This window comes from Parvularcula mediterranea, assembly GCF_013085255.1.
Taxonomy (GTDB): domain Bacteria; phylum Pseudomonadota; class Alphaproteobacteria; order Caulobacterales; family Parvularculaceae; genus Parvularcula; species Parvularcula mediterranea.
The window spans coordinates 954146-1011253 of record NZ_JABFCX010000003.1 but is presented as its reverse complement, the minus strand read 5'-3'; the positions used below and the strand labels follow the sequence as shown (position 1 = coordinate 1011253).

Sequence of the window (57108 nt, the reverse complement as noted above, 5' to 3'; positions counted from 1 at the left end):
ACCTCAACGCCAAGCTCTAAACCGCAGGGCGGAACGCGAGAGCGATCCGCCACCCCAACGCTCTCCCGGACGCCAAAGGCGGTCCGGGACCCATGGACCAAACATGTCCAACCAAGCTGTCTTCAAAGAAGTGCAGCTTGTCGCGTCTTATTCAACCGGATAACACCGTTCAGCAACCAAGTGTCAGGCCACCGCGAATGCGTTCCCATGGCAAACACGACACCCTTCTCTGGATACTCTCTGCCAAATCTTTCGATCATCCGGTCGATAGCGTCTTGTTCCCCGTAACGCTGCCGCCATTTGAAAAAAGTCGCCTCAGTTTCCCAATCCTGACATCTGCTCCGGCGCTCTCCGTCCTCAGTCTCGTATTTGTAGTAGAACGTATACGGACAGGGATCGCGTGGGATCAGGGGCTTAGCTGAAAAGAGGTCATCCTGTGAATGGAAGGATAAAATTGCGGCTTCTTCAGTTTTTAGTCTGTCGAGAGTTTTCCGCTCCGCTGAAAAGGAGATCACCCGGCGCGGCCGTAGAAGGGCGAAACTTCGACCCTCTCGTCTCTCTGTCTCCAGCGCATTGACCTCTATCCTAGACAGGAAAGAGGAACGCTCGGACTCTTTCATCCGGCCCACAATTTCTAGAGAGTCCGCAGCAACTCGGTGGCTCTCTTTCCGAAGGTCATCCCGCGGCGAACGCCACCGGAAGCGTATTCGATCCCAGCGCCCAAACTTTTGGGCGTCCTCGAGAGTGCGAAAGGAAACGGGATAGAGCCTGAGCCAGTTTCCATAGTCATCTACTGCCGCGCAGCAAACTGTCTCGCCGTGCTGTTGTCCGATCACGGGCGTCGCTTTCACGAGCACAGTCGCTTCTTTTGTACCCTCGCGTTCAGGCAGCTTGCTTGTTCGATCTCTGTCCTGACGAGATTCCAGCTTTAACCCCTAAGTGTCTCACTTCACGTTCCGAGGCACGACGCAGTTCATCAACTAGGATCGACCTATGGCACTGCTTCGGCTCACGTTCGTAACACATTAAACACACAACATATTTTTTTGAAAGGCGATCAAGCTCGGATAGCTGCTTTTGGGCTGCTTCACTCTGAAGGTGGTCGGAGAAAATTTCTCTGAACTGCGGATAATCCCCTGCGCGTGCTGCATCTCGACCTGGTTTTGGGTCACCTAATTCGCGGAAGTGGACGTAGTCGATTCCAGCGTTGGAAAGCGCTTCAGAAAGGGCCGTTTTGGCGAAACCTCGCCGTCGCGAACCAGCGAACTCCCTGACATCTGCTAAGACCGAGACATTGTCGTGCTTCAGAGTAGCAATGAAGTCCTCAAGGCTCGCACCTTCGTAGCCAATCGTGAGTAGTCTGGGCATTCTGCCTCACCTCGCTCCGCGCGTGAATTTTCGTCGTTCAATCAGCGGAGCATCTGAGGCATTTAGGACACGTTAACAACTTATCCCCGCCCCGCCCCCATCCTCTAAGCTCCCTTCCGTCCCCGGAGCATCATGGGACGGACCGGTCGTCGCGGGATCGGCTCTGGGGCGGCGCCTGCGGGTGTGTTGGCGGAGTGACCCTCCGTTGGCTGAGGGATCGAGATGACGCGGCCTCAGCCATTCACCAGCCGCCTGCCGAGGGTTTGAAGTGCTTACCCGCGCACGAGGGTCTGAAGATCCCCTCCCGCGGAGCTGGCCCCTCGCATAATGGCGTCGCCGGGCGCGGCTTCGGCCAGCGCACATAACAAAAAAGAGCGCGACCGAAGTCGCGCCCGGGCTTCCCATGTCAGACGACAGTCCTGCTCTTCCGCAGGCTGAGGATTACCCTTGCCTGAAGGGCCTTACGCCGCCCGCGCCTTCTTCCGGCGACGCATGATCACTCCGCCTACAGCCAGACCGCCGAGATAGATCGGAAGCGCCGCAGGAACCGGCACCTCCGAATAGGAGAGATTGTCGATGATCGTGAAGGCGTTGCTGCTCTGGATCTCAATCGCGTCAAACACGATCCCTTCGAAGCCGAAGAACGCCGTCGTCGAGCTGAACCCCGCATCGAAGTTGAAGCTCTCCACCGTCGAGCCGCCATCAAGCGCCGTGAAGGTGAAATTCCCGAAATTTGCGGAGAAAGCGAGGCTCGCCGCGCTCACCGCATCGGTAAAGTTGATCGTGTACGTCGTCAGCGTGCCCGAGCTGCCAAAGCTAGCAAGCCCCGGATCATCAAGGTTCGGACGGTTGCTGAAGTTCTCGATGTAGAAAAGGTTCGGCGAAAACGTGACGCCCAGCGCCTCGTACTGGTCCGTGACCACCGTCCCCGGCGCCAGCGCCACCTCGTCAAACGTGATCGTCTGGTCAGCATTCGCAATGCCGCTCGAAGCATTCGAGATCGGCGCAGCAGAGGCCGCAGCACTCAAAGCGCCAACAGAAAAGAGAGCGGAAAACAGCGACTTCTTCATAAGAACCCCCAAGGTCTCTGAAACGCTATCACGCAGCCGTGATAATTCCTAAGACTTTCCTTAAGCGCACCGTGCACCGGCATCATCAATACATGCCCCACGTGCAGCCTTTTCCTGAGCACACACCGGACACTTACCCTCCCAACCCGCAGTTCACAGTAGAATCGCAAGGCTCCCAGCTCCGTTCAGGTCCTGAGATTTTCGCTTGCGCGCCTCCCGGCACCGGGCAATCTCCCCGCCCATGACCGCGCTGTTCCTCGGGGCCTACGTCCTCCTCCAGATCGCCATCGCCGCCTGGGCCGCGAGGGGCACCAAGACCGACGAGGACTACCTTGTCGCTGGGCGAACCCTCGGCGTCTGGCCCATCGCCTTCTCCGTCTTCGCCACATGGTTCGCAGCCGAAACCGTCATCGCCACCTCCGCCGAAGTCGCAGCCGATGGCCTCGCCGGCGCAAGGGTCGAGCCCTTCGGATACGCGCTAGGCCTCGTGGTCCTCGGCACCTTCATCGCCTTCCGCCTGAGGTCCGAAGGCCACATGACCCTCGCCAGCTTCTTAGGCTCGAGGTTCGGCCCGCATGTAGAGGTCGCGGCCGCCCTCTTCACGGCCATGAGCGCCACCGTCTGGGCCGCCGCCCAGCTCAGCGCCCTCGCCGTCATCCTGTCGGAGGCGACGGGGCTCGGCACAGGCCTCATGCTCATCGTCAGCACGGGAATCGTCCTCACCTACGCATGGGTCGGCGGCCTCAAAGGCGACGTTGTTACCGACGTCCTGCAGGGCGGGGTTATCATCCTCGTGCTGCTGATCCTCCTCGTCCTTGTGTTCAGGGAGGCAGGCGGAGTTGGCGGCGCGTTTTCCGCCATCCCCGAAGGCTCGCTCTCCATGAAAAAGGAGGGCGAGGGCTGGCTCACGAGGATTGAGCTTTGGTCCCTGCCGATCCTCGGCACGATCGTCAGTCAGGAAGTCATCGCCAGAACCCTCGGCGCGAGATCCCCGGAGGTTGCCCGGCGTGGAACGCTTCTCGGGGCAGGTCTCTTCCTCTTGGTCGGGATGATCCCTGTTACCTTGGGCCTCATCGGTCCGGGTCTCGGGTTGGAGCTTGCCGATGGAGATGGGTTCTTCACCTCGCTTGCGAAGACACTCCTCCCCGCCTGGCTCTATGTTATCATCGCCGGGGCCATGGTCTCGGCGATCCTCTCATCGGTCGATAGCGCCCTCCTTGCGGTGTCCGCAGTGGCGACGGAGAACGTGCTGGCAAAGCTGCGTCCCGAGACGAACGGCAAAGCCCGCCTCGTCATGGCACGGACGGTCTCAGCCTGCGCCGCCGTCGCCGCCCTCGCCGTCGCGGCAGGCGGCGACTCAATCAGGGCCATTGTCCTCACCGGCGAAGGCATTGTCGGCCTTCTCGTCATTCCGGTGCTGGTCGGGCTCCTGATGCCAAAGGGCGGGCGCATCCCGATCCTCATGGCCCTCGCCACCTCGCTAGCGCTCACGGCCTGGCTCGACTGGATCGCAGGGGTTCCGGGCGCCTTCCTCTACGCCCTTGCGGGCGGAGCAGCGGCCTTCGCACTTGGGCACATCGCCCTCAGGTTCAGGGCATCACCCAGTCAGCCTGCGGAACACCCTGAAGTGAAAGAATAGCCGTCAGATCAGCATGCTGAAGAACAGCGTCCGAAGCCTTCGCCAGAACCGGCTTGGGCCTGTAGCCAATACCAAGCCCCGCCGCCTCAATCATCGCCTTATCATTGGCACCATCACCAACGGCCACCACATCCGAAGGCTCCAGCGAAAGTTCGGCACAAAGATCATCAAGCCGGGCCTTCTTCGCATTAGGCCCAAGGATCGGCTCGGCCACCTCGCCTGAAAGCACTCCGTCTGCTGACCGCAGGCGATTGGCATAGACATCATGGAAACCGAGCTTCTCCCCGACAGGAGCCGCAAAGATATCAAAACCGCCTGTCACCAGCGCAGCCCTCGCTCCCCGTGCGACCATCGTCCGCACAAGGATATCCGCGCCTTCATTGACTGTGATACGCTCTCTCAGGGCTGTGGCAGCAGCATCAATGGAGAGGCCGGCAAAGAGTTTCACCCGTGCACGGAGCGCTTCGTCAAAGGCAAGCTCCCCACGCATGGCCTTCTCGGTGATATCTCTGACTTTTTTTCCAAATCCAAAGGCTTCGGCCAGTTCGTCGAGGCTTTCCTCTCCGATCATGGTGGAGTCCATATCGCAGAGAAGGAGCTTCTTTTCACGGCCTTCCAAGGGGACGAGACCAACATCAAAGCCGCCGCGCTCAAGCAGCGCGTTGGCCAGCTTCGCGGCGTTCCCCTCGGGCAAATGAACCTCGGCAGCCTGATCGCTCATCGTGACAACCGAGAGCTCAAGACTGCGCACGGCGACCCGGAGCGCTCCAGGAGCGCCGGGGCCGAGAAGGAGAACAGCGTGGCTCATGTCAGGTTCAGAACCTCAGGGTTGAAGCCTTCTTGATTTGCGGCAGTGCACGGATGGCTTCGAGCGGCGGCTCATCCTTGCCGCAGTCGAGAGCAACGAGGGCGACAGCGTCGCCGCTCTCTTCCCGCCTGCCAAGGTTGAAGGTCGCGATGTTGATGTTTGCATCACGGAGCACTTCACCAAGGCCAGCGATGAAGCCCGGCTTGTCCTCGTTTTCAACGTAGATCATGCAAGATGAGACGCTTGCCTCCAGACGAACACCGCCGAGACGCACGATCCTTGGTTCACCGCCGAAGAGAGCGCCGGTCACGGCGAACTCACCCTCGGAAGTCGTCACACGAACGCTCAGCGTGCTGCCGAAGTTGGGAGAGGTTTCAGTTTTCTCCTCAGTGATCGAAATGCCCCTATCCTTGGCAAGGGCCGTCGCGTTGACAGCGTTGACCGTCGCGAGCTGCGTCTTGAGGGCTGCGGAGACGACACCGGAGATGATGGGGTCAATCTTCAGGGCACTGACGGCACCAGCGAAGCGGACCGTGATCCCCTCGATCGCGCCCTCGGAGAGCTGGCCGGCCATCGAGCCGACCTTTTCGCCGAGATTGATGAAGGGCTTCAGCTTCGGCGCCTCCTCGGCCGTGACCGAAGGCATGTTCAGGGCGTTCTGAACCGCGCCCGTCAGGAGGTAGTCCGCGATCTGCTCGGCAATCTGAACCGCGACATTCTCCTGCGCTTCTTGGGTCGAGGCACCGAGGTGCGGAGTGACCACGACGTTCTCACGATCGAAGAGCGGATGCTCTTTCGCAGGTTCCTCGAGGAACACATCGAGCGCGGCACCGGCGACGCGGCCATCGTCGAGAGCCTCGGCCAGCGCGTCCTCATCGATCAGGCCGCCCCGGGCACAGTTCACGATGAACGCACCCGGACGAATGACCTCGAGGGCTTCGCGGCTGATGATGTTGCGCGTCTTGTCGTTAAGGGGCGTGTGCAGGCTGATGAAGTTGGCTCGGGTCAGCAGCTCATTGAGAGAGACCAGCTCGACACCCATGTCCTTCGCTTTTTCTTCCGACAGGAAGGGATCGAAAGCGATGACCTTCATGCGCAGGCCCTGGGCGCGACTGGCGACGATGCCGCCAATATTCCCCGCACCGATGAGGCCGAGGGTCTTGCCGAAGAGCTCGCGGCCCATGAATTTCGACTTCTCCCACTTGGACAGCTTGGTCGAAGCGTCCGCCTGCGGAATTTTCCGGGCGACAGCAAACATCATGGCGATAGCGTGCTCTGCGGTCGTCACGGCATTACCGAACGGTGTGTTCATCACCGCGATTCCTGCACCGGTGGCGGCATCGATATCGATATTGTCGACACCGATCCCTGCCCGGCCGATGACCTTCAGCTTCGGCGCATTGGCAATGACCTCGGCCGTGGCCTTGGTGGCCGACCGAATGGCCAGTCCATCGGCATCGGCAAGCTCTTTACGCAGAGCTTCGGGATCCTTGGCGAGATCCGGGTTGAAGACCACGTCGATCTTGCGGGCCTCGAGAATGCGGACGGCATCCTCGCCCAGCTTGTCGGAGATAACGACTTTGACCATGAGATTGATCCTTCGGTTCGGTCAGAGTTTGTCAGCGTGCTGCGCGAAGGCCCAGTCGAGCCATTGCGTCAGGATTTCAATGTCGCCGCTTTCCACGGTCGCGCCGCACCAGATGCGGAGCCCCGGAGGCGCCGCGCGATAGCCGGAAATGTCGTAGGCCGCTTCTTCGTCTGCCAGTGTCTTGACCAGCGCCTTGATGAAGGCCTGCTGATCATCGGCGGGCAGGCCTGCGACGCGGGGGTCGGTAATCTTGAGGCATACGGAGGTGTTCGAGCGGATCTTTTTGGGCGCAAGAAAGTCGATCCAATCCCGCTCTGCCGCCCATGCCTCGAGCACGGACAGGTTCTTGTCCGCTCGTGCTTTCAGGGCTTCGAGCCCGCCAAGCCCTTCGGACCAGTCGAGTGCGTCGATGTAATCCTCAACCGCCAGCATGGACGGCGTGTTGATCGTCTCCCCGCGGAAGATGCCTTCATTGACCCCCTCCCCTTTCCGGATGCGGAAGATCTTGGGGAGTGGCCAGCTTGGCTTGTAGCTCGCGGCGCGCTCGATGGCCTTGGGTCCGATGATCAGCACACCGTGCTGCGCCTCACCGCCCAGCACCTTCTGCCAGGAGTAGGTCACCACATCGAGCTTCTCCCAGGGGAGGTCCTGCGCAAACGCAGCCGACGTCGCGTCGCAAATGGTGAGGCCCTCGCGGTCGTCAGAGATCCAGTCCGCATTCGGAACACGCACGCCCGAGGTCGTGCCGTTCCACGTGAAAACCACATCGTGGGCGGGGTCGACCGACCCAAGGTCCGGAAGCTCTCCGTACCCGGCCTTCAGCACGTTCGGTTCAAGACCAAGCTCGTCAACGGCATCCTTGACCCAATCGAGGCCAAAGCTCTCCCACGCGGCAACCGTGACTGGCCGTGCACCGAGGAAGTTCCACATCGCCATCTCGACAGCGCCGGTGTCGGACGCGGGCACGATGCCGATAAGGTGAGTGTCCGGCACGCCGAGGATGGCGCGGGTCTTGTCGATGGCTTCCTTGAGCCGCGCCTTGCCGATCGAGGAGCGGTGGGAGCGGCCAAGAGTCGGCGAGGCGAGCGCAGCGGCGCTCCAGCCTGGCCGCTTGGCGCAGGGTCCGGACGAGAAAGACGGGTTGGTTGGCTTGATGCTCGGCTTGTCCATAGGCTCTGTTTGAACGCTTTATATTGCAGTGCAAGAGAATTGCAGGCGATCCCCGTTAGCACGAGGCGATTCTGGATAGATTCCTGCGCAGGGGTGGCAGAGGAACCGATAGCGTCTATAGCGGTTCCGATGGATCAACTCGAACCCTCCCAATGGGCGACTTGCGGCCTTGCGATCGGTCGGCTTTCCGCAGCGGTCGACCGCTCTTCCCTGCGCGCACTCTGGCTCTCGCACGAGACGGCGCGGGTTGTCTCGCGGCTTTTCAGCCGGGGTGCTGCGCCGATCTCGGCGCCTGAGCTCCTTGGCATGGCTGCGGGCCTGCCGGGAGACATGCCGTCGGTCGAAGAGGCAGCAGCGAGGCGCTTCTGGACCCAGGCGCTTCGGCTCTGGTCGCCGCGGGTGGCGATGGAGCCATCGGCAACTGTCCCCGAAATCACGAATCGCCTCCGGCATCTCTCCGAGGAGGGCCTTCCTCCTGGAGACCTCGCCCTTGAGACACCGCTTAGGCTCGCTGCCGCAAGCCTCTGGCCCCTGCCCTCTGCCGCGCTGGCGCTACCGCCTGAGGGGCATGAAAGCTGGGAGATGGCCTTCGTTCCTGCTCTTATCGAGGAGCTTGAGGGCGCTCATGAGCGCCTCAGGTCCATCGAGCGGGACTTTGGAAGATGGCGGTCGCTACTTCCCCCTGCCCGCTCAGACAGCCGGCTTGGGGATGCGGTCGTGCTTTTAGGGACGGCTCATGCGCTGACCCCTCGCTATGTCGGTGATGCTTTAGGACTGACACGCCAGGCCTCAGCGCGCCTCCTGAAGCGCCTCGAGAGCCTTGGGATTGTGAAGCGCGCAACGGCGCGGCAGCGCTGGCTGATCTACCTCGCCGCAAATGTGCCTGCGCCGGTTGTCCCCGAAATCACGAAGAACGAACCGGCGCGAGAGCTTGTGGATATGTCGGAAATCGATCGGGTCTTGGAGAACGCTTACGCCGCCCTCGACAAGACCGCTCGGCTGGACGACGCTTAGAAGAGCGCTTCTTCGATTGCTTTGAGGAGCGCCTCGCGGTCCTTGAGCTTCGCCCGGGGTATGGTCAGCACTTTCGTCCGGGCGCGGGTCTCAGACGAAAGGAGCGTCCTGCCCTCACCATCGAAGAAGGTCTGAACGTCCTTCTCCTTGGGCGCCTTCGCAGCGCCTTTGAGAGCCGCGAGCACTTTAGCAGGACTTCTTTCGCCGCCCTCCTCCGCAATTCGGGACGCCTCAGCAAGAACGGCAGATCGCGCATCGGATGCCAAAAGCGGAGACAATTCAGCGGCATGGCGGATGCCAATACCGCGTACATCGCCATAGGCATCGAGGATCGCCGCAGGCAGCTCCCCGATCCGCAGGTAGCGGCTGAGCCAAGTCCGTTCGACGCCAATGCGCTCCGCCATGAGTGCCTTGTTGTCGTCATAGTAGGCAGTCAGCGCACGTCCATAGTCCCTGCTCCGCTCGAAATCGGAGATGTCTTCCCTCTCCCGGTTCTCGAGATCGGATAGTCTGAAGGCCTCTTCGTCCGTGATGTCACGAATATCGACAAGGTAGAGAATGTCGGTGCGGTGCTCGGCTTCGCGGAGGTGGCTGATCGCGAAGTGTCGTCGCGCGCCGCAGATCACTTCGTACTGGTAGCTTTCTCCCTGCACCGGCCGGACAATCGCAGGCATCTCCTGACGGCCCACCGCCTTGATGGATTTGATGAGGTCAGAGCAGCTTTCCGGCGTCAGGAGATCATAGAGACGGTTGTGGCCCTCCCACATCCGGCACTCTTTGGGATCAACGAGCCTGAGCTTCCCGTTCTTGAGCCGGCCGTCCGACGCTTCGGAGATTAGGCTCTCGCGCTCAGCAGTGTATTCGCGTCTTGGAGCCTCGGGCTTTTCCGTGTTTTCGAGGCGGGCATTGATGGCGTCGGCGAGAATGCGGGCGCGTTTACGGGCCATGATCTATCTCCACATCGTGCACATGTGCACGCTTGGTCAAAATGGGTCCGTGCACATGTGCACAGTGATTACGCGATTCCCTCCGCGCGCAATTTTGTCCGGTGGCTTGGCCAGGTCTCACGGACTTTGCGTTCAAGATCCCCCATGACGGCAAGGAGATTGTTCCGGCAGCGACGGGCTGTGCGCGACTGACCGCCAGAAGCTTCGAAGACGGTACGCATCTCAACAGACGCCGTGTCAAACTCAGCGGAATCGAGGAGGGCCGTCGGAAGGATAGAGCCCGAGAAGGCGCGTCCCATAACATCGCGCATGACCTCGTGAGCGCCTTTCTGCTCCACGACCTTGGTGGCAAGCAGGGTGACGAAGCTGTACTCGACAGGTGACTGGGTCTGGGTGTTCAGCGCCTCGACGACCTCCTCGAGCATGGCGAGATAGGCAGCCGTGGAAGCGAAATCGATTGAGCTCGGCGGTGTCGGAATGAGGATGGCACTCGCAGCCTGAAGCACCGAAAGCGAGATCATGCCTAGGGCAGGGGGTGGATCGATCACGACGATATCGTAGCTCGCAGCCGCCTCGAGGAGGCCGGTCTTAAGCCGCGAAAGCCGCGAGACGTCACCCTTCACCTGCTGGGAGAGAATGTACTCCGCCGAGTAAAGGCCGAGGTTGGCAGGAATGAGGTCCAGACCGTCCCACCTCGTGGGCCTGACGGCGTAGCCAATGCCATCCGACCGGTCGGCAATAAGATAGGGCAGGAGCGTGGTCTCGGTCTCGATATCAACGTCAGGGTTGAAGCCAAAGAGCGTCGTCGTCGAAGCCTGGCTGTCCGTGTCAACGATGAGGACCCTATAGCCCTTCTCCGCGAAATACTGCGCCGCATGTGCGGAGATGGTGCTCTTACCAACGCCGCCCTTGAAGTTCTGGACGGCAAGAATGACGGGCGGATCGTCAGGCGCCCGCTGGGGTCTCGTTCCGAAATGGTCACGCATGCGGTTCACTTCCGCGAGGCTGTAGCCAGCACGTTGACCTGAGGAACGAAGCGTTGGTTTGGGCAGGTCGCCAGCCGCTTCTGCCCTGCGGATCGCATCAACCGACCGTCCGACCAGCTGCGCGGCCTCTGTCAGCCGGTAACGCCGCGGGCCCGTCTCGGCCACCCGGTCATCGGCGACATCGCGCATCGAGCCGATAATGCCGTCAGCGGTGGTCACCAAGTGGCTAATCGTCTCCAAGGTGGCGGCACCCGGTGCTTTCGGTTGTTCCATTCGGTGACCTCGCTGCGCTGCAGATTTTACCGGACAGTGCCAGAAACTGCAGCGGGCGCAAGGGACACGATTCGAGACGCAGAGTCTCCTCGTGTCTTCAGGGACAGTCTGCTTCGTGGGACTCGTGTTTTCGCACCATCATGCTCGTGTCATCACGGACAAGGATATCGTGACTTTGGGGACGGAGAGTCGTGTTTTCACGGAAGCGATACCGGTTTCTTCCGTGCCTTTTCAATCGCTTACACCGACAGTAACCCTTTAAACACTACTAACCCATCTAATCAGAGGTTTGCTGGGGTTTTTGGTCAATCAGGCAAAATTCCGCAGCAGCACGCAGCTGACGATTCGCAGGAGTACGAATCGAGACCGCTTTCGTAGCTTCGTGCTTACGAGGACAAACCCGCCGATTCGACCCTGAAAGCACGAACACTGGCCATGGACCGTCCCTGAAAGCATGAAGTCCAGTCATTCTGCGGGCTTGCGCCGAGTCCCCACCTCGGCCTTGGGCAGAATCCTCGTGCTATTGGGGATGAATCCCCGATGGCACGAATGCGAATCGTGGACTCTCTTGTGAGCGCTGGCGCGAATGCCAGACCTTTGAGCGGTAGAAGAGACAGGACGCGATGGCCGAGCAGATGACACTGGCGGAACTCGATAGCCCCCTCCACGGACAGGTGAAGGGTGAGCGCTCAGTGATGGCGTTTCCGTTCTTCGCGCTCTCGAAGGGCCGGCGCATGCAGCCCATCACCTACGCCGACGACTATGTCTCGATCGAAGTTCGTCCCAGCCAGACCGGGGTCGCCACGATCTACGACAAGGAGATCCTCCTCTATATCGCGAGCCTTCTCGTCAGCCAGATGAAGAGCCAGCAGACCCCGAGCCAGGAATATAGCTTCACTGCCCACGACTTCCTCCGGGTGATCGGCGGCAACCGCTCAGCCCGCAGCTACCAGCGGATCCACGGCGCGCTCGAGCGTCTGCAGGGCACGCAGATCAAGACAAACATAGAGGCAGGCGGAGAGGGCGAGGACGGCTTCTTCTCGTGGGTCTCGGAAGCCAAGATGAGCTACACGAAGACGGCTGACGGTGGAAAACGTCTCAACCGGGTGAAAGTCCGCTTATGCGACTGGCTCTATCGCGCGCTTATCAAGGATCAGAAGATTCTGACCTATGACTCGAATTATTTTCAGCTTTCGCCGATTGAGCGCAGGCTCTACGAGTTGGCGCGGGTGCATTGCGGGCAACAGCGGTTTTTCCACATTGGGCTCGCGAAGCTCCAGAAGAAGGTGGGCTCAGAAGACCGCATGGCGAAGTTCAAATCGGCCCTTCGCGAAATCGAAGTGCGCCAGCCTATTCCTGAATATGACCTGGTGGTGGTCGATGATCCCCATTCTGACGGCGCGCGGATGATTTCGAGCGCAGGGTTTGGCTCAGCCATCTCGAAGCGCAATCCTATGGTGCTCTTCCGGCCCAAGGGCAGGCCGCGGGCGAGCGCTCGGCGGGTGGAGGTGAAGCTCCCTGCCGATCAGACATCCCAGCCCAAGGCACTGCCCGTGGCGGAGCCTGCCGAGATCGCGGATCTCGAAGTGAGTTCTTACGCACTTGAGCAGGCGAGCCGGCTCTTCCCCGGCTACGACAAGTACGGTGTCCTCGAGGAGTGGAAGCGCTGGGCCGAAGGCAAGGAAGCTCCACGTCGGCCCGATGCTGCGTTTCTCGCTTTCTTCTCCACCTACGCCAAGCGGAACCCGCTGCCCAACTGATGGGCTTCCGGTTCCTCCATACGGCTGACTGGCAGCTGGGGCGCCCCTTCGCTCGTTTCGATGCCGAACTGAGGGGCCAGCTGAAGGATGCGCGGCTGTCGATCATCGAGACACTGGCGGCTTTGGCGCGGGAGGAAGGCGTCACGCATGTGCTCGTCGCCGGTGACGTCTGGGACCAGATGGCGCCGTCCGATCAGAGCCTGCGACGACCCCTCGACCGGATGCGGGCGGCGAGTGACCTCCAGTTCTGGCTCATGCCGGGGAACCACGACCCTGCTGGCGCCGAGGGACTGTGGCAGCGCCTTCAGGAGATGGGCGTGCCGGAAAATGTACACCTTCTTCTTGAGGCGAGACCGCACCAGCTGGAGGAGGGCGTCTTCGTCCTCCCCGCGCCCTGGCCGACGAAGAGGCCTGGCCGTGACCTGAGTGCCGATCTCGACAGGATGGAGACCCCGGAAGGGGCTCTTCGTATCGGCCTCGCCCATGCCGGGACCGAGGACATCAAGGAAAACGCTGAGAGCGCTATGCTGATCGCGCCGGACCGCGCGGATCGTGCGGGGCTCCGTTACCTCGCGCTCGGCGACTGGCACGGGATGAAAAGGGCAGGGGAGCGGACCTTCTATTCCGGCACGCCCGAACCGGACCGGTTCCGAAACAATAACCAAGGCTACGCGCTTATCGTCGACACAGACCAGCCCGACGCTCCCCAGCGCCACGCGACGGCGCAGTTCCGCTGGCGCATGGCGGAAGCTGCCTTCCTCCCAGGTGACGACCCGGTCCAGAAGCTGGCTGATATCTTCCCCGCTGATGCTGCCCTCGACAGAACACTGGTCCGGCTCGAGATCTCCGGTGTCCTCTCCCTTTCAGAAAGCGGCGCTCTGACCAGGTTCCTCGAAGAGCAAAGGGCACGGGTGGCTTATCTGCGTCTCAAAGATCAGGGATTGTCGGTGGAGACTGATGCGCGCGACCTTGATGAGCTCTTGGGCGACGGGCTCCTGCGCAATGTCGCGGAGCGGCTCGCGGCCAGCCCGGAGAGCGAGGCATCCCTGGCGCTGCGCTATCTCGACAGCTTTGCGCGGAGCTAGCCGATGAAGATCGAAGCGCTCCGCGTTCGCAATCTGCGTAAGTTCGGTGCCAAAGGGCTCGCGATCGAGAATTTCGCGCCGGGCATCAACCTCCTCGCCCGGCCCAACGAGTTCGGGAAGAGCGCGCTCTTCGATGCCTTGAGGGCGGGTCTGTTCTTCAAGCCGACCGCCAACAACAGGGAGACCCGGGCGCTGAAACCCGAAGCGGGTGGCGATCCGTTGGTCGAGATCGATCTTTCCTCCCAGCAGGGATCGTTTCGGGTTCGCAAGCACTTCATGGGCTCCCGCAAGGGGTCGGGGACCCAGCTTCTCGAACGGCCGACGCTGCGCGAGCTCGCGCGGGAAGACGCGGCGATTGCGAAGATCGCCGAGATGCTCGGCGCGGCGTCTCCTACTGAGGGGACACCCGGTCTTCTCTGGCTGGCCCAGGGCGAAGGGTTTGCTCCTGGCCTCTCAGGCGAGCAGCGCAAAACCGCTGACGGGCTTCTCTCGTCGGAAGTCACCGAAGCCGCGATGGGCGGTGACGTGGGACGGGTGCGCAGCCGGACGGAAGCCGAGCTGCAGAAGCTGGAAACCCTCAAGACCGGGAAGGCGACGGGCGAGATGGCGACGGCTCTCAAGACGGTCTCCACTTTGGAGAGTGACGTCGCCGAGCTCGAACAGAAGGTGCGCCTCAGCTCCGACCTCAGAAGCGAGGTCGAAGGTCTGTCCAAGCGCGAGGCACGCCTGTCGGAGCCGAAGGAGACGGAGCGCCGCCGCGAGGAGCTGCGCGAGGCCCGTCTCGCCGCAAAAGAGGCCGAACTCGACCTCCAGAAAGCCAGCCATACCCGCGAGCAGCTGGCCGCAGCCGAAGCCGCGCTCCAGACGGCCCGGGACAAGCAGACTGAACTGCAGGCGAGCCTGAAAGAGCTGGAAAGCAAGGAAAAAGCGCGGGGTATGGCCGCGGCTGCGCTCACAGCAGTGCAGGATGACCTTGGCCATACCGAGGCTGCGCTGAAGGCTGCGAGCGAGAAGCGTGAGGGGGAACAGGCCCGTCACGACACGCTCTCCCGAGAGTTCGCGGAGGCACGCCGAAATGAAGCTTTGGAGCGGGAGCAGGCCGAAGCGGAGCGGCTGAGAGAGACGAAGGAACGCGTCGATACAGTGATGAAGGACGCGCAGCGCCTCCGGGAGGTTTTGAAGGCTCCCGCCATCGACTTGGCGCAGCTCGCAAAGCTCGAAACTGCAGTGCTCCGTGCGAAAGCGGCGGAGGAGGCAGAAGCGCCGGTCCTGACCTTGGAGGAGGGCGGTCCGGCAACGCTGAACGGTGAGGATTTGAGGGCTGGTGAGGGGCAGACCCTCTCGGGCAGCGCAGCGATCGAGATCGGGGGAACGAGGCTTACGGTCGACGTTCCCGACCGCGGAAATCTCGCCAGGAGCCGGGCAACCGCCGAAGGGGAACTTGCAGCCTTCCTTTCGGCGGCCGGGGCCAAGAACGCTGAAGACGCCGCTGAGATCGAGCGATCCCGCAAGGCGGCAGAAGCGGACCTCAAACGTCTTGATGCCGAAAGGAAGCGCCTCGCGCCTGATGGCTTGGGGGCTATCGAGGCGCGTCTGGAAACGCTCGCGGCTGCCGAGCAGCCCGCAGGCGACCTACGGCGACTAGAAGATATCGAACCGCTTTTGGATGAAGCAAAGACGGCTCTCGACGCTGCCTCAGCCGATGAACGACGCGCGCAAGCTTTCCATAAGGCTGCGAGCGATAAGGCCCTCGAAGCGAAGTTTGCCGCTGCCACCAACGAGAAAGACTGCGAGCGGCTGCTCAGTCAGCTTGGAGATGAGGCAGCGCGGGCTGGGAAGCTTGCCGCGGCGGAAGACGCCGTCCTCGCTGGCGAGCGAGCCCGCGGTGCGCGGGCGTCGGAGCTTGAAGCCCTCGAGAAGAACGTCGCCGCCGGCCAAGCGGCCACCACGAGGCTCAAACGGCTCGAGGAGGTCGAACGGAAGCTCGGCCAGGAGCTTTCGTCCTTGCGCGAAAACCTGGCCCAGAAGCGCGGTCAGCTGAGGGCTCTCGATGCTGACGGGGCGGAAGAACAGTTAGCGGCGGCCGTGGAACTCCTCGAAGCTGCGTCCCAGCGGGCGGAGCAGCTCGAAGAACGGCGCAAGGCGCTGCGGATGCTGCTTACCCTGATCGATGACGAGGAAGCCCAGCGCCGCGACCGGGTGGTCGAGCCAGTGATGGCGACCATCAGACCGATGGCGGCACGTCTCCTGGGGGCCGAAGCTCTTCGTTTCGATAGCGAATGGAGGCCGGAAGCCGTTGACCGACAGGGGCTCGCTCTCGGCGACGCCCAGCTGTCAGGCGGGACACGAGAACAGCTCGCGCTTCTGACCCGGATCGGTTTTGCGAAACTTGCGGCAAGCCAGGGGGAGCCGATGCCCCTGATCCTCGACGACCCGCTGAGCTACGCCGACGATGACCGGATCAAGGTGAGCTTCGACCTTCTCCACGAGCTTGCGCAGGAGACCCAGATCATCATTTTCTCCTGTCACGAGCAGGTCTTCGATGAGCTCGGGGCGCACCGCCTTGAAACAGAGGCCTTTCCCGAAAACTGATTCGCTTGGCGATTGTCTGCCCACGCTTCTGTGTTAAGCTCTCGGTAAGGGTAGTTGGGAAATTCGGACATGTCCTACGGTGACGGCAAGCGCAGTCAGGTCGCGCGCGACTTCGGCCTGATGAACATCACGGGTTTCGGTCTCGCTTCGGCGATCGGCATCGGCTCCGCGGTGATCGTCGATCTCGTGCAGCAGCAGGAAGCTTCCTCGCTCTATGTCATCAATCGACTGCTCCTAGAAGCGACGACCCTCTTGGGTATCAATGCGATCCCGCTTTACGGTGTAATGCTGCTTCTGATGGGTGCCGGGGCGCTTTCCATTTTCGTGACCGAGCCCGTCTCCTATCGCGGAGCGTTTACGCAGGGCTTCTTGGTCCTGTCGGCCCTCGTGACGGCTGTGCCTTCGGATCTCGGCACGCCGCTGCAGGCTCCGGCGCAGGAGATGCGCGAATCCGACGAGGCGTTCGACTCCATGTTCGAGCCTGCGAGCCTTTCGGGCGGGGAGATGAGCTACCAGATCGTCCCCGTGGCGGTTCAGCGCTCGGGCCAGCAGGAGTATCAGCTCCGCATCCAGGTCAACTTCCCGAACGGTCTCGAGGGCAACTTGCAGGGCATGGTCAAGCGCAATCGGCTGGTCGGCAAGCTTTGGAATCCGGACACCAACACCCGGTACAACATCTTCCGCAACTCCGGTGCCGAGATCAGCTATCGCGACAACAAGCTGCGGATCGTCACGACCGTGGACGCGATCGAGCCGGAGTCGGAGCTCTGGATCCTCGTCGAGGCCAACGGCTACAAGATTACCGAAGAGCGCTTCGAGGCGCAGGTCGGGCCGAACCCGATCTGGAACGTTAACATGCAGCCTTCGAACACTCCGCTTCTGGTCCAGCGCTTGCGGCATCCTTACCGCTTCTAGGGCAGCCTCTTTCCTCGCAAGCTTTGCAAATCGGGCTAGGTCTTCTTCCAAGGAGGCCGCATGCCCGGATCAGTCGTTGCCATCATCGGAGCAGGGGTCGCGGGCCTCGCCTGCGGAAGAGTCCTATCCGAGGCCGGCTTCGAGGTTCGGATCATCGACAAGGGCCGTGGGCCTGGCGGACGGTGCTCCTCCCGCAGGACAGCGCCCGGAAGGTTCGACCACGGAGCGGTTTACTTCACAGCGCGAGACGAAGCTTTCCGTGGGGCTGTCGAAGGATGGCAGGCGGCGGGTTGCGTGGCTCCATGGGACGGGCGGTTTTTCAAGGATGGCGAGCGCCATGATCCCGGCGAGCCCTGGTACGTCGGAACGCCGGGCATGAACGCCTTCGTCCGCCATGAGGCCGAGGCGCTCTCGGCTGAGTTCGGGGTCGAGATCGGAACGCCCGGAGAAGGGCGCGACGGCCGCTTCGACCTGAGCACCAAGGGTGGCCATCAGGTCGCCGACGCGGATTTCGTGGTCCTTGCTGTGCCTGCGCCCCAGGCATTGGCGCTCCTTCCCGATGACAGCGGCCTGAGGACGGGAGCTGCTGCTGCTTCTTTCGACCCGTGCTGGACGCTGCTTGCAGCCTTCAACGGAGAGCATGACCCGGGCTTCGACGCTCACATGAAGAGCGAAGGACCCGCTGACATGCTCGTCTGGCAGGCCGGTCGGCCTGGCAGGGAGCCAGGCAGCCGATTTGTCCTTCATGGATCGCCGTCATTCTCGCGGGAAAATCTCGAGGCGGATCCCGACGATGTCAGCGACTTGCTGCTGAAGGAGCTTCACACCATGGTGCCGGGTCTTCCACGCCTTGCGGAGCTGACCATGGTCCACCGCTGGCGCTATGCGCGGGTGGCCGAGGCCGCGCCCGGCGATTTCGGGCTCGACCTCGATGATGGGTTCGCGACCTGTGGCGACTGGCATATCGCACCGAGGATCGAAGCCGCCTGGCTCAGCGGCCACCGTCTTGGCAGAAAGCTCGCTAGGGAGCTCTAGCCTTTGATCAGTGAAGGGATCTTTTCCTTCAGCTTGAAGAAACCCTTGGCGCAGTGAGGCCATGCGGCGCTGTCCTCAGGGCGCAGGATCTCTGCGCGCTTGACGCCTTCACTTTCCCAGCTTGAAGCGGCCTGGTTGATCCTGTCACGGACGGGCCCTTGCGGGATGTAGGGCATGACGACCTGTTCAGCGCCGATATCCTTCGCATGCTGAAGGATCGCTTCGGGACTTGGCAGCTTGACGGCATCGGCATCCATCGCGTCGTCAGCGCGATTGAGTGCATCTTCCACGGCTTCGATCGTGAACTGCTTCACGGGCTCCGACGCTCCGTAGGGGGAACGGCTGTCGGTCACGGTGATGGCCGCGATACCCCTGACGTCGAGCCCGCCGAGATCTAGGCTGTCGAAACCCAGATCATCCTCGTGCAGGAGGAGAAGCGCCTTGCGGCTTTTGTCGAGGGGCGTGATCGTTGGTGCAGGTCCCGCTTCGCCGTTCCAGTCATCGTCGAGGGGCGCAGGATCCTCGGCCAGCTTGCCTTCGGGATTGAAGCGGCCGTCCGTATGCTTCTCGATATTATCGGCGCGGGCGACGTAATTCTTGCCCTTGGTGTGAAGCCCCGCGACCCAGCGCCATGACAGGGTGTTCGATGCGGCATCGCCGTCGAGCAGATGACGGTAGAAGAAATCTGCTCCAAGGACCCAAGGCAGTTTGAGGGTGAAGATCCAGATCGAGGCATACCACATGCGCGCATGATTATGCAGGTAGCCGGTCTCTACCAGTTCATGCGTCCACTGATCGAAACAGTCGATGCCTGTCTTGCCACCCGTGGCTTCTTCGAACGCTACCTTCTGTCCACCGGAGAGACCCTCGATCGCAGACTTCGCTGTTGTGGTATAGCGAGACCAGACGTGAGGCCTGAGCTCAAGCCATCCTTTGAAGTAGGTCCGCCAGAAGACTTCCTGAACGAATTTCTCCGCAGTTTGAAGACCGTGGGCTTCTATGGCCGCCTCGGCCACATCCTTCTCAAGGAGGAGGCGATGGCTGAGATAGGGAGACAGACACGAGACGTTGAAGCGGTTCTCTGGTCCGAAATCCGTGTTGCGCTTGGAAGCATAGGTCTTTCCCATATTCTGGGTGAAGGCGTTCATGCGGTGAAGCGCCGTCTCCCGTGTCGCGGGGAAGAATTCGGGTGTGGCAAGGTCCTCGTTGCTCATCGGATCAGCGCGCCGGGCTTGCAGCTTCGGCGAAGCCTTCGGCCTCGATCTCGCTTGCGCGGAACGTCGGGATGAGACGTGGGGGGAGGATTTCCTCAAACGCCTGGCCGACGGCGAGAACCTCCGCGTCCATCCATTTGCCCGACATGATGGAAAGGCCGAGCGGCAGGCCGCTGACGTCACCCATGGGCAGGGTCAGGTGCGGGTAGCCCGCAATGGCTGCGACCCAACCTGCGCCCGCCGAATTGGCGATGATGTCTCCACGTACGAGGTCGATCTTGAAGGCAGGACCAAAGCTTGGTGCAATGAGGAACTGAACGTCGTTCTCTTCGAGGAACCGGTCGACGCCGCCCTCGCGAGTGGCCGACTGGGCATTGGAGAGAGCGGTACGATAGCCCTCGTCATCAAGGCCCGGCATCGCTTCTGAATCGATGAGGATGTCCTGTCCGAACACGGACATTTCCTTCTCGTTCGCCTCATTGAACGCGATGACGTCGGCAAGGGTGCGGGTCTGAACTTCAGGCGCGGCCTCGGCGAGATAGGCGTTGAGGCTCTCCTTGAATTCGGCCTTCAGGACGGTGAAGGCATCGCCGCCCGAGAGGTTCAGATTGGCTTCGTCGATGTCGACAAGGATCGCTCCTGCGGCCTCTGCGCGGGCGAGGGCCTCGTCGAAGACCGCCTGCTCGCGGGGGTCGTCGGACTGGGCCCAGCGCAGGACGCCGATGCGGATGCCCTCAAGGCTCGCCCCTTCGAGGCCGGCGACATAATCCGTCTTCCGATCATCAGCCTCTGCCGTTGCGGCATCGCGTTCATCGGTGCCTGCAATGGCGGTCAGGATCATCGCGGCGTCACGGACGCTGGTGGTCATCGGGCCGATCGTGTCCTGGCTCGGGGAGATGGGCACGACGAGAGAGCGCGAAACGAGGCCGACGGTCGGCTTGAACCCGACAATACCGTTCGAGGCGGAGGGACAGATCACGGAGCCGTTGGTTTCGGTACCGAGAGCACCCCATGCGAGGCCTGCCGCTACGGCAGCGCCCGAGCCTGCCGAGCTGCCGCAGGTGTTGCGGGAGAGGTCGTGGGGGTTACGGCTGAGCCCGCCAACGCCTGACCAGCCGCTCACCGATTGTGACGAGCGGAAGTTGGCCCATTCGGAGAGGTTCGTTTTGCCAAGGATGATCGCGCCCGCGTCCCGCAGCCTTGCGATGACCGGGGCATCGCGGCCGGTATTATTGTCCTTGAGCGCGAGGGAGCCTGCGGTGGTGGGAAGCTCGAAGGTCTCGATATTGTCCTTCACGAGGATGGGCAGGCCGTAAAGGGCGCCTGGCTCCTCGCCGCTGGCGACGGCTTCCTCAAGCGCCCGGGCCTGGGCCACGGCTTCGGGGTTCACGGCGATGACAGACTGCAGGGTTGGCCCGCTCTGGTCGATCAGCTCGATCCGCTGGAGGTAGGTGCCGACGACCTGGCCGGGCTTCACCTCGCCATCTTTCAGGCGCTGGGGCAGGGAGGCCGTGTCAGGGGCTGCCGCGAAGTCCTGGCGTGCCGATTGCTGGGTCGGCGCCGGGGAGCTTTCGCCCGTCGGTCCTTCGCCGCATGCTGCCAGAAGAGCCGCCGCAGCGACACCGATCCACAAAGCCCTCATCCTCAGGTCTCCTTTGACTTGACCCCTCCTTCTGAACTGCTACTGACCCGCGCTTCAAGACGGGACGTCCGGGAAACCGCCGTTGTGATCGTCTGCCGCATGGGGCGGCAGACCGGATCCGGGCCTAAGAGAGTGAAAAATGTCGAAGCGGATCTCCGCCAAGTACAAAATCGACCGCCGCGTCGGTGAAAATATCTGGGGTCGCCCCAAGTCTCCCATCAACAAGCGCGACTACAAGCCCGGCATGCACGGCCAGCGCCGCGCCGGTAAAGTCTCTGACTTCGGTCAGCAGCTGATGGCGAAGCAGAAGCTCAAGGGCTACTACGGCAACATCTCCGAGAAGCACTTCGAGCGCCTCTACACCGAAGCTGCGAAGAGCAAGGGCAACACGGCAGAGAACCTGATCGGCCTCCTCGAGAGCCGTCTCGACGCCATTGTCTACCGCGCCAAGTTCGTGCCGACCGTTTTCGCGGCGCGTCAGTTCGTCAACCACGGCCATGTCATGGTCAACGGTCGCCGGACCAACATCCCTTCCTACCGGCTGAAGCCCGGCGATGTCGTCGAAATCCGCGAGAAGTCCAAGAACATGGCCCTCGTCCTCGAAGCCCTGCAGCTCGCAGAGCGCGACATCCCCGACTATGTCGACGTCGATCCGAAGAAGATGACCGCGACCTACATCCGCACCCCTGAGTTCGCGGAAGTGCCCTACGCGGCCACCATGGAACCGAACCTCGTCGTCGAGTATTACGCTTCGTAATTTCGGCAGCGAAACAGGAACTGCAGAAGCCCGGCCATCGTGCCGGGCTTTTTGTTGGCAGGCGACGGGGTCCGTGAGACGCTGCGGGGATGATCGTTCCGCATCTCCTGCTCGCAGCCCTTGCCTTCCAGACCAACCCCGAAGCCGGGGCCTATGAATGGCCGCGGAGCGCTGAGTACATGTCCGAGCGGGCGGTGCTGGTGTTCTCCGAAACGAAGGGCTGGCGGCACGAGGCGGGCATTCCTGCGGCGATGCTGTTCTTCAACCGTCTCGGTGAGGAAGAGGGCTTTTCGGTGCACTCGACCGAGGACAGCAGGGTCTTCACGGCGGAGAACCTTGCGCGTTTTCAGGTGGTGGTCCTCAACAGCATGACGGGAGACGTCCTGACCGATGCCGAAGAGATGGCGCTTCAGGACTGGCTCGAGGCTGGCGGCGGGCTGATCGCCCTTCACGGGGCGGGGGATGGCTCTCAAGAGAGCTGGCCCTGGTACCGTGAGAACGTGATCGGCGCGGTCTTCTCAGGGCACCCGATCGGTCCGCAATTCCAGGATGCGGAGGTGCAGACGCTCTCTGACCACCCGGTCACGGAAGGACTGCCAGAGAGCTTCGTCCACAATGACGAGTGGTACTCCTTTGCCGCGCCTCCGGGGGAGGACTTCACCCCGCTGATTGGTGTCGTGGAAGGAAGCTACAAACAGGTGGCGGGTGGCGTCTGGCCTGACGAGGACCTCGTGATGGGCCCTGAAGCCAAGGACCACCCGGTCGCCTGGACCCGCTGCATCGGCAAGGGTCGCACCGTCTTCTCAGCCCTCGGCCATCAGCCTCAAGCGTTCGAGGCAGAGGAGCATAAGCGGCTTCTGACGAATGCCCTCGCATGGGTGACGGCGGACGAGGAAAGCGGCGGCTGCCCGGCCCGCTAGGGGCTGCAGGGCAGGCTGTCTCCAGTCCGTTCAGTGTACGCGGCGCAGAGCGCACGCGCTTCGGATGCCCGTCCTGACCTGAGTAGCAAGCTCGCCAAACCTTCGGTTGCGCCTCGGTCGAAGGGATCATCCTCGAGAACCCGCTTGTACCAACTCTCGGCGGCCTCGTTCCTTCCCGCGTCGAGGTCCCGCTCCGCCAGCAGGACCCCAAGGGGCGCCCGCCACGGTGCCGCACGCTGGGCTTCAGGGCCCGAGGCATTGCCGATGGCGTTATAGGCCTTGGTCAGCGTCCGGTAGCTCTCAGCTTTGTTGCCGCGCATCGCCTGGATCTCAGAAAGGTTGATCAGCACCGCCCAGTTTCCGGGCTCGGCGTCGAGGGCCTTCTCATAGGCCTCGAAGGCTCCGTCGAGATCGCGCTGCGCTGTCCGCACAAGGCCAAGGATCCGAAGCGCATCGCTGTTGCGCGGGTCCTGCCGCACGGATTTCTCTGCGAGGCTCCTCGCTTGGGCGAGAACGGCCTTGGCCTCGGCGCTGTCGGTGAGCCCTGCGGCGAGCGCGGCTTCGAGGGAGGTGGCGCCGTCTTCATCGAGGCCGACCGCTTCGGGCCAGCGGATCACCCTTTGGACGAGCGCGGCGGCCATGCCAGCCTCGGCTTTGGGATCGGAGCCTGTCTCCCTGAGGGCGCGGGCGTAGAGCTCGATCGCTGCTTCGTTCCCGGCCCGGGTGAATTCCATGTAGCGGTCCGTGGCGCGTTCGACTGTCGGCGATGGTTCGGGCGCGGGCCGGTTGGTCGCGTTGATGGCGACCCCTGCCAGCAGCAAAAGGCTGGCAAGGGCGGCCGACGGCCAGAGCCACCGGGCACGCGGAGTGGGAGCGGCCTCAGAAGCGACCAGCCGATAGCCTCGTTTCGGAACCGTTATGACTAGCGAAGAAGCTTTGGGATCGTCATCGAGAGCCTTGCGGAGCTTCGAGACCGCGCGGCTCAGCGTGTCCTCACCGACGGTGACGCCGGGCCAGACAGCGCTGAACAGATCCTCGCGGGAAAGAGTGGCGCCGTTCGCATCCAGAAGCGCGCCCAGAAGGTCGGCGACCTTGGGCTCCAGCCTCCGCTCCTCGCCATCGGGGCCGATCAGCCGGCTCGACGCAAGGTCAGGCCGCCATCGGCCAAGCCGTGGCGCAGGATTTTCGCGCGGTGATGCCATGGGGCGAATTTAGGGGCGCCGCCCTTGGATTGATAGGGAATTCAGGGCCGTCAGCTTTTCGTCAGGACTTCTGGAGACGGCCTCCATCGCCGCGTGAGCGGTGCTCCAGCTGATTGGGCGCCGACCTCTGCGCTTCATCTTCGAGGAGTCCCACATGCGCCCGTTCCTGTCCGTCCTTGTGTTCTCAGCCCTCAGCGCCTGTGCCGCGCAGAAGGTTGAGGAGCATCCGTTTCTCAAAACCCCTCAGATCCCTGCCGAAGCCCTCGCTGAAGGTGAGCGTCCTCTGTCTCCGGAGGAGCTGCGGGAGGATTTCGCGGCGCTCTATGCCGGGCTCAAGTCAGGCCACTTCGATCTGTTCGTGAACCGGAGCGAGGAGGCCTATGACGCGCTCTTCGCCGATATGGAGGCGGGCCTCGATCAGCCGCTTCATCCTTCAGAAGCGCTTTTCATCTTCCAGCGCTTCGCCGCCTTCGGGGACATCGCCCATGCGCGGGTGGAGGGCGTCTATGACGTTTGGGGGCGCTATCGCGCGGCAGGCGGCAGGGCTTTGCCGGTCTTCCCCGCCATCAGGGACGGGCGCATCTTCGTCTCCGAGAGCTATGCGCCGCGGGTCATGCAGGGCGAGGAGATCGTGGCGATCAATGGGGCGGCTTCGTCTGATTGGCTGGAGCGGCTCTCCCAAACCGTGTCCTGCGACAATCCTTACATCTGCGGCACGCTCCTTGAGCGGACGTTCTCGGTGGAGTTCTGGGCCGAGGCGGGTGCACCTGACGAGGTCGTCCTGACGCTGAGGGGCCTCGATGGCAGGCTGCGCGATGAAAACGTGCGGCTTCTGACGAGCGAGGAACTGGCAGCTGCGGAGCTGACGTCAGCGGGTGAGGTCTTCACCCTCGGCTTCGGTGATCGTGACGCGAAGATGCTCGAAGGCGGGGCGGCTTACCTGCGGCCCGGCCCGTTCTTCAGCTACGAAACCCCTGAGAACCCCTGGCAGACCGAGGGCTTCAAAGCCTTCATCGATGAGAGCTTCGAGACCTTCCAAAGGGAGGGCGCGGCGGCGCTGATCCTCGATATCCGACAGAACCCGGGGGGTACGAACTCCTTCTCGGACCCCATCATCCAGTGGTTCGCCGATGAGCCCTTCCGGTTCTATTCCTCGTTCGAGGTCCGTTCGAGCCCCGAAGCGGAAGCTTCGAACGAAGCGCGCCTCGCCCTCGCCGGGGAGAGCGACAATGAGGTCTCCCGGCGGTATGCGGAGAGCTTCGCCGAGACGCCCTATGGTGAGACCTTCACCTTCGACCTTCCCTTCGTCAGGCCGTTAAGGGGCAAGCGGTTCGAGGGCGAAGTCTATGTGCTCGTGGACCGCTACAGCTATTCAAATGCCGTAACGGTCGCGGCCATCATTCAGGACTACGGCTTTGGTCTCATCGTTGGCGAAGAAACGTCCGATCTCGCCTCGACCTACGGGGCGATGGAGACCTTCACGCTGCCGAACTCAGGGCTTGTCGTGGGTTTCCCCAAGGCGAGGATCGTCCGTCCTTCGGGCGACCCTGCGCCAGTCGGGGTCATCCCTGACATTGCAATCGAGATCCCGCCCTTCGCGACCGAGGACGTGGCCCTCGAGAAGCTCCTCGGCATCATCGCGGGCAGGGAGTGAGCCCGCTCAGGCGGCTTCGAGCACGCCCTTTTCGACGAGGAAGGGGCGGAGCTCGCCGGCTTCGAACATCTGGCGGATGATGTCGCAGCCGCCGATGAACTCGCCCTTCACGTAGAGCTGAGGGATCGTCGGCCAGTCCGAGAAAGACTTGATGCCCTGGCGAAGCTCGTCCGACTGCAGGACGTTCATCGACCCGAATTCAACCTCAAGGTAATTGAGGATCTGCACGACGGCCGATGAAAAGCCGCACTGCGGGAATTGGGGGGTGCCTTTCATGAAGAGCATGACGTCGTTGCTGTCGATTTCGCTCTTGATGGTATCGTGGGCCTGGTCGGTCATGGCTATCTCCGTTTCGCATCAGCTAGAGACGCTTCCATGACCTCGCAAGATGGCCCGCCTCTTCTTGTCGTCGCGGGGCCGACGGCTTCGGGGAAGTCAGCGGCCGCTACGATCCTCGCGAGCATGCATGGCGGCCACGTGATCAACGCGGACTCGATGCAGGTCTATCGCGACCTGCGCGTGGTCTCGGCGCGTCCCGGCCCTGAAGAACAGCGCCGGGCACCCCACCACCTCTATGGCCATATCGACGCAGCGGACAGGTTCTCCGCGGGTCGTTTCGTTGCCGAAGCGGCTCCTCTCGTCGAAGGGATCAGGGCCGGAGGCAGCGTTCCTGTGCTTTGTGGCGGGACCGGCATGTATCTCAAGGCACTCCTCGAAGGCCTTTCGCCTGTGCCAGAGATCGAAGCAGGGACCGTGGAGGATGTGACCGCGCGGTGGGAGGCTGACCCTCGGCAGGCGCGGGCCGAACTCCTTGAGGTCGACCCGGCGATGGAGCGCCTCGAGCCCTCTGACCGCCAGCGGCACATCCGTGCGCTTTCGGTGCATCGCCAGACGGGCAAGTCGCTTTCTGACTGGCAGGCCATTCCGCCCCAGCCAGCCCTGACCGTTCCCGCGGTTTGCGCGGTTCTCCTCCCGGAACGGGAGGCGCTCTACGCGCGGATCGAGGCGCGGTTCGACCGGATGATCGAGGAGGGCGCCACCGAAGAGGTCCGCCAGCTCCTCGCCCGGGAGCTGCCCGAAGACCTGCCTGCGATGAAGGCCCTCGGGGTGCCTGAGATCGCAGCCTTCGTCAGGGGGGAGGTGACGATGGAAGAGGCAGTGGAGAAGGCGAAGCAGGAGACTCGGCGCTTTGCCAAGCGGCAAATGACCTGGTTCCGGAACCAGACCGACTGGCCGAGTTTTGAAACGCCAGAGGCCTTGGTCGAATATCTGCAGACGAAGCTGTAACCTCTGCCTCCCGCGCGCGAAGATAGCCCCGACATCAAATCTGATCGGGGTTCATCATGGTCATCGCACTTCTTCTCAGCCTCTTCATGCAGCAGGGCCTTGGCCCCGATATCGGAACGAAGGTTCCTGAGCCTGCGCAATTCGAAGACGCGATGGGTGACCGCGGCGCGACGATCGTCTTTGTCCGCTCGGTCGACTGGTGCCCGTTCTGCAAGCGCCAGGTCAAAGAGCTCGCTGACGCTTCGGAGGCCTTCGATGCAGCGGGCCGTCCGCTGATCTTCATCAGCTACGATGATGCGGCCAAGCAGGAGAGCTTTGCTGAACGTCTCAAGATCGAAGAGACCTTCATCGCGGACGAAGGCTCAGCCCTCATCAAGGCGTTCGGTATCCTGAACACCAGCCACCAGCCCGGCAGCCGCGTCTACGGCATTCCGCACCCGGCGGTTTTCGTGGTGGACCGCGACGGCGTCGTGAAGGCGCGCCTCTACGAGGAGGACTTTGCCACAAACTCCAAGAGCTATCGCAATCGTCCTGCTGTCGATACGATTCTGGAAGCTGCGAAGACGAAGGGTTGAGGTCGCTTCGCGGCTTTTTCTTTTGATGGGTCCTGGATCTAGTCCAAGATGACGACAATTGTGAGATCACGCCTCAACGCGTCATTCTGGACTTGATCCAGAACCCATCGCGAACGTCAGTGAGCAAATGAAAAAGGGGGCGTTTGCCCCCTTAGTTGCTTCGCGACAGACTCCCCACAGGGGCGGATGTGGCCGCCTAAGCGACCTTCATGAAGTCGGGAACGTGATCGCCAAAGCCTTTGACGTTGTCCGCGTGATCCATGGCAGGGACGTCGTTGTGACGGTTCCTGCGGCCACGTCCTCCGCGGTCTGAACGTTCCGAGCGGTCGGATCTCTCAGAGCGTTCGCCCCGGTCGGAGCGCTCGCTGCGGTCGCGGTCACCACGGCCTTTGCCGCGCCCACCCTTGCCGCTGTCATCGTCTTTCCATTCGGAGAAGAACTCCGAAAGGTCGACTTCCTCGATACCGACCATTTCGGTGGTCTTGAGGACAGCGTCGTAGGACTTGTCGTCGCCCGGGGTGACCATCATGACCGCAGTACCCTTGCGGCCTGCACGGCCGGTCCGGCCGATGCGGTGGACATAGTCGTCGGAGTTTACAGGCACGGCGAAGTTGAAGACGTGGCTGACCTCGGGAATGTCGAGGCCACGGGCCGCAACGTCCGAAGCGACAAGGAGCTTCAGCTCGCCATCGCGGAACTTCTGCAAGGTCTCCATACGGAAGGATTGCGCAAGATCGCCGTGGATCGGACGCGCATTGTAGCCGTATTTCTGGAGGCTCTTGGCGACGATATCGACGTTTTTCTTCCGGTTACAGAAGATGATGCCGTTCTGAAGACCTTCGGCGTCGTCAATCAGCTTGCGGAGCGTTGCGCGCTTCAGGCGGTCGTCGTTCTTGGGCAGCTTGACGATCAGCTGGGTGATCGTCTCCGCCGTCTGAGCGGGCCGCGAGACCTCGACCCGCGCGGGCGCGGAGAGGAAGGCTTGCGTCAGGCGGGTGATCTCCGGCGGCATGGTGGCCGAGAAGAAGAGCGTCTGGCGCGTGAACGGCGTCAGGTTGAAGATGCGCTCAATGTCCGGAATGAAGCCCATGTCGAGCATCCGGTCGGCCTCGTCGACGACCATGACTTCCAGGCCGGTGAGGAGGAGCTTGCCGCGCTCGAAATGGTCAAGCAGGCGACCGGGCGTTGCGATCAGGACGTCGACACCGCGGGTGAGGGCGATCTCCTGGTCCTTGAAGCTGACACCGCCGATGAGGAGCGCCATCGAGAGCTTGTGGTGCTTGCCGTACTTTTCGAAGCTTTCAGCCACCTGTGCCGCGAGCTCCCGGGTCGGCGCGAGCACGAGGCTGCGCGGCATGCGTGCCCGGGCCCTGCCGCGCGACAGGCGGTGGATCATGGGGATGGTGAAAGCGGCGGTCTTACCGGTACCCGTCTGGGCGATGCCGAGCACGTCGCGGCCCTTGATCGCTTCAGGGATGGCTTTCGCCTGAATGGGGGTCGGCGTCTCGTAGCCTGCGTCGAGGATGCCCTTGAGGAGCTTCTCGTCGAGGCCGAGGTCGGCGAACTTCACATCGACCGGCGCGTCCGCGGCGATCACGCCATCGTCCTCCGCTAACTTTGTTTCAGGAGCAGCGGTCTCTTCGTTGGTCGTCTCTTGGGGGTCGGCGTCCGTCTGGGGGACGTCGTTTTCTTCTGTCATGCCTTGGTCGCGTGTTGCTTCGTTTCGGGTCGGTTGAGGTCTGTGATGAGCGCCTAACGAGCCGAACCAGCAAGCAAGACGCCAAGTCGTCTGCAGCAGGGTGTCTGACTTTGTCCTTCAAGGAAGGCTGCACCCGCGCAAGTCGTGGGCACTAGAGAGCGTGCCGCGGCCTGTAAAGACCGCGTGCGTGAGCTTTCCGAGAGGAAGTGCAGCCGTTGCGATAATGCAACGACATAAGTTGAGGCTAGCGCGTGAGAACGACCCGGTAGCGCGCTTTTCCGTCCCTTAAGTGATCCATCCCGTCATTGCAGTCCTTCATCGAGAAGGTCTCGGTCATGGGGGCGATGCCGTGGCGGCCGCAGAATTCGAGCATGCGCTGCATGATGACCGGCGGCGCGAGCGACGAGCCGCCCATCTTCTTCTCTCCGCCGATGAGGTCGAAGGCGCCAGCCTTGAGCGGTGCGTCGACGAATCCGCCGACGGTGACGAACCGGCCCTTGGCGCAAAGAGCGGTCATGTAACCGCTCCAGGGAAGCTCAGCCGCGGTCGTGTTGACGATGAGGTCGTAGGTGCCGCGAAGCTTTTTCAGCGTGTCGCCGTCGCGGGTGTTCTCGACCCGGTGGGCGCCGAGGTTCTTGGCCTCCTCGGCCTTGTCGTCGGAGGTGGTGAAGGCCGTCACTTCGCAGCCCCAGGCGTTGGCGAACTGCAGTGCCAGGTGGCCGAGACCGCCAATGCCGATGATGCCGATGCGGTCCATCGGGCTGAGATCATACTGGACCAGCGGATTGAAGACGGTGGCGCCGCCACAGAAGAGGGGGCCTGCGGTGATCGCGTCGACTTCGTCAGGGATCGGGATGCACCAGAGCTCGGAGGCCCTGATCTTGTCCGCGAAGCCGCCATGCCTGCCGACGATCAGGCCCGTGGCGTTGGAGCAGAGATTGTGGTGGCCCGACAGGCAGGGTCGGCAGGTCTGGCAGCTGTCCGCGAACCAGCCGAGGCCGACCCGCTGGCCTTCCTTCAGGCGGCGGACGCCTTCCCCCAGCTTGGTGATCTTGCCGACGACCTCATGGCCCGGGACGAGGGGGTAGCGGGACATGCCCCACTCATTGTCGATCATCGACATGTCCGAGTGGCAGATACCGCAGCTCTCGATTTCGAGCTCGACTTCGCCCGGCTTGAGGTCATCGAATTCGTAGGTGAACTCTTCGAGCTTTCCGCCCTGCTCCATGGCGGCGTAGGCGTTGACGGTCATGGCGGCGCTCCCTTTGTCGATGATCGCCACTTAGACCCCTTCGCGGGGAAGTCAGCCTGACTTGATGCGCAAGAGCAGCTGCTGGCCAAGGCGCAGCGCCGCCCAGAGGAGGCTCACGCTGGCGATCATCATGAGGGCGAGGCCGAGATCCGGGTAGAAGGCTGCCGCTGCGCTGAAGGATGCCCCGCCGATCGCGGGGATCGTGACGACCGCTCCATAGGCGAGACCGCCGAGCACGAGGGTGGGAAGGATGAGGCCCAGGGGACCGGCTTCCTTAGGTGCTGTCACGGCCCGCCACGCCCAGAGGAAGAAGCCTGAAGTGACGAGAAGAGCCGCAAGGCTCGGCACCCAAAGCTGCGCCTTCCGGAAGAGGTCAGGCCGATGGTCTGGCTCCCCTCTGCCGATGACGCGGAAGGCGACGGCTCTGAGGAACGCTTCGCTGCCGCTGCCCGAATGGTTCACCGCGCCGACGACCAGCTCGCCTGTGTCGGGGAAGACATACGCAATCGCCTGGAAGCCGGGGTTGAGGCCATCATGGCCGACAAGCAGGCGCCCTTCATGCGGGCCGACGAACCAGCCCATCGCGTAGCCGACTTCTCCTCCGCCGTAGGGGGAGACGAGTTCAGCCTTCATGCTCCGCGGCACAATGCGTGGGTCGCCCGAAGCCACGGCCTGCACATAGGTGGCGAGGTCGTTGGCCGAGGCGACGACGCCGCCCTTGGCGATGCCCTGCCGGCCCATGTCGAGATCGCTCTCTCGAACGCTGCCGAAAAAGTCCCGGTGGGGCTTCGCTTTGCCCTCAGGCGGCGTGACCACCGTGCCGCTATTCCCCATGCCGAGGGGAGCAAAGATCCGGGCTTCGAGCTCCTCTTCAAGCGGGTTGCCCGTGAGGGTTTCGATGACGAGCTGCAGCGTCATGTAGTTGGCGTTCGAGTACTGAAGGACTTCCCCTGGCTCCGCCACGGGCATGACCTTGCTGAGACCTGCCACGAGTTCAGCGGTCACCCCTTGATCCCGGCGGGTGATCGCGTGGTCCCTGTTGCCGTCGAGGGTGCTGATACCTGAACGATGGGTGATGAGTTGGCGGATGGTGATGTCGCCGCCCTTGCCGCCTTTGAGCGTGAAGGACGGGAGGTACTTCCTCACCGGGTCATCGAGGGATGCGAAGCCTTCGTCTGCGAGCTGCAGCATGACGAGGGCGGAGAAGTTCTTGCTGACCGAGCCGAGCTCGAAGGGTGTGTCGGGGGTGATCGCTGGCCCGCCTTCGTAGGCGACGCCGTAGCCCTCAGCCTCTCTTGCGCCGTCGGGGCCGATATAGGCGATCCCGAAGCCGACCATCCCGAGGTCGGCCATGGCTTCCTCGATGAAGGCGCGGTTCTCTTCCGTCAGGCCATTGGCGGATGCCGAGGCAATGAGCGCACCAAGCGCTGCGATAAGGCGGATGATCATGGCTGCTCTCCCCAGCGGTTAGTCTTTCCCCGGGCGGGCGCGACATCAAGCGCGCCCGCGACGAAGGGCTGCTTTTTCGCTGCCGGTAAGCTTTTCGGTCTTCGGCGTTGCAACAGCGCCCCGCCTTTTCTAGCGTCCTCGTTCCTTAAGGAGACAGGACCATGTGGAGCCCCGAGAGCTGGCGCGCGAAACCCGCGAAGCACATCCCCGACGACTATCCCGACCAGGCTGCCCTGGCCGAGGTCGAGCGGACGCTTGCCGCCTATCCGCCCCTGGTCTTCGCCGGTGAGGTCCGTACCCTGAAGGAACGCCTGGCGAGAGTTTCCGCAGGAGAGGCTTTCCTTTTGCAAGGCGGCGATTGTGCCGAGAGCTTTGCCGAGTTCTCTGCGGACAAAATCCGGGACACGTTCCGTGTGCTGCTGCAGATGGCGGTCGCGCTGACCTATGGCGCAGCGATGCCCGTGGTGAAGGTCGGGCGCATTGCAGGCCAGTTCGGCAAGCCGCGCTCCTCACCGATTGAGACGCAGGGCGACATCACCCTGCCGAGCTACCGCGGCGACAACATCAATGGGATGGAGTTCACTGAAGAGGCGCGGATCCCTGATCCTGAGAGGCTTCTGAAGGCCTACGGACAATCGGCGTCGACGCTGAACCTTATCCGTGCATTTGCGAAAGGGGGGTACGCGTCGCTTCGCAATGTGCACCGTTGGAACCTTGAGTTTGCAAGTGGCCCTCAAAACGAGCGTTACATGGAGATCGCGGACCGCATCTCCGACGCCATGGCGTTCATGGACGCATGCGGACTTTCTGGCTTCAACTCCCGCCAGCTCAACGAGGTCGAGTTCTACACGAGCCACGAGGCACTGCTCCTCGGCTATGAGCAGGCGATGACCCGGACGGATTCCACCTCCGGCGACTACTACGACACGTCGGGTCACATGGTCTGGATCGGTGACCGGACCCGGCAGCTCGATGGCGCGCATATCGAGTTCTGCCGGGGCATCAAGAACCCGATCGGCATGAAGTGCGGGCCGACGCTCGAGCCTGATGAGCTGATCAAGCTTCTCGATGTTCTGAACCCTGACAATGAAGCCGGGCGCATCGTCCTCATTGCCCGTTTCGGGACGGAGAAGATCGCGCAGCACCTCCCCGCCCTTGTGCGCCGGGTGCAGCAGGAAGGCCGCACGGTCGTCTGGTCCTCGGACCCCATGCACGGCAATACAATCAAGGCGGACAATGGCTATAAGACCCGGAAGGTTTCCTCCGTCCTCGGAGAGGTCGAGCAGTTCTTCGACCTCGTCAGGGCCGAAGGCGCCTATCCCGGCGGTGTCCACTTCGAGATGACCGGCCAGGACGTCACCGAATGCCTCGGCGGCCTCCAGACCATCACCGAAGACGACCTCTCCGAACGCTACCACACCCACTGCGACCCAAGGCTCAACGCCAACCAAGCGCTGGAGCTGGCGTTTACGCTGGCTGAAGAGCTGAAGGCGGTCAGGGAACGGGCGGCGGCCTAAGGCCTACTCCGCAGCAAAGCGGCCGCCTCTGTTGGCATAGGCCTGGTCGCCTTCTGTGAAGACTTTGTCCGTCTCCAGAATGTCTGCAGGCGTTTGGCGGTATTCGCTGGCGCAGCCTTCTTCTCTCAGCCGTTCGTAGAGCGGGGCGAACTCCGTGCGCAGGGTTTTCTCGAGGAGGTCTTCGTAGCTGTCGATGACGAAGTAGGTCTGCTGGAAGTCGTCGATCCTGTAGGCGGTCTTCATCAGCCGCTCGACGTCGAAGCCGATGCGGTTGGGGCTGTCGCTTTCGAGGCTGAAAACACTCTCTGCAGGAGAGGAGACGATGCCAGCGCCGTAGATGCGCATGCCTTCGTCCGTCTGGATCAGGCCGAATTCCACCGTGTACCAATAAAGCGCAGCGAGGTTCTTGAGGCAGCCTGAGTTCAGGCTCTTGAGCCCGCCCTGACCATAGGCCTGCATGTAATCGGCAAAGACCGGGTTCGAGAGCATCGGCACGTGGCCGAAGACATCGTGGAAGACGTCGGGCTCCTGGATATAGTCGAGCTGGTCGGGCTTCCGGATGAAGTTGCCCGCCGGGAAACGCCTGTTTGCGAGATGGTCGAAGAAAACCTCGTCCGGCACCAGCCCCGGTACGGCGACGACCCGCCAGCCGGTGAGGGCTTCGAGCTCGTCGGACATGCGCTCGAAATGAGGGATCCCGCCCTTGCCGAGGTCGAGGGCCTTCAGACCGTCGATGAAGGCCTGATCGGCACGGCCCGGAAGCACCTTCATCAGGCGCTTGTAGAGCACATCCCAGGTGTTGTGCTCTTCCTCGGTATAGCTCTCCCAGTCCTGCGGGATGGTGTAGTCATCCGCAGGCGCCTGGCTTGCGCGGTGAAAGGCAGGGGTGTCCGTCATGGCCGGTCTCCGGTCTTTTTCCGGTGACTAGCGGAACTTTGCCCCCGGCCCAAGACAGGGAAACCCCTGATACCGCGCGGGATTGATCAGAAGATGCGGAGCACCTTCGCTGTTCGCGTCATATCGCCCATGGGGCAGGGCATGGCCCTCGCGAACGGGTTGATCTTATGGGTTACGGGGACCGACCCTCTCAGGGTCGCCCGCAGGCCCTCGAGCGCCTCATTCAAGGCGTCTTCACAAAAGCGGTTAGCTGCGAACGGAACGCGCATCTCACCTCCACCAATTACCACCACCAGCAGGCCTAGAGGGGATTTGCGGCGAGCAGATTTCTGCAATGGGGCCATTTCAAGGCAAACTTGCCCGATGTTTACCGCCGGGGGGCTTGCCACAGGGCTCACACCTTTTCAGAGGTGCCCGCTCAACGCTATCGCTGAACCAAGGAAGACCGAGGCAGCATGGACAGCATTCTCAAAGCAGGAGTCGCGGGCGCAGGGGTGTTCGGCGGCTACCACGCCAACAAATATGTCGAAGCCGAAGGGGCTGAGCTCACAGCGATCTACGATCTCGACTGGGAGCGCGCCGAGGAACGGGCCAAGGGCCACGGCGCACGGGGATTTGATGACTTCGCGGCGTTTCTCGAAGAGATCGACGTCCTGACCATCGCTACCCCGGCGACCACCCACGCCGAGCTCGCCTCGCAGGCGATCGCCGCGGGCAAGCATGTGCTGGTCGAGAAGCCGATCGCCATGACCACCCCTGAGGCCGATGCGCTGATCGACCAGGCGGCCGAGAAGGGCGTCTTCATCCAGGTCGGCCATCAGGAGCGCTACGTCGCTGCCGCCTTCGGCCTTTTTGACCGGGAAGTGCCCCAGTCGGTGCGGTCGCGCCGCATGAACCGTTACAGCCCCCGCGCGGGCGATGTGTCGGTGGTGCTCGACCTGATGATCCACGATCTCGACCTCCTGGCCCAGCTCACCGGCCGGGCCGAGGCCAAGGTCCTGTCGATCGAGGCTAAGAAGGAGAAGGGCATCCACGCCGATTATGTGGACGTGACCCTCGATGTGGGCGGCGTGGAAGCGCAGCTCATCGCCTCGCGACTTGAGACGGACCCGACGCGGGACCTGAAGCTCGTCTATCCCGATGGGCAGATCCACCTCGATTTCCTCGACCGTTCGGTGGCGAACACCACGCCTGAGCCTGTCGCGGCGGATTTCAATTCGGCTGACCTGCCGCTCGCGCTGAAAGATCCGCTGGCATTCGGGACGCAGAGCTTCCTTGCCGCTGTCCGTTCGGGGGTGAGCCCGGTGGTGCCGGGTCAGGCTGGCCGCCGTGCGCTGGCCATGGCGCTGACCATTGAAGAGGCGATCGGTGGCTGACGTGCTCCGGGTTGCCCTTGCCCAGCTCAACCAGCGGGTGGGCGATCTTGAGGGCAATTGCGCGCGGATACGGGATGCGGTCCGCGACGCTGGCGATGTCGACCTCGTGGTGACGCCTGAGCTGTCGATTTCTGGCTATCCGCCTGAGGACCTCATTCACCGCAGGAGCTATGTCACGGCGTGCATGGCGGCTGTTCGTCAGCTCGCTGAAGATACCAAGGGCGGGCCCGCTATCATCGTCGGCACGCCCTGGCGCGATGATCCTGAGGCTGACTATCCCTACAATGCCTGTGTCGTGCTCGACGGCGGCGAGGTGGCGGGTGTTGCGCGCAAGGTGCACCTGCCGAACTATGGCCCCTTCGACGAGCCGCGCACCTTCGCGGCCCATGATGCGCCTGAGCCGATCACGTGCCGCGGCTGGAAGCTGGGTCTTCAGATCTGCGAGGACATGTGGTTCCCGCACGTCAGCCGTATGCTGAAGGACAAGGGCGCTGAGGTGCTGATAGCACCCCACGGCTCCCCGTTCCGCAAGGGCGTGAAGCAGGAACGCCTGGCCTGCGCACGAGGGCGGGCCGAGGAAACTGGCCTGCCCATGATCTTCGTCAATCAGGTCGGCGGGCAGGATGAGCTCGTCTTCGACGGCGGCGCGTTCATCGCTGACGCGGGCGGCATCGTCACGTCATCGGGCCTCTTCGAGGAGGGCATCCTCCGTGCGCTGATAGCGCGCGGCGGCAAGGTCATCGGGCCTGAGCCTGCTGAATGGGTAGCCGATGAGGGCCTGCTATACGAGGCAGTGGTCACGGGCACGCGGGACTATGTGCGCAAGTCAGGGTTCAGGGACGTGGTACTCGGCCTGTCCGGCGGCATCGATTCGGCCCTCGTCGCCGCGATCGCCGTTGATGCGCTGGGTCCGGAGCATGTGCACTGCGTCAGGCTGCCCTCGCGCTACACCTCTGGGCCTTCCATGGCCGATGCCGAAGCATGCGCGAAGGCGCTCGGTGTGCGGATGGATACGATCGCTATCGAGCCCGGTGTTGAGGCGATGACAGGGATGCTGTCAGAAGTCTTCGAGGGCAGCACGCCTGATCTCACCGAAGAGAACCTTCAGTCGCGGCTGCGCGGGACCGTCCTCATGGCGATCTCGAATAAGCTCGGCTCGATGATGCTGACTACTGGCAATAAGTCGGAAATGGCGGTCGGCTATGCCACGCTCTATGGCGACATGAATGGCGGGTTCAATCCGCTCAAGGACGTTTACAAGACCGAAGTCTTCCGCCTTGCGCGCTGGCGCAACGGGGCGAAGCCGTCCTGGGCGCTGGGGCCCGATGGCGAGGTGATCCCTGAAGCAATCATCACCAAACCTCCGTCAGCGGAGCTTCGCGAGGACCAGAAGGACGAGGACAGCCTGCCGCCCTATGACACCCTTGATGCGGTGCTGCAGGGACTGATCGAGCGCGACCTCGGCCCCGAAGAACTGGCCGAAGAAGGTCACGACATCGACCTCGTCCGCCGGATCGAGGGACTCCTTTTCCGCGCGGAGTTCAAGCGCAACCAGTCCCCTCCCGGCGCCAAGGTGACGACACGGTCGTTTGGCAGGGACCGGCGCTACCCCATCATCAATGGTTGGCGGGGCTAGGCCATGATCCTCGCTGCGCAGATCATCATTGCGGGGGCCATCGGGTTCCTCGTGGTGATCGGCGGCATCGGCCTCGTGGCGCCGTCAGCAGCGTTCCGGTTCTGGCGGGGTTTCGGCTCCAGCCTGTGGGCGAACAGTCTCGAAGCCTGCTTACGTTTTCTGATCGGCGTTGCTGTCATCGTCGATCGCGAGAGCTTCCCGAAGCCGGATTGGGCGATGATCGCAGGGGCTTTCCTTGCGCTGAGCGCTTTGGCGATCGGGCTCTTGTACCCACTCCACAAGCGCTTTGCCGCCATGGTCGTTCCACCTCTGGAACGGTTTATGCGGCCCTATAGCCTTGGCGCAATTCTTCTGGGCCTAGCGGTTGCCTGGTTCTGGCGTCCGGCCCTCTGAAAGATCTGCGTAACCCTTTTCGGAGGAGCGCGAACAAGAGGTCATGCAGCCACGAGGACGACCCCTCATGAAGAAAATCATCACCGCAGCGATCTTCGGTATCGCAGCAGCCACCGCCATCCCCGCCGCCGCTTATGCCGCTGACCCGGTCTCCACCGGCCGGTTCAACAACGTCGCCGCTGGCGGCTATGACGTCGTGAGCTTCTTCTCCGGCGAGGGCGTCGAAGGGTCGGCGGACTTCTCCACCACCTATCAGGGTGCGGAGTTCCACTTCGCCTCAGCCGAGAGTCTCGCCACGTTCGTCGCCGATCCTGACGCCTATGCGCCGCAATATGGTGGGTACTGTGCATGGGCCGTCGCCAACGGCAAGCTCGCTTGGGGCAACCCAAAGAACGCCAACATCGTCGATGGCAAGCTCTACCTGAACTACAATGACGGCATCGAGAAGAAATGGCTCGCCGATATCGACGGCTTCATCACCAAAGCCGATGCCGAATGGCCTGAAATTCTGAACTAGGATCCCAAGGCTCTTCCCGCACTGTCCCCTCAAGGGAAGGCCTGCTTCCTCTCCCCGAACCCTGGTTCAGAACCAGCGGCGCCCCCGGCCTTTTTAAGGTCGGGGGCGTTCGTGGTTTCAGAGGGTGAGGTTGGTCTGGGGCGCAGATGCCGCGAGGAGCCTGACGGCGGCGCTACCGCTCGCGACCTGCGTCTGGACGATGTCGTTATTGATGGCGAAACGATAGAGGAATTGCTCGCGCCTCGCCTCGTCTTTCAAGTCCTGCAGAGGAATCGCCTTCTCGAACCGCTCGGCAAGCTTGTCTATGTCAGCACCCTGAAGTTCTTGTGGAAGGCTGAGCGCCGTGAACATGACATCACGCAACGGCGGATCGGCAAGGACCTCGAACCATGAGGACACCTCCCCGATCTTGCGGTCGAAATAGGCGGACAGGCGTGCGCCATTGTTCGTCTCACCGGCTTCGATTTCGAGCTGCACCCGCTGGTAGCGGCTCGCGACCTTATCGAGGAAGTCCGGCAGCTGAAGCTTGAGATTGCCGGCAACACTGAAGCCCAAGGCATCCGTCAGCTCACGGTATTTCGCGTCGTTGAGGCGGTTCGCGAGATCGGAGCGGTCATCGCTCCCCTCCTCCAGAACACGCCCGATGATTGCCTTGGCGTCGAGCGCACCCTCTAGATCGTAGGCGGTCATCACGTAGCGGTAGAGGCGAAAGTCGGCGAGCAGGTCTTCAGGCGTCTCCACCTCGCCGATGTTCGCGCGGAAATAGTCCGTCTCCCTCCGAACCTGCGGGGGCGGCGCCTGCGTCTCGGCCTGCACGAGGCGGCGGTTCAGGAGCTCAGTGGCGAGGACGGTGCTGATCATGGCGAGAGCTCCAAGGGCTCCCGCCACCTTAGGATGTAAAGCTTCAAGGCTGGTTAACCCTCAGCGTTCGCCTGATCAGAGGTACTCGACCTTCTCGATCTCGTAGACGCGGCTGCCGCCGGGGGCTGCGACCTCGACGCTATCGCCCTCTTCCTTGTTGATGAGGGCGCGGGCGATGGGCGAGCCGATGGAGATACGGCCGACCTTCAGGTCTGCTTCCAGCTCACCGACGATCTGGTAGCGCTTCTCTTCTTCCGTATCCTCATCAATCAGCGTGACGGTCGCGCCGAAGCGGACGGTCGGGCCTTCGAGGGAGGAGATGTCCACGACCTGCGCGCGGGAGTGCTTGTCCTCGAGGTCGAGGACCTGGCCTTCGATCCAGGACTGGCGCTCTTTCGCGGCATGGTACTCGGCGTTTTCGGACAGGTCGCCATGGGCACGCGCCTCGGCAATCGCCTGGATGATAGCCGGGCGCTCGACGCTTTTGAGGTGCTTGATGTCCGCCTCCAGCTTGTCAAAGCCAGCCTTGGTCATCGGAAACTTGTCCATGTCATCGCCTTTCCGCGAAGGAGCAGAGCCGTGTTGCGTCTGCGGTGTAGTGGATCAGCGGTTGTAAGACTGCAGAGGCCTGACTTCAAGGCCGCCCCTGCGCAATGCCTCGATGGCGCGCACCGCTGCATGGGCTCCGTTGAGGGTCGTGATGCAGGGGATCTTGCGCTGGAGAGCCGTGGTCCTGATCGACCGGGAGTCCAGAATCGACTGGGCCGTTTCGGTGGTGTTGAAGATCATCTGCACCGTGCCGTTGATGAGTTCATCGACAATGTGCGGCTGGCCTTCGAGGACCTTGTTGATCTTCCGGACCGGCAGGCCTTCGTCATCAAGGTGCTGCGCCGTGCCGCCCGTGGCGATCAGGGAGAAGCCCATGTCCACGAGGCGCCGGGCGGCGCGGGTGATGCCTTCCTTGTCGCCGTCCTTCACCGAAATGAAGACGCAGCCTTCGAGAGGCACGGTGACGCCAGCGCCGATCAGCGACTTGGCGCGGGCCTTGTCGAAGTCTTCGTCGATGCCCATCACCTCGCCGGTCGAGCGCATCTCCGGGCCGAGCACCGTGTCGACGCCGGGGAAGCGGCTGAACGGGAAGACGACTTCTTTCACCGCTGTGTGGGTGAGGTGGTAGGGCTTGAGGTTGAAGTCCGAAAGCTTCGCGCCCGCCATGATCCGTGCACCGATCCTTGCGACCGGAACGCCCGTGGCCTTGGCGACGAAGGGGGCACTGCGCGAGGCGCGCGGGTTGACCTCGATCAGGTAGACGGTGCCATCCTTGATCGCGTACTGAACATTCATCAGGCCGCGCACGCCGAGCTCCAGCGCGAGGGCCTTTGTCTGGCGGGCCATTTCCTCACGCAGCTCATGGCTGAGGGAATAGGCGGGGAGGGAGCAGGCGCTGTCGCCTGAGTGGACGCCTGCCTCTTCGATGTGTTCGAGGATGCCTGCGATGTAGACATCCTCGCCGTCACAGATCGCATCGACATCGCACTCGGTGGCGTTGTCGAGATAGTGGTCGAGGAGGAGTGGCGCACTCTCCGAGAACTGAACGTTCGAGTTGTTGAGATAGTTGGCAAGCGAAGGCTCGTCGCGGACGATCTCCATGGCCCGGCCGCCAAGGACAAAGCTTGGGCGGGTGACCAGCGGGTAGCCGACTTTCTCGGCGGCGAGGAAGACCTCTTCGCGGGTCGCGGCGGTGGCGCCCGGCGGCTGTTTCAGATCGAGCTTGTTGACGAGGTCGATGAACTGCTGACGGTCCTCGGCGCGCTCGATCGCTTCGACCGGGGTGCCGAGGATCGGAACGCCGAGGTCGGCAAGGGGCCGCGCGAGGTTGAGCGGGGTCTGGCCGCCATACTGGACGATGACACCGAGCAGTTCACCCTTCTCCATCTCGCGCTTGATGAGGGCGTAGGTGTCCTCGGCCGTCAGGGGCTCGAAATAGAGACGGTCTGACGTGTCATAGTCCGTGGACACCGTTTCGGGGTTGCAGTTGACCATGACCGATTCGATGTCTGCATCGGCGAGGGCAAAGGCTGCGTGGACACAGCAATAGTCGAACTCGATCCCCTGGCCGATCCGGTTCGGGCCACCGCCGAGGATGACGACCTTCTTGCGGTCCGAGACATCGGCCTCGTCTTCGCCGTGGGGCTCATAGGTCGAGTAGAGGTAAGGGGTCGCCGCCTTGAATTCGCCTGCGCAGCTGTCGATCCGCTTGAAGGTCGGCAGCACACGGAGCTCTTCGCGGAGCTCGCGCACTTCGTCGGCCGTGCCTTCGGCCAGCTGGGCGAGGCGTTCGTCGGAGAAGCCCATCGATTTGAGTTTGTGAAGGCCAGCTGAGTCGGCAGGAAGCCCTGCGCGCTCGATCTCTTTCTCGGCCTCGATGATCCCCTGCATTTGCTCGATGAACCAGGGATCGTAAGCCGTCACCATACGGATCTGTTCGGCAGGCAGGCCCATGCGCATGGCCTGGGCCGCGACACGGAGGCGTTCAGGCGTTGGCGCGCTGAGGGCCTTGCGAAGCGCCGCGATATCATCGTCACCACCAATGCCGGGGACCGCAATCGGGTCGAGGCCGCAAAGGCCGGTCTCAAGACCGCGCAGGGCCTTCTGCAGGCTCTCCTGGAATGTCCGGCCGATGGCCATCACTTCGCCTACGGACTTCATGGCGGTGGAGAGATTAGGCTTGGTGCCGGGGAACTTCTCGAAGGCAAAGCGCGGGATCTTGGTGACCACATAGTCGATCGACGGCTCGAAGGACGAAGGGATCACACCGCCCGTGATGTCGTTCCTCAGCTCATCGAGGGTATAGCCGACGGCAAGCTTGGCCGCGACCCGGGCAATCGGGAAACCCGTGGCCTTCGAGGCAAGCGCTGACGAGCGCGAGACCCGCGGGTTCATCTCGATGACGACGAGGCGGCCATCTTCAGGATTGACCGCCCACTGAACGTTCGAGCCGCCGGTCTCGACGCCGATCTCGCGCAGGACCGCAATCGAGGCGGAGCGCATCTTCTGATACTCTTTGTCCGTAAGCGTCATGGCGGGTGCCACGGTGATCGAGTCGCCTGTGTGAACGCCCATCGCGTCGACGTTCTCGATGGAGCAGACGATGATGCAGTTATCCGCGCGGTCGCGGACCACCTCCATCTCATACTCTTTCCAACCGAGGAGCGACTCGTCGATCAGGACCTGCCCGACCGGCGAGGCTTCGATCCCTGCACGGACGATCTCGGCATACTCGTCCTTGTTGTAGGCAATGCCGCCGCCGGTGCCGCCAAGGGTAAAGGCGGGGCGGATGATGGCGGGAAGGCCGATTTCGTCGAGGGCCTTCATCGCCTGAGCATAGCCCTGGATCCGGTCATAGCCCGTCAGCTTGCCGTTCTCGTCGCGGATCTCAGGCGAGGAGGCGATGGCGGAGCGGGGGTTCTCAAGGCCGATCTTCTCCATCGCGACCCGGAACTTCTCCCGGTCCTCGGCCTTGTCGATGGCGTCGGCGCGGGCGCCGATCATTTCGACGCCGAACTTCTCAAGCGTGCCGTCTTCTTCGAGGGCGAGGGCGCAGTTGAGCGCGGTCTGGCCGCCCATGGTCGGCAGGAGAGCGTCGGGGCGCTCCTTCTCGATGACCTTGGCAACGAACTCGGGAGTGATCGGCTCGATGTAGGTGGCATCGGCGAACTCAGGGTCCGTCATGATCGTCGCCGGGTTCGAGTTCACCAGGATCACCCGGTAGCCCTCTTCCTTCAGCGCTTTCACGGCCTGGACGCCGGAATAGTCGAATTCGCAGGCCTGGCCGATAATGATCGGGCCCGCCCCGATGATGAGAATGCTCTCGATATCGGTGCGTCTGGGCATGCTGGTTCCTCCGGCTAGGCGCTTTTGATCGGCGGCTCACTGTCCGAGATAGGGGGACCCGAATTTAGGCAAACCGCGCGTAAACGGCTGAGCCGTTAATGCGCGCCAGCGGTCAACGCAACACTAGATTTTGCCTATCGCAGCGCTCGCGGCTCAGCTCGTGAATGCGAACAGCAGAAACACTGCGAAAAGGATGGGGAGACGGATCTCATCCTGCCAGCGGATGCCGATGACAGGGCTCGCGCGCCAGACGGCGATGATCGCGTTGACGCCGAAACGACCTGCGAAAGCTGCCATGGTCGCGAGCGGACCGCCCAAAGCATAGGCAATGGGCAGCGCGACGACCGTGTAGGTCGCGCCTGCGAGCTGCACGATGAAGAGCTTGCGGCTCTTGCCCATGGCGAGCTCGCACATCTGGATGAGGTTGAAGGGCAGGAAGAGGAAGCCGAGGATGAGGATCTTCAGGTAGCCGCCCGCCGGATGGAACTTCTCCGGATACATGATCTCGAAGGCGAACTCGGCGCAGAAAAAGACCCCGATAACCGTCGCAACGATCACGGCGTCGACGATCAGGCGCAGCTTCCGATAGGTCTTGCGCATCTCCTCATGGGAAACCCGCGATGCCGCGCTGAAGGCCGGGAAGCAGGCCTTGTTCAGAAGGCGGCTGAAGACGTTGAAAGCGGCCTTCGACCAGATGATGGCCACCGAATAGAGGGCGAAGGTCTGGGCATCGAAGGTGCCGGCGAAGAAGAAAATGTCGCCGCGCTGGAGGATCAGCAAAAGGAATGTGGAGAGGAAGAGCCATTTCCCGAACGAAATGATCTCCTTCACATGGGCCATATCGAGGTGGAAACCCATGCGCGGGCCCGGAAGGACGATGTGGCTGAGGATCGTCTGGCAACTGGAGCCCACCACGACACCGAGCACGAAGGCCCAGACATCAAGGCCCTGAAACGCTGCAACGAGGGTGGTCACGGTCGCCGCGACCTGAACCGCGATGGCCAGGAGAACATTGCGCAGCACGTTCTGGTGACGCTCGAGCCGCAGGTCGTTGGCGGATTTCAGATTGCCGAAGAAGAGCGTGATGCCTGTGACAGTGATGACCGCAGGCGCCGCCGGATCGGCGAGGATCGAGGCTTCGGGAATGAGACTCCGCGGTCCGTCGAGGGTCAGGGCATAGGCAAGGCCGACCACAAAGGCTGACAGCAGGAAGCCCTTGATCGCGTTAAGCGTCCAGACAGTCCTGAGGAAGTCAGGCTCTGCGCCATTCGGGGAGCGGATGACCGAGCTCCTGAGGCCGATGTCCGACATCATCGTCATAGCGACGTTGATGGTCATGGCAACGGCGATCAGGCCGAAGGCTTCAGGGACGACGAGGCGCGCGAGGATGAGGTTCGACGCAAGCTTCATCACCGTGGTGGTGGAAAGCTCGAGGAAGGTCAGGCCCGCCACAGAGCCGGCCGCACGCATGGTCTGCGAAGGCAGAAGAAGGTCGCGCAGCCTGCCGGCTCTCATGCGGACGGCTTCAATCATGGGGCGTGGCCTTGCGTGACGTCGGGAGGGGCAGTCACTGTCCCTCAAGGATGGATATAGCGTGGGCAGGTTGGCAAGAGGTTGCGCGTAGCGTGCTGGCTGGCAAGACGGAAACGCTTTCGTGAACGGCCGGGTTTTTCGCGTCTGCTAACTTTCTTGTCGGAAGACAGTCCTGACGTATCGAGGAGCAAGGCCTCTTGCTTTCCAGCACCGCCAAATACCTGGTGTTTTTCCTGCCTATCCTGGGCGCAGCCATGTGGCTGCCCTGGACCAAGTGGGGTGACGCCGAGACCAGGCGGGCGACCTTCCTCGCCTACATCGTCCTGACGAGCATCCTCTTCGTCTTTGGAAGCCCACCTCTGAAATACGTCCTGCTCCTAGTGGCAGGGCTGCTGATCAGTCCCAAGGATCCCGAAAAGCGCGCGGCGCTCTTCGTCATGCTCATCCTGATCATCCCGGAACGGTTTCCGTATTACGTCCCTTTCCCGGGGATCAATTACCTCGTCATCCTGCGGTCGGACATCCTGTTCCAGGTCTTCATGGGTCTCCCGCTGCTTCTGATGAGCCGGAAGAAGGTCAAGGATGGCGGGGCGCTGCTCGACATCCTGTTCCTGGGGTTCGCGGTCTTCTGGGCTATGATGCTGCTCAGGTCGCCCGAGACGTTCACATCGGCGCTGAGGGTTCAGGTCCTGCACGTGCTCGAGACGGTGGTCGTCTATCTCGTGCTGAGAAAGTGGCTCGGATCCTACGAGGGGATGCGGGCCTACTTCACGGCCTTCTTCGTGTTCCTCTTGTGCCTCGGCGCGCTGGCGGTTCTTTCGTCGGCAAGAAACTGGCACTTCTACGGTGAGATCACCGAGTTCAACTACCTCGCCCTGATCAGGCACGGCGGTATCCGGCTCTCCCTTCAGTTCGACCCGTTCTTCCTGAGCTACATGATGCTCACTCTCGGCGTGACGCTCTACTGCCTCAGAAGGTGGCTGACGCTTCCGAAGCTTGCTGTATTTGCTGGCGTTCTCCTGGCGCTTTTCCTCGCTCAGGACACGAAAGCGCGGACGGCATACCTGCTGTTCGTCGCCATGTTCGGCATGCTGATCTATTTCCGTTTGCCAAGTCTCGGCCTGCGGAAGTTTGTGATGTTCGGTGCGATCGTCGCAGTCTTTGTCCTGTTCCCGATCGCGCTCAACTACGACTTTGGTTCGATGGAAGGGTATAATTCCTTCGACTATCGCCAGCGGCTCTTTGAGACTGCGATGCAGAAACTGGGGCAGAACCCGCTCTTTGGCGATTCATACTACTACTTCGATCCGATTTTCGATGACCTCGTCACCGGCGAAGGGTTTGTCGACTTCACCAACTCCTACCTTCAGATTGCCCTCGGCTCCGGCATCATCGGCGTAAGTCTATGGACCGGCTCGCATATCTTGGGCATACGGATGGCCATGGGTAACGCACAGAAACTGCGTGCTCGAGAGGATGAGCGATCAAAGGAGATGGTCGTCTACGGCGAGCTTCTGGCGATTTACGGCATCGGCATCATGATGATGGGGCTGACGTCGAGCTTCATCAGCTTCACCTTCGAGTTCGCCGTGGTGCAGGTGGCGCTCTGCCGAGCTTACGTCACGGCCGTGGCGCGTGAGCTGGCGCGGGAAGAGGTGCCTTCCGAAGCAAAACAGAGCTTACCGGGCGCCTATCCGCAGCCTGCGGAGTAGACCCTAGTTCCCGGCGAGGACGTGATCGGCGACGAAGGCGTTGGAGCGGCGCTCCTCGCCGAACGTCGAGATCGGTCCGTGCCCTGATACAAACCTCGTATCGTTGCCGAGCGGCCAGAGCTTTTCGGTGATCGAGTTGAGGAGCGTCTGGTGATCGCCGCGCGGGAAGTCCGTTCTGCCGATCGAGCCCTTGAAGAGGACGTCACCGACAAAGGCGAGCCTGGCATCTTTTTGGTGGAAGACGACATGCCCCGGCGTGTGACCTGGGGTGAAGTAGACGTCGAACACGACGCCCCCGATCTCCACCGTGTCACCATCATCGAGCCAGCGGTCAGGCACCACGTTCTCGCCCTGCGCATCGACACCGAAGCGCAGGGACTGCTCAGCGATCTGGGATAACCAGAAGACCTCCTCCTGATGGGCGCCTTCGATGGTCGCGCCGGTCCGCTTCTTCAGCTCCATGGCTCCCGACGCATGGTCGAGATGGCCGTGGGTGAGCCAGATCTTCTTGATATCCGCCTTCATCGCCTCGGCGGCAGCGAGAAGCTTGTCGACCTCGCCGCCCGGGTCGATCACCGCCGCATCGCCATTGGCCGCGCGGATAATCGAGCAGTTCTGCTGGAAGGGCGTGACGGGGACGATCTGGACTTGGAACGGAGGCTGTTGGGTCATCACGATGGGCTAGCGCGGCATGGGGCGACGGGCAATTCGGGAAAGGCCGGTTTGCGCCCGGTCATTGCCTGTGTCTTAATGCACGTTAACAATTGCTCTTGGGGGATCTGCGGTGCGGATGGTGACGGTAAGAGATTGGGCGGCCTTCGGGCTAGCGGTTTTCCTGTGCGCGACAACAGCGGATGCACGGTTGGTGCGTTCCGGCGGGTCCAGCGATGGGTCTGGCGGCGTCTGCAATACAGATGGCAGCGGGGGGGGCGGCGGGGGCACGTTGCAGCTTGCCGTGTTCAACGAGGACGGCAGCGGCACCCCGGGCACATTAATCCCGGCCTTTCGGGATATCGAGCTCTCGGCCCTGCCTGAGGATCGCTGCTCGGTAGCGGATTTCTACCGGTTCGTAGCGGGGGACCTTCTGGCTTTCGAAGGCTCCGCAACCGGCGATGATGTCGGTCTCCTCAATGCCGATGATCTCGACGTCTCCTACGATTGGACGGTTGGTGGATTCACTTTCACCTCCGACACGCTGACGCCGACCTTCAGCACACCGATCCCTGACGCGCTTTTTGAGACCGATGGGCGCCTGCCCCTCGGGATCCTTGCGACAATCACCCCTGCTGTGGGAAAGGCGTTCTGGTTCTGCGATGCGTCCGATTGCAGCGAGGCGCTGTTCCTGTCGAGCGGTCAGTCATTCGAGATCAATGGCCTCGGCGCCTCTGCCGAGTTTGTGGTTCCATTACCCGCGGGCGGTCTGCTCATGCTGACCGTTCTGATGGGCGCCGGGGGCCTCAGGCGACTGCGGCGTTAGTCCGGATTACGCCGGACTCCAGCCCTAGCGGTGGTGCTCGATGTGGCTGTCGACGAGGGCTTTGTTGTAGGTCCTGAGGGCCCGGATCTGGGTGATGGTGCCGAGGAGTTTGTTCTGATCCTTGGCGGTGGTCACGGGCATGGCGTCGAGCTTCAGCTTGGACATCTCCGCAAGGGCATCGCCCAGGGTCTGGTTGGCTGAGAGGCGCGGCGTGTCGTCCTCCAGCGGCGCGGCGCTGTCGGGGACCGGGCGCATGACGTCGCGCACACGGATGGTCTGGAGGATGACGCCCTGCGGGCCTTCGGAGAGGTCGTAGCCCCGCTGGTTCAGCTGGAAGTGGAACCAGCTCGTGCCGAAGAAGATCTGTGTCAGGACGGTTGCGATGCCGACCGCGATCATCAGCGCTGCTGTCATCGTGTAGTCGCCGGTCAGTTCGAAAACGATCAGCGTCGTCGAAATCGGCGCACCGATGATGGCGCCTGAGACGGCGCCCATGCCGATCATGGCGAAGAAGGTCGGCGAGGCGATGAACGGTCCGAAGATCATGTTCATGACGATGCCGAACGCCGCCCCTGACATGGCGCCAAGGAAGATGCCGCCTGAGAAGACGCCGGTGCCGAAGCGGCACGAAAGGCAAAGGACTGTCGTGAAAACCTTCGCGAGGAGAAGGATCGTCAGTAGGCCGAGCGTATAATTCCCCGCCAGCGCTTCCGTTGTCGCCTGGTAGCCATAGCCGAGGGCCTCGGGCAGCACGATGCCCACCGCGCCCATGCCGACCCCGGCAATCACGGGGAGGAGGGGCTGGGGCAGTCTCAGCCTCGAGACCGACCAACGCGAGGCCGACCGCCCCCAAGCAGCGGCAACGAGAAACAGGATCGACACCGCCCCTGCGATCAGCCCGAGGCTGCCTCCGAGGGCGAGGTCGAGGGGCGCAGCGCCGCCATATTCGGGGATCACGAAGCGGTGGAGATCGCCAAGGTGATACCGGGCGATCAGTGTCGCGATGATCGAGGAAAGAGCGATGGGCGCAAAGATCGACAGGGCGTAGTTCGACAGAACCACTTCGAGGGCGAAGAGGACCCCTGCGATAGGCGCATTGAAGGCCGCCGACACCGCGGCAGCCGCTGCGCAGCCGAGCAAGGTCCGGCTGTCCCGCGCGGAGAGGCCAAACCGCTTGGAGACCAGAACGGAGAACGCTCCGCCTAGGAGAACAGCAGGCCCCTCGCGACCTGCGCTCGATCCTGAACCCAGCGCAATCGCGCAGACGGCGGTGTTGATGAGGCCGCCGCGCATGGTGATCGCTCCCGGAGGGCGGGCGCGGGCTTCGATCACTTCCGCCACGCCCTGACACCGGAAATCGGAGATCCAGCCTGACCTGCGTGACCACCAGAGGAGGAAACCGACGATCACGCCCCCGGCCACCGGCACGACGAACGCCCGCCAGGGTGCGAGTGCCCTCGCGCCCTCGGCCAGCATTTCGGCCGGCTCGCCATAGGCCCACTCAGTGATCCATTCGATCGCAAGGATGAAGCCGATAACGCCGTAGGTGGTGAGGACACCCGTCACCGCGGCGAGGAGCCAGACCTTGATGTCGGTCAGGGTCGCGGCCCTCTCGGCGGAGTGCCTGAGCCAGGTCTGAACTCTAAGGGTCGGCGCAAGGTTCATGTCTGGAAGCGCCGCTATCACCCTTCGGCTGGGCTGTCAGCGGTCAATCGGATGGGCACTTACGCAAAAGAAAAGCGCAAGGTTTGATCAATCGCGTCAGAACCCCCTTAAGCCGCAATCGGCACCCTCATCCATCGGGAAGCGATCAGGAACCTCCATGCGACACCTCCTCAAGGCCGCCATCGCGGTGCTTGCCACCTTGTCAGCCGCCGAAGCCGCAGAACCCAAGCGCTACCTCGCATTGAGCGCGGGCGGTTTCACCCTGTCCGGTGAGAGCATCACCTATCCCACGGGTTTCGAGACGGCCGAGGCGGAGATCGCCACCAGCGCAGGCTCGGCCTTCTTCGCCGCCTATGGCGCGCCAAAGCGGAAGAATGTGTGGGTCGAGGGCGAGATCGGTGTCTTCCATGCCCGGTGGAACTCCAATGGCGGAAACCAGGTCTTCGCCTTCTGCGATACGACTTTTGACTGTGAAAACAGGCGAATCGGTACGACGGCGCTGATGGGCAACCTCATCGTATCCGGCAACACCCGCCGGGTCGTGAGACCCTATGGCGGGATCGGCATGGGCCTGATGGTCTCTGCCACCGATGACGTGAACTCAGACATTGCCTTCGGCTTCGGCTGGCAGGCCAAGGGCGGTATTGACTGGCGCGTCGGTGACAAGATGCGGCTCGGCGCCCAGTACCGCTATCTCGGTGCCCCCGAGGCTGAGCTCTATCAGGGCTTCACATTCGAGGCGGATGGGCAGGCCCTGCTCCTGTCCCTGGCCCGGGATCTCTGATCCGGGGCGAATCTGGGCAGCTTTCAACTACAAAGCGTTCCCGCCCTGTGTTAGCGATCGCCCGTTACCTGTCTCAAAGGGCGAAATGATGAAAGCTTTTGTCGGGGGCCTCAGTGCCCTCCTGTTCGTGGCCGGGGGGCTGGCCACCGATGCCGAAGCGCAGAACCGCAAGACGCGCGACCGTCTCGAGGAGATCGAGCGCCAGCTGACTGACCTGCAAGGCGCAGTCTTTGGCGAGGACCGCGAAGGCGCGCCGGTGCGCTTCCAGGGCGCAAACCCCGACGGCACCGCCCCTGTGCAGGCTGGCGGTGCCAATGCTGACCTGATGCTCCGCATCGGGACGATCGAGTCCGAGCTCCAGCGGATCAATGGCGAGGTCGAGCGCCTCTCCTTCATGATGCGCCAGCAGGACGACAAGCTCAGCAGGCTGATCTCTCTCGCCTACCCAGAGCTCGAAGGTGAGTTCTCCTCGGGTCCGGTCGAAGCGCGGGCTTCGGACGGCATTACGGGCGGCGGTCCTGTGGACCTCGTCTCCGGCGGCGATGCTTCGGACGCACTGCCTGAGTTCTCCGATGCGGAAGCTGCCTACCGCGCTGGCCGTTCGGCGCTTCTTGAAGCGCGCTACGACGATGCCGAGCGGGCGTTCCTTGCGATCACGGAGAATTTTTCTGATAGCGACCGCGCGGGCGATGCCACCTACTATCTCGGCGAGACCTACCTTGCGCAGGGCGACCTCGGCGCGGCTGCACGGGTGCTGCTCGATTTTATCCGTCAGTATCCAGAGCATGAGCGCGCGGCCGAAGCGCACCTCAAGCTTGGCCAGGCCTTTGCCCGTGCCGAGAAGACTCGCGAAGCCTGCCGCGTCTGGCAGCGTGGCCTTCAGGAATATCCTGACATGAACGAGAACCTCCGTACACGCATGAGCCAAATGCGCGAGGCAACCTGTTCGTAGCCATCCCGTCTTCCCGGAAAGCGCATGAGCGCTTATTCGGGATCCATGGGCTGACCTTTCCCGTGGACGAAGCGAAGACGGCTTTCTCCATGGGTCCCGGATAGCCCGCTGGGCTTCCGGGAAAGCGGAGTGCCATTGACCACCGATCTCCAAATCCCATGGCCGCTGCCTCCCGGTGAGGCCGCGGCCATTGCCGTTTCGGGGGGTGCTGACAGTTTCGCGCTCCTCCACTGGGCGTGGAAGGCGGGACACCCGATCGTTGCGCTGACCGTGGATCATCAGCTCCGCGAAGGGTCGGCGGAGGAGGCCCAGGCTGTCAGGACGTTCTGCAGTGAGCGGAACATTGCCCACGAGACGCTGATCTGGCGCGGTGAGAAACCATCAACCGGCATCCAGGCTGCCGCCCGCGAGGCGCGCTACCGCCTCCTCTGCCAGGCTTGCGAGCGGATGGGGATCGAACATCTCCTCACCGCGCACACGGCCGATGACCAGGCCGAGACCGTCTTCATGCGCCTCCGCCGGGGCGCAGGCCGGGGTCTCGCCGGAATGCCTTCGGAGCGAAAGATCGCCGCAGGGCCGGGAGCGCTCATCACCCTCCACCGCCCGATGCTCGGTCTACGGAGAGAGGCCGCGCGCGCCTACGCCGAGGCACAAGGCGTGCCCTTCGTCGATGATCCGTCCAATGATGATGAGAAGTATGAGCGGGTGCGGGTCCGCGCACTCCTCGCCGCGCTGGAGCAGCAGGGATTGCTGACGGTGGAGGCGCTTTGCGGGACCTCGGCTCGGGCGGCAGCAATCCAAGAGGCAATTTCAAGCGGTTTCGAGCATTCAACCGGTGACATCTCGTATTTGCTGGGGCGCCAGAGCGATGATCAGGGCGTTTTCCCGGCTGATAGGGATGGCATTCCTAAATTCCTCTTCGATGCTGAGCTCGTGCCAGAGCATGGCGGAGCCATTGAGGATTGGGATTATGAGCTGGTCCGGGCTTTTGCATCGGCCATCGGTGACGACTGCACTGATCGGCCTATCCCCGAGCTTCAGCCTTGTAGCCGCACCACGTTCGCAGGCGTCGTGATTGACTGGCGTGACGCGGAGGAAGACTATTGGGCGCCGATTGTGATCCTCCGCGAACCTGCCGCGCTCCTGGGCCGCGCTGACGGCACCCCCGGCTTCACGCCCGTCCCGGCGCCTTCCGGTTCCAAGCATCTCTACGACCGGCGCTTTATCGTTACGGTTCCGGTACAGGCCCGCGCCAGCCTCGATCTCCGCCCGCTAGGTCAACTCATGCCGCGGGACATTGCCACCTCGACCCGCGCGCGGCAGCGGATTGCGACGCTGCCGTGCCTCGCGGAGGGTGACCTTCTGCGCTATCTGCCCGAACAGGCCCAAGACGCCGTGACGCAGGCGCTTGCGGGTTGGAAGCAGGGTGACGCTTTCTTATCTCACCTAGAAGGCACGTTTCAGGCACGCTCGCTGTTATCGGAGCGTTTCGTCGGTGACGTGATCAGATATTAAGCGGCGGGCGCTTATCTCAAGGCCCGCTTGGAAAGGACTTCTCATGAACGGTCGCCATTGGATGGTCTGGGGTATGATGCTCGTCGTCGCCCTGATGCTCATCTACTTCTTCTCCTCCGCGACCCCGACCCAGAGCGTCAGCCAGCTTTCCTACAGCCAGTTCCGCAACCAGGTGGAACAAGGCCAGGTGCAGCGCGCGAGGATCGAGGACGACAACGTCACCGGGGAGCTGGAAAACGGCGACCGCTTCGTTGTGGCTGTGCCTTCGGGCGATACGGTGGCCGAGCTTCTCTACGAGAACGACGTCGCGGTCGAAGTGGTGCCTGAGCAGGAGGCCTCGCTTCTCCTGCAGGTCATCGTGAACCTCCTGCCGATCCTCCTGATCTTAGGCCTCATTTTCTTCGCTATGCGCCAGATGCAGGCGGGCAGCGGCAAGGCCATGGGCTTCGGCAAGTCCAAGGCGAAGCTCCTCACCGAGAAGCATGGCCGCGTGACCTTTGACGATGTCGCCGGCATCGACGAGGCGAAAGAAGAGCTTGAGGAAATCGTCGACTATCTGCGCGACCCGATGCGGTTCCAGCGTCTCGGCGGCAAGATCCCGAAGGGCGCGCTGCTCGTGGGTCCTCCTGGTACCGGTAAGACGCTTCTCGCACGGGCCATCGCTGGCGAGGCTGGCGTGCCGTTCTTCACGATCTCGGGCTCCGACTTTGTCGAGATGTTTGTCGGCGTGGGTGCTTCGCGTGTCCGCGACATGTTCGAGCAGGCCAAGAAGAACGCGCCCTGCATCATCTTCATCGACGAGATCGACGCCGTCGGTCGCTCGCGGGGCGCTGGCCTTGGCGGCGGCAATGACGAGCGCGAGCAGACCCTGAACCAGCTCCTCGTGGAGATGGACGGCTTCGAAGCCAATGAGGGGATCATCCTCATCGCGGCCACCAACCGCCCTGACGTCCTCGACCCGGCGCTCCTGCGTCCTGGCCGTTTTGACCGTCAGGTCGTGGTGCCGAACCCTGACCTTGTGGGCCGTGAGAAGATCCTCGGTGTCCACATCAAGAAGGTGCCCCTCGGCCCCGACGTGAAGATCCGGGATATCGCCCGCGGCACGCCGGGCTTCTCGGGCGCAGACCTTGCGAACCTCGTCAACGAAGCAGCCCTTCTCGCTGCGCGCCGAGGCAAGCGGATCGTGACGAACAAGGAGTTCGAGGACGCGAAAGACAAGATCATGATGGGTGCCGAGCGCCGCTCCACCGTCATGACCGAGGACGAAAAGGCCCTGACTGCCTATCACGAGGCTGGTCACGCCATCGTCGCCCTCAACGTTCCAAAGACCGACCCGGTCCACAAGGCGACCATCATCCCGCGCGGCCGTGCCCTCGGCATGGTCATGCAGCTGCCTGAACGCGACCGCTTCTCCATGTCGAAGATCGAAATGGAGAGCCGTTTGGCCATCCTGATGGGTGGCCGGGTCGCTGAAGAGCTGAAGTTTGGCAAGGAGAATGTCACCTCTGGCGCCTCGTCGGACATTGAGCAGGCCACGAAGATCGCCAAGCGCATGGTCACCCAATGGGGCCTGACCGATGAGCTCGGTCCCGTCGCCTACGCCGAAGACGAGGGCGAGGTCTTCCTCGGCCAGTCGATTGCGCGCTCCAACTCGATCAGCCCGGATACGGCGAAGAAGATCGAGGACCTCATTCGCGGCCTGATCGACGATGCCGACAAGACGGCCCGCAAGATCCTTGGCGAGACCCATCGCGACGACTGGATCAAGCTTTCTGAGGGTCTTCTCGAATACGAAACGTTGACCGGCGAGGAGATCAAAGCGCTCCTCAAAGGCGAGCGGATCGTTCGTGACGAGCCTGAGGAGCCTTCTGGTCCTCCCCCAAGCTCGGTCCCCTCCACGGGCGGCTCGAACCCGCCGGTGGGCGGCGCGGAGCCCCAGGGGATCTGACGATCCTTCGAATTTTAAGAAAGCCGGGCCCAGCGCCCGGCTTTTTTCTTATGCGCGTTAGGGATTTCGGGTCTTCCGGTTCCCAACCGCGACCTTAGATGTTAACGGAGCGTTAGAAGTTTTCTCCAGGGCAGGGGGCCACATGAAGCCGAATTTCCACGCCATCGGCGCACTCACCTACGGTCTCCAATTCGGCTTTACGGCCATCCCTGCTGCGCTCCGCCGCGGTTGGTTGTCCCTCATCATCGTCATCGCAGCGCTTGGCGCGGGCTATTCGGCCCTCAGCGAGACCGGCGTGCTCGAGCTCATGCTCGGCGGCTGGAATGCCGACACCACCCAGCTCGAGGAGTTCTTCGAGGGGCTCGAGGACATGGACGACGAGATGATCTTCGCCAATGAGGAGTTCGGCGACTTCATGGGCGCGTGGTTCTTCATCACCTTCGCGCAGCTCGCGGCGACGATCATGTTCATCCCGGCCCTGGTCGATCTCTACCGCAAGGCTGCTGGGCTGGAGGAGCGTCCCGGGTTCCTTCCTGGTTTCGGCAATGCGGAGTGGGCGCTGTTCGCTGCGGTGATCATCCTCTTCTTTGCAACTCTCTTCTATATGGGCGTTGCCTCATTGCCGGTGATTGGCCTGATCATCTTTGGCGTACAGCAGAGCCAGCCGATCCTCATTTTCCTTGGCGGCCTTCTGGCGGTCGCAGCCGTGGTCTGGTTCCCGGTCCGCGCCCAGCTTATCCCGATCCACTCGGCGCTCAGCGGCCGGATCGCCTTCATGGAGGGCTTCAACCTCACCGGTGGCCGCTTCTGGAAGTTCCTTGGGCTCCTGATCCTCGCAGCTATTGTCGTGCACGGTGTCATGGCATTCGCCGTGTCGCTTCTGCAGCTCGCGCTGTTCTCGATGGGCCAAGGCGCCGTTGCGCTCCTGATCTACGGTCTCTTCTACGTCTATGCGATCGTTGCGATGGCCGGCATTTTCGGCCGCGTCACGGGCGAGCTCATGGGTTTCGATCCTGAGGGCGGCGAAGCAGCTGCCGCCGCCGACGACGGTTTCGGCGGTGACGACGACTTCAGCGATGATGGCGAGACGTTTGCCGACGATGTGGCGGAGGCGCCTGAGACTGTCGAGACGGCGGAAGAGACCCTTCCCCGCGACTTCGCCGGTGATGAGCGCCGTTCCTTCGTCGAGCCTCAGCCGATGGTGCGCCGTGCTGCTGACACCGCTCCCGCAGAGGAGAGCTCGCCTTGGCAGCGCCCGACGGACGACCTTCCCAAGAACTCGATCATGTTCGTGCGGAACCGCTTCCGCCGCTAGGCCGCTGGCGCTAGGCGGTGCCGATGAAGATCTTCGGCATCGTCAACGTAACCCCTGACAGCTTCTCTGATGGAGGCCGCTTCGCCCGCTGCGAGGCAGCCATCGACCACGGCTTGCGCCTCGTAGAAGAGGGCGCCGACGTCTTGGACATTGGCGGAGAGAGCACCCGGCCCGGCGCCGTGCCCGTCAGCGTCGAGGAGGAGCTCGACCGGGTCCTTCCCGTGATCGAGGGGCTCTCAAGTCGATCGGATGCCCGCATCTCCATCGATACCCGAAAGCCCGAAGTGGCGCGCGCGGCCGTGGAGGCTGGCGCTTCCATCTGGAACGACGTCACGGCGCTGCGCTTCTCTCAGGAGAGCGTGGGCGCAGCCGCGGATCTCGGCTGCGACCTTGTCCTGATGCACATGCAGGGCGAGCCCGGTACCATGCAGCAGGAGCCCCGTTACGCCGATGTCGTTTCGGAGGTGCAATCGTTTCTCAAGGAGCGGATCGAGACCTGCGAGACAGCGGGGATCTCTCGCGGGAAGATCATCCTCGATCCCGGCATCGGTTTCGGGAAAGCCCTCGAGCATAATCTGGCACTGCTCCAGAACCTCGAAAGCTTTCGGCAGCTTGGCTGCGATCTGATGATGGGCGCGAGCCGCAAGCGGTTCATCGCGGCGCTGGATCGTCAGGGCGATGCTGACGCCCGCGTCGGCGGGAGTATTGCTGCCGCCCTCAGGGCGCAAGCGGCAGGCTGGCACTGGGTCCGCGTCCATGACGTTGAGGCAACCCGGCAGGCCCTCGCGGTGGCCAGAGCCATCGCAGCAACCTGACGGTTTTCACAACCTCTTCTTCTCTTCTTCCTATCCTCACCGGCTATGAGCTAAGCGGCCCGCAAGACGGAGGTGCCCATGCGCGGCGACGATAATCCCAGAGAACGCAAGGTCTTCGGCACCGATGGTGTGCGCGGCATGTCGAATGAGGGGCACCTGACCCCTGAAGGCGTCCTGCGCCTCGGCACGGCAGCAGGCCGATTTTTCCGTCGCGGCGAGCATCGGCACAGGGTGGTGATCGGCAAGGACACGCGGCTCTCGGGCTACATGATCGAGCCAGCGCTGACCGCAGGTTTCATCGCGGCGGGCATGGATGTCCTCCTCCTCGGCCCGATCCCGACGCCTGCGATGGCGATGCTCACCCGTTCGATGCGCGCCGATCTCGGCGTGATGATCTCGG

48 protein-coding genes (2 of these 48 only partly in view) are annotated in these 57108 nt (G+C 62.7%); 27 read left to right on the top strand and 21 right to left on the bottom strand.

What is annotated here, in order from left to right; all coding sequences use genetic code 11:
• Positions 1-20: the 3' portion of a DUF1499 domain-containing protein gene (locus HK107_RS13700; RefSeq protein ID WP_173200752.1), read on the top strand. The gene continues 436 nt to the left of window position 1, outside the view; 20 of the gene's 456 nt are visible here — the last part of the coding sequence; the start codon falls outside the window, past its left edge; it ends in the stop codon at positions 18-20.
• Between the two features lie 862 nt (positions 21-882).
• Here the strand turns inward: HK107_RS13700 and HK107_RS13695 are convergent.
• Together HK107_RS13695 and HK107_RS13690 are read right to left on the bottom strand one after the other, a co-directional pair.
• Positions 883-1368: a DUF488 domain-containing protein gene (locus HK107_RS13695; protein WP_173200750.1), complete on the bottom strand. Its 486-nt coding sequence runs from the start codon at positions 1366-1368 to the stop codon at positions 883-885.
• A 461-nt stretch (positions 1369-1829) separates the two neighbouring features.
• Positions 1830-2438, bottom strand: coding sequence for a VPLPA-CTERM sorting domain-containing protein (locus tag HK107_RS13690; RefSeq protein WP_173200748.1), 609 nt, complete (start codon positions 2436-2438; stop codon positions 1830-1832).
• 241 nt (positions 2439-2679) lie between these two features.
• Between HK107_RS13690 and HK107_RS13685 the strand changes: the two genes are divergently transcribed.
• A complete protein-coding gene (locus HK107_RS13685) occupies positions 2680-4077 on the top strand; it encodes a sodium:solute symporter family transporter (protein WP_173200746.1) in 1398 nt (465 codons plus the stop codon).
• On the opposite strand, the gene serB is transcribed toward HK107_RS13685, so the two are convergent.
• From serB to HK107_RS13670, 3 genes are read right to left on the bottom strand one after another with little or no spacing between them, the layout of a single operon-like run.
• Positions 4028-4885 (bottom strand): phosphoserine phosphatase SerB, encoded by an 858-nt coding sequence (gene serB / locus HK107_RS13680; RefSeq protein WP_173200744.1) that lies wholly within the window; start codon positions 4883-4885, stop codon positions 4028-4030. The two genes, HK107_RS13685 and serB, sit on opposite strands and share 50 nt — an antisense overlap.
• A gap of 7 nt (positions 4886-4892) precedes the next feature.
• Entirely contained in the window at positions 4893-6473 is a 1581-nt protein-coding gene (gene serA / locus HK107_RS13675; protein WP_173200742.1) for a phosphoglycerate dehydrogenase, read from the bottom strand.
• A 21-nt stretch (positions 6474-6494) separates the two neighbouring features.
• Positions 6495-7643 (bottom strand): phosphoserine transaminase, encoded by a 1149-nt coding sequence (locus tag HK107_RS13670; RefSeq protein WP_173200740.1) that lies wholly within the window; start codon positions 7641-7643, stop codon positions 6495-6497.
• Positions 7644-7772: 129 nt separating this feature from the next.
• On the opposite strand from HK107_RS13670, the gene HK107_RS13665 reads away from it, so the two are divergent.
• Positions 7773-8657 carry a MarR family transcriptional regulator gene (locus HK107_RS13665; RefSeq protein WP_173200738.1) on the top strand — a complete coding sequence of 295 codons (885 nt, stop codon included), beginning with the start codon at positions 7773-7775 and terminating at the stop codon, positions 8655-8657.
• Here HK107_RS13665 and HK107_RS13660 read toward each other — a convergent pair.
• Entirely contained in the window at positions 8654-9604 is a 951-nt protein-coding gene (locus HK107_RS13660; protein ID WP_173200736.1) for a ParB/RepB/Spo0J family partition protein, read from the bottom strand. The genes HK107_RS13665 and HK107_RS13660 overlap by 4 nt on opposite strands.
• Positions 9605-9672: 68 nt before the next feature.
• On the bottom strand, positions 9673-10863 hold the full coding sequence (locus HK107_RS13655) for an AAA family ATPase (protein ID WP_173200734.1): 1191 nt from the start codon (positions 10861-10863) through the stop codon (positions 9673-9675).
• Positions 10864-11486: 623 nt separating this feature from the next.
• Between HK107_RS13655 and HK107_RS13650 the strand changes: the two genes are divergently transcribed.
• From HK107_RS13650 to HK107_RS13630, 5 genes are all read left to right on the top strand, one after another.
• Positions 11487-12623, top strand: coding sequence for a replication initiator protein A (locus HK107_RS13650; RefSeq protein WP_173200732.1), 1137 nt, complete (start codon positions 11487-11489; stop codon positions 12621-12623).
• The gene (locus tag HK107_RS13645; protein WP_173200730.1) at positions 12623-13708 is read left to right on the top strand and encodes a metallophosphoesterase family protein; all 1086 of its coding nucleotides are present in this window, start codon (positions 12623-12625) and stop codon (positions 13706-13708) included. Before HK107_RS13650 ends, HK107_RS13645 begins: the two co-directional genes overlap by 1 nt.
• Positions 13709-13711: 3 nt before the next feature.
• Entirely contained in the window at positions 13712-16300 is a 2589-nt protein-coding gene (locus tag HK107_RS13640; RefSeq protein ID WP_173200728.1) for an AAA family ATPase, read from the top strand.
• A 69-nt stretch (positions 16301-16369) separates the two neighbouring features.
• Positions 16370-17215 (top strand): hypothetical protein, encoded by an 846-nt coding sequence (locus tag HK107_RS13635; RefSeq protein WP_173200726.1) that lies wholly within the window; start codon positions 16370-16372, stop codon positions 17213-17215.
• Between the two features lie 60 nt (positions 17216-17275).
• On the top strand, positions 17276-18250 hold the full coding sequence (locus HK107_RS13630; RefSeq protein WP_173200724.1) for an NAD(P)/FAD-dependent oxidoreductase: 975 nt from the start codon (positions 17276-17278) through the stop codon (positions 18248-18250).
• Here HK107_RS13630 and HK107_RS13625 read toward each other — a convergent pair.
• Both HK107_RS13625 and HK107_RS13620 read right to left on the bottom strand, forming a co-directional pair.
• Complete coding sequence (locus HK107_RS13625) at positions 18247-19464, bottom strand: FAD-binding domain-containing protein (protein WP_173200722.1); 1218 nt, start codon at positions 19462-19464, stop codon at positions 18247-18249. The genes HK107_RS13630 and HK107_RS13625 overlap by 4 nt on opposite strands.
• 4 nt (positions 19465-19468) lie before the next feature.
• On the bottom strand, positions 19469-21106 hold the full coding sequence (locus tag HK107_RS13620; protein ID WP_173200720.1) for an amidase: 1638 nt from the start codon (positions 21104-21106) through the stop codon (positions 19469-19471).
• A gap of 139 nt (positions 21107-21245) precedes the next feature.
• On the opposite strand from HK107_RS13620, the gene rpsD reads away from it, so the two are divergent.
• Together rpsD and HK107_RS13610 are read left to right on the top strand one after the other, a co-directional pair.
• Positions 21246-21863, top strand: a complete 618-nt coding sequence (gene rpsD / locus HK107_RS13615) for a 30S ribosomal protein S4 (RefSeq protein ID WP_173200718.1) — start codon at positions 21246-21248, stop codon at positions 21861-21863.
• 89 nt (positions 21864-21952) lie between these two features.
• Complete coding sequence (locus HK107_RS13610; protein ID WP_173200716.1) at positions 21953-22783, top strand: ThuA domain-containing protein; 831 nt, start codon at positions 21953-21955, stop codon at positions 22781-22783.
• Here HK107_RS13610 and HK107_RS13605 read toward each other — a convergent pair.
• Positions 22780-23985 (bottom strand): tetratricopeptide repeat protein, encoded by a 1206-nt coding sequence (locus HK107_RS13605; RefSeq protein ID WP_173200714.1) that lies wholly within the window; start codon positions 23983-23985, stop codon positions 22780-22782. The genes HK107_RS13610 and HK107_RS13605 overlap by 4 nt on opposite strands.
• A 154-nt stretch (positions 23986-24139) precedes the next feature.
• Between HK107_RS13605 and HK107_RS13600 the strand changes: the two genes are divergently transcribed.
• Positions 24140-25639 (top strand): S41 family peptidase, encoded by a 1500-nt coding sequence (locus HK107_RS13600; protein WP_173200712.1) that lies wholly within the window; start codon positions 24140-24142, stop codon positions 25637-25639.
• Positions 25640-25645: 6 nt separating this feature from the next.
• Here HK107_RS13600 and grxD read toward each other — a convergent pair whose 3' ends face one another.
• The gene (gene grxD, locus HK107_RS13595; RefSeq protein WP_173200710.1) at positions 25646-25978 is read right to left on the bottom strand and encodes a Grx4 family monothiol glutaredoxin; all 333 of its coding nucleotides are present in this window, start codon (positions 25976-25978) and stop codon (positions 25646-25648) included.
• 36 nt (positions 25979-26014) lie between these two features.
• On the opposite strand from grxD, the gene miaA reads away from it, so the two are divergent.
• Both miaA and HK107_RS13585 read left to right on the top strand, forming a co-directional pair.
• A complete protein-coding gene (gene miaA, locus HK107_RS13590) occupies positions 26015-26926 on the top strand; it encodes a tRNA (adenosine(37)-N6)-dimethylallyltransferase MiaA (protein ID WP_173200708.1) in 912 nt (303 codons plus the stop codon).
• Between the two features lie 56 nt (positions 26927-26982).
• Positions 26983-27501 (top strand): redoxin domain-containing protein, encoded by a 519-nt coding sequence (locus HK107_RS13585; RefSeq protein ID WP_173200706.1) that lies wholly within the window; start codon positions 26983-26985, stop codon positions 27499-27501.
• Between the two features lie 196 nt (positions 27502-27697).
• Here the strand turns inward: HK107_RS13585 and HK107_RS13580 are convergent, their stop codons facing one another.
• The 3 genes from HK107_RS13580 to HK107_RS13570 all read right to left on the bottom strand — a co-directional run bounded on the left by HK107_RS13580 (position 27698) and on the right by HK107_RS13570 (position 31901).
• Positions 27698-29200, bottom strand: a complete 1503-nt coding sequence (locus HK107_RS13580; protein ID WP_173200704.1) for a DEAD/DEAH box helicase — start codon at positions 29198-29200, stop codon at positions 27698-27700.
• Between the two features lie 244 nt (positions 29201-29444).
• Positions 29445-30452 carry an NAD(P)-dependent alcohol dehydrogenase gene (locus tag HK107_RS13575; protein ID WP_173200702.1) on the bottom strand — a complete coding sequence of 336 codons (1008 nt, stop codon included), beginning with the start codon at positions 30450-30452 and terminating at the stop codon, positions 29445-29447.
• Positions 30453-30503: 51 nt separating this feature from the next.
• On the bottom strand, positions 30504-31901 hold the full coding sequence (locus tag HK107_RS13570; protein WP_173200700.1) for a serine hydrolase domain-containing protein: 1398 nt from the start codon (positions 31899-31901) through the stop codon (positions 30504-30506).
• A gap of 161 nt (positions 31902-32062) precedes the next feature.
• Between HK107_RS13570 and HK107_RS13565 the strand changes: the two genes are divergently transcribed.
• Complete coding sequence (locus HK107_RS13565; protein WP_173200698.1) at positions 32063-33418, top strand: class II 3-deoxy-7-phosphoheptulonate synthase; 1356 nt, start codon at positions 32063-32065, stop codon at positions 33416-33418.
• Between the two features lie 3 nt (positions 33419-33421).
• Here HK107_RS13565 and phhA read toward each other — a convergent pair whose 3' ends face one another.
• Entirely contained in the window at positions 33422-34315 is an 894-nt protein-coding gene (gene phhA / locus HK107_RS13560) for a phenylalanine 4-monooxygenase (protein WP_173200696.1), read from the bottom strand.
• A 455-nt stretch (positions 34316-34770) separates the two neighbouring features.
• On the opposite strand from phhA, the gene HK107_RS13555 reads away from it, so the two are divergent.
• The 4 genes from HK107_RS13555 (at position 34771) to HK107_RS13540 (ending at position 38237) form a co-directional block, all read left to right on the top strand.
• On the top strand, positions 34771-35691 hold the full coding sequence (locus tag HK107_RS13555; protein ID WP_173200694.1) for a Gfo/Idh/MocA family protein: 921 nt from the start codon (positions 34771-34773) through the stop codon (positions 35689-35691).
• Entirely contained in the window at positions 35684-37327 is a 1644-nt protein-coding gene (locus HK107_RS13550) for an NAD+ synthase (RefSeq protein ID WP_173200692.1), read from the top strand. Before HK107_RS13555 ends, HK107_RS13550 begins: the two co-directional genes overlap by 8 nt.
• A gap of 3 nt (positions 37328-37330) precedes the next feature.
• The gene (locus tag HK107_RS13545; RefSeq protein ID WP_173200690.1) at positions 37331-37720 is read left to right on the top strand and encodes a hypothetical protein; all 390 of its coding nucleotides are present in this window, start codon (positions 37331-37333) and stop codon (positions 37718-37720) included.
• Between the two features lie 67 nt (positions 37721-37787).
• A complete protein-coding gene (locus tag HK107_RS13540) occupies positions 37788-38237 on the top strand; it encodes a YHS domain-containing (seleno)protein (protein WP_173200688.1) in 450 nt (149 codons plus the stop codon).
• Between the two features lie 117 nt (positions 38238-38354).
• On the opposite strand, the gene HK107_RS13535 is transcribed toward HK107_RS13540, so the two are convergent.
• The 4 genes from HK107_RS13535 to HK107_RS13520 all read right to left on the bottom strand — a co-directional run bounded on the left by HK107_RS13535 (position 38355) and on the right by HK107_RS13520 (position 44525).
• Positions 38355-39098 carry a DUF1217 domain-containing protein gene (locus HK107_RS13535; protein ID WP_173200686.1) on the bottom strand — a complete coding sequence of 248 codons (744 nt, stop codon included), beginning with the start codon at positions 39096-39098 and terminating at the stop codon, positions 38355-38357.
• 75 nt (positions 39099-39173) lie between these two features.
• Entirely contained in the window at positions 39174-39647 is a 474-nt protein-coding gene (gene greA, locus HK107_RS13530) for a transcription elongation factor GreA (protein WP_173200684.1), read from the bottom strand.
• A gap of 54 nt (positions 39648-39701) precedes the next feature.
• The gene (gene carB, locus HK107_RS13525; protein WP_173200682.1) at positions 39702-42992 is read right to left on the bottom strand and encodes a carbamoyl-phosphate synthase large subunit; all 3291 of its coding nucleotides are present in this window, start codon (positions 42990-42992) and stop codon (positions 39702-39704) included.
• Positions 42993-43145: 153 nt separating this feature from the next.
• Positions 43146-44525 (bottom strand): oligosaccharide flippase family protein, encoded by a 1380-nt coding sequence (locus HK107_RS13520; protein WP_173200680.1) that lies wholly within the window; start codon positions 44523-44525, stop codon positions 43146-43148.
• A 197-nt stretch (positions 44526-44722) separates the two neighbouring features.
• Between HK107_RS13520 and HK107_RS13515 the strand changes: the two genes are divergently transcribed.
• Positions 44723-46237: an O-antigen ligase family protein gene (locus HK107_RS13515; RefSeq protein WP_173200677.1), complete on the top strand. Its 1515-nt coding sequence runs from the start codon at positions 44723-44725 to the stop codon at positions 46235-46237.
• Positions 46238-46240: 3 nt separating this feature from the next.
• Here HK107_RS13515 and HK107_RS13510 read toward each other — a convergent pair whose 3' ends face one another.
• The gene (locus HK107_RS13510) at positions 46241-46909 is read right to left on the bottom strand and encodes an MBL fold metallo-hydrolase (protein WP_173200675.1); all 669 of its coding nucleotides are present in this window, start codon (positions 46907-46909) and stop codon (positions 46241-46243) included.
• A 283-nt stretch (positions 46910-47192) separates the two neighbouring features.
• Here HK107_RS13510 and HK107_RS13505 point away from each other — a divergent pair, with 283 nt between their 5' ends.
• On the top strand, positions 47193-47714 hold the full coding sequence (locus tag HK107_RS13505) for a VPLPA-CTERM sorting domain-containing protein (protein ID WP_173200673.1): 522 nt from the start codon (positions 47193-47195) through the stop codon (positions 47712-47714).
• A 24-nt stretch (positions 47715-47738) separates the two neighbouring features.
• Here HK107_RS13505 and HK107_RS13500 read toward each other — a convergent pair whose 3' ends face one another.
• The gene (locus HK107_RS13500) at positions 47739-49379 is read right to left on the bottom strand and encodes a chloride channel protein (protein WP_173200671.1); all 1641 of its coding nucleotides are present in this window, start codon (positions 49377-49379) and stop codon (positions 47739-47741) included.
• Between the two features lie 157 nt (positions 49380-49536).
• Here HK107_RS13500 and HK107_RS13495 point away from each other — a divergent pair, with 157 nt between their 5' ends.
• The 7 genes from HK107_RS13495 to glmM form a co-directional block, all read left to right on the top strand.
• The gene (locus HK107_RS13495; RefSeq protein ID WP_173200669.1) at positions 49537-50163 is read left to right on the top strand and encodes an outer membrane beta-barrel protein; all 627 of its coding nucleotides are present in this window, start codon (positions 49537-49539) and stop codon (positions 50161-50163) included.
• Positions 50164-50251: 88 nt separating this feature from the next.
• A complete protein-coding gene (locus HK107_RS13490) occupies positions 50252-51115 on the top strand; it encodes a tetratricopeptide repeat protein (RefSeq protein ID WP_173200667.1) in 864 nt (287 codons plus the stop codon).
• A gap of 135 nt (positions 51116-51250) precedes the next feature.
• Complete coding sequence (gene tilS / locus HK107_RS13485) at positions 51251-52630, top strand: tRNA lysidine(34) synthetase TilS (RefSeq protein ID WP_173200665.1); 1380 nt, start codon at positions 51251-51253, stop codon at positions 52628-52630.
• A 43-nt stretch (positions 52631-52673) separates the two neighbouring features.
• The gene (gene ftsH / locus HK107_RS13480) at positions 52674-54578 is read left to right on the top strand and encodes an ATP-dependent zinc metalloprotease FtsH (RefSeq protein ID WP_173200663.1); all 1905 of its coding nucleotides are present in this window, start codon (positions 52674-52676) and stop codon (positions 54576-54578) included.
• Between the two features lie 142 nt (positions 54579-54720).
• Positions 54721-55893: a hypothetical protein gene (locus HK107_RS13475; RefSeq protein ID WP_173200661.1), complete on the top strand. Its 1173-nt coding sequence runs from the start codon at positions 54721-54723 to the stop codon at positions 55891-55893.
• Positions 55894-55916: 23 nt separating this feature from the next.
• Positions 55917-56708, top strand: a complete 792-nt coding sequence (folP, locus tag HK107_RS13470; RefSeq protein WP_173200659.1) for a dihydropteroate synthase — start codon at positions 55917-55919, stop codon at positions 56706-56708.
• A 78-nt stretch (positions 56709-56786) separates the two neighbouring features.
• Positions 56787-57108, top strand: partial view of a phosphoglucosamine mutase gene (glmM, locus tag HK107_RS13465; protein WP_173200657.1) — the 5' end (the start) only. It continues 1043 nt past the right edge of the window; only the first 322 of its 1365 coding nucleotides appear in the window; its start codon is at positions 56787-56789; its stop codon lies beyond the right edge, outside the window.

Excerpts from the sequence above, each read along its gene's own strand:
- HK107_RS13655 (WP_173200734.1), bottom strand. The coding sequence starts at position 10,863 with ATGGAACAACCGAAAGCACCGGGTGCCGCCACCTTGGAGACGATTAGC.
- serA (WP_173200742.1), bottom strand. The coding sequence starts at position 6,473 with ATGGTCAAAGTCGTTATCTCCGACAAGCTGGGCGAGGATGCCGTCCGC.
- HK107_RS13625 (WP_173200722.1), bottom strand. The coding sequence starts at position 19,464 with ATGAGCAACGAGGACCTTGCCACACCCGAATTCTTCCCCGCGACACGG.
- rpsD (WP_173200718.1), top strand. The coding sequence starts at position 21,246 with ATGTCGAAGCGGATCTCCGCCAAGTACAAAATCGACCGCCGCGTCGGT.
- HK107_RS13610 (WP_173200716.1), top strand. The coding sequence starts at position 21,953 with ATGATCGTTCCGCATCTCCTGCTCGCAGCCCTTGCCTTCCAGACCAAC.
- HK107_RS13495 (WP_173200669.1), top strand. The coding sequence starts at position 49,537 with ATGCGACACCTCCTCAAGGCCGCCATCGCGGTGCTTGCCACCTTGTCA.
- HK107_RS13580 (WP_173200704.1), bottom strand. The coding sequence starts at position 29,200 with ATGACAGAAGAAAACGACGTCCCCCAGACGGACGCCGACCCCCAAGAG.
- HK107_RS13600 (WP_173200712.1), top strand. The coding sequence starts at position 24,140 with ATGCGCCCGTTCCTGTCCGTCCTTGTGTTCTCAGCCCTCAGCGCCTGT.
- HK107_RS13650 (WP_173200732.1), top strand. The coding sequence starts at position 11,487 with ATGGCCGAGCAGATGACACTGGCGGAACTCGATAGCCCCCTCCACGGA.
- HK107_RS13555 (WP_173200694.1), top strand. The coding sequence starts at position 34,771 with ATGGACAGCATTCTCAAAGCAGGAGTCGCGGGCGCAGGGGTGTTCGGC.
- HK107_RS13540 (WP_173200688.1), top strand. The coding sequence starts at position 37,788 with ATGAAGAAAATCATCACCGCAGCGATCTTCGGTATCGCAGCAGCCACC.
- HK107_RS13670 (WP_173200740.1), bottom strand. The coding sequence starts at position 7,643 with ATGGACAAGCCGAGCATCAAGCCAACCAACCCGTCTTTCTCGTCCGGA.
- HK107_RS13520 (WP_173200680.1), bottom strand. The coding sequence starts at position 44,525 with ATGATTGAAGCCGTCCGCATGAGAGCCGGCAGGCTGCGCGACCTTCTT.
- HK107_RS13685 (WP_173200746.1), top strand. The coding sequence starts at position 2,680 with ATGACCGCGCTGTTCCTCGGGGCCTACGTCCTCCTCCAGATCGCCATC.
- miaA (WP_173200708.1), top strand. The coding sequence starts at position 26,015 with ATGACCTCGCAAGATGGCCCGCCTCTTCTTGTCGTCGCGGGGCCGACG.
- HK107_RS13665 (WP_173200738.1), top strand. The coding sequence starts at position 7,773 with ATGGATCAACTCGAACCCTCCCAATGGGCGACTTGCGGCCTTGCGATC.
- HK107_RS13535 (WP_173200686.1), bottom strand. The coding sequence starts at position 39,098 with ATGATCAGCACCGTCCTCGCCACTGAGCTCCTGAACCGCCGCCTCGTG.
- ftsH (WP_173200663.1), top strand. The coding sequence starts at position 52,674 with ATGAACGGTCGCCATTGGATGGTCTGGGGTATGATGCTCGTCGTCGCC.
- HK107_RS13490 (WP_173200667.1), top strand. The coding sequence starts at position 50,252 with ATGAAAGCTTTTGTCGGGGGCCTCAGTGCCCTCCTGTTCGTGGCCGGG.
- HK107_RS13545 (WP_173200690.1), top strand. The coding sequence starts at position 37,331 with ATGATCCTCGCTGCGCAGATCATCATTGCGGGGGCCATCGGGTTCCTC.
- greA (WP_173200684.1), bottom strand. The coding sequence starts at position 39,647 with ATGGACAAGTTTCCGATGACCAAGGCTGGCTTTGACAAGCTGGAGGCG.
- HK107_RS13635 (WP_173200726.1), top strand. The coding sequence starts at position 16,370 with ATGTCCTACGGTGACGGCAAGCGCAGTCAGGTCGCGCGCGACTTCGGC.
- carB (WP_173200682.1), bottom strand. The coding sequence starts at position 42,992 with ATGCCCAGACGCACCGATATCGAGAGCATTCTCATCATCGGGGCGGGC.
- HK107_RS13605 (WP_173200714.1), bottom strand. The coding sequence starts at position 23,985 with ATGGCATCACCGCGCGAAAATCCTGCGCCACGGCTTGGCCGATGGCGG.
- folP (WP_173200659.1), top strand. The coding sequence starts at position 55,917 with ATGAAGATCTTCGGCATCGTCAACGTAACCCCTGACAGCTTCTCTGAT.
- grxD (WP_173200710.1), bottom strand. The coding sequence starts at position 25,978 with ATGACCGACCAGGCCCACGATACCATCAAGAGCGAAATCGACAGCAAC.
- HK107_RS13645 (WP_173200730.1), top strand. The coding sequence starts at position 12,623 with ATGGGCTTCCGGTTCCTCCATACGGCTGACTGGCAGCTGGGGCGCCCC.
- HK107_RS13695 (WP_173200750.1), bottom strand. The coding sequence starts at position 1,368 with ATGCCCAGACTACTCACGATTGGCTACGAAGGTGCGAGCCTTGAGGAC.
- HK107_RS13630 (WP_173200724.1), top strand. The coding sequence starts at position 17,276 with ATGCCCGGATCAGTCGTTGCCATCATCGGAGCAGGGGTCGCGGGCCTC.
- HK107_RS13565 (WP_173200698.1), top strand. The coding sequence starts at position 32,063 with ATGTGGAGCCCCGAGAGCTGGCGCGCGAAACCCGCGAAGCACATCCCC.
- HK107_RS13575 (WP_173200702.1), bottom strand. The coding sequence starts at position 30,452 with ATGACCGTCAACGCCTACGCCGCCATGGAGCAGGGCGGAAAGCTCGAA.
- HK107_RS13500 (WP_173200671.1), bottom strand. The coding sequence starts at position 49,379 with ATGAACCTTGCGCCGACCCTTAGAGTTCAGACCTGGCTCAGGCACTCC.
- HK107_RS13510 (WP_173200675.1), bottom strand. The coding sequence starts at position 46,909 with ATGACCCAACAGCCTCCGTTCCAAGTCCAGATCGTCCCCGTCACGCCC.
- HK107_RS13640 (WP_173200728.1), top strand. The coding sequence starts at position 13,712 with ATGAAGATCGAAGCGCTCCGCGTTCGCAATCTGCGTAAGTTCGGTGCC.
- serB (WP_173200744.1), bottom strand. The coding sequence starts at position 4,885 with ATGAGCCACGCTGTTCTCCTTCTCGGCCCCGGCGCTCCTGGAGCGCTC.
- HK107_RS13660 (WP_173200736.1), bottom strand. The coding sequence starts at position 9,604 with ATGGCCCGTAAACGCGCCCGCATTCTCGCCGACGCCATCAATGCCCGC.
- HK107_RS13570 (WP_173200700.1), bottom strand. The coding sequence starts at position 31,901 with ATGATCATCCGCCTTATCGCAGCGCTTGGTGCGCTCATTGCCTCGGCA.
- phhA (WP_173200696.1), bottom strand. The coding sequence starts at position 34,315 with ATGACGGACACCCCTGCCTTTCACCGCGCAAGCCAGGCGCCTGCGGAT.
- HK107_RS13620 (WP_173200720.1), bottom strand. The coding sequence starts at position 21,106 with ATGAGGGCTTTGTGGATCGGTGTCGCTGCGGCGGCTCTTCTGGCAGCA.
- HK107_RS13475 (WP_173200661.1), top strand. The coding sequence starts at position 54,721 with ATGAAGCCGAATTTCCACGCCATCGGCGCACTCACCTACGGTCTCCAA.
- HK107_RS13690 (WP_173200748.1), bottom strand. The coding sequence starts at position 2,438 with ATGAAGAAGTCGCTGTTTTCCGCTCTCTTTTCTGTTGGCGCTTTGAGT.
- HK107_RS13585 (WP_173200706.1), top strand. The coding sequence starts at position 26,983 with ATGGTCATCGCACTTCTTCTCAGCCTCTTCATGCAGCAGGGCCTTGGC.